Below are 57,671 nucleotides of genomic sequence, written 5' to 3'. Positions count from 1 at the left end.
GCACGCGAGACAGCCACCCTGCGCCTGACCCGTAAACTCTCGGAAGGTCATTACCGAACTTCAAACGTGACCTGTGTAGCGCTTGATGAAGAGGCGCCGACGGCGCCTTCAGTGTGAGTCAACAATGATTGTTGCGGAATGCAGGCCGGGTAAGGCGACGCCGCCACCCGGCAGGGAAGGCTGCAAAAGCTTTCGTTTTACTTCGCGGCCGCTTTCTCTTCGCCGACCAGACCAATCTTCAGGTATCCCGCCTGATGCAGCGTGTCCATTACCTTCATCATGGTTTCATAATCGACGGTTTTATCCGCGCGGAAGAAGACGGTGGTGTCTTTCTTGCCGCCGGTCAGCTGGTCCAGCGCCGGAATAACCGAGGCATCCGTTACCGGATCGTTGCCCAGGAACATGGACTTATCGGCCTTCACGGACAGGTAAATAGGCTTTTCCGGACGCGGCTGCGGCTGGCTGGAGGACGCAGGCAGATTCACCTTCACGTCCACCGTCGCCAGCGGTGCGGCAACCATAAAGATAATCAGCAGAACCAGCATGACGTCGATAAACGGCGTCACGTTGATCTCATGCATTTCACCGTTATCGTCCAGATTTTCATTAAGACGCATTGCCATACAATCAACCTACGCGCAGTTTGGACGCCGCATGTACCGGTTTAACGGCGCTGGCGTTCAGGTCCAGATCGCGGCTTTGCAGCAGCAGAACCTGCGCGGCAACGTCACCCAGTGTGGCTTTGTAACTGCCAATCATGCGCGCGAAGATGTTATAGATAACAACCGCCGGGATAGCGGCAACCAGACCGATAGCCGTGGCCAGCAGCGCTTCTGCGATACCCGGCGCGACGACCGCAAGGTTAGTGGTCTGCGTCTGGGCGATACCGATAAAGCTGTTCATGATGCCCCAGACGGTACCGAACAGGCCAACGAACGGGGAGATGGCGCCGATAGTCGCCAGGTAGCCGTTACCGCGGCCCATATGACGACCCACGGCCGCAACGCGACGCTCCAGACGGAAGCCGGTACGCTCTTTAATGCCTTCGTTATCTTCACTGCCTGCGGAGAGTTCCAGCTCGTTCTGCGCTTCGTTCACTAACAGGGTAGTCAGGCTTTTCGCATGGAAGGATGAGGTGATATCAGAAGCCTGATCCAGAGAGCGGGCTTCCGCCAGCTGCTTCTGCTCACGCTTGAGGCGGCGTTTTTGTGAAAGAAGTTCGGCGCTCTTGCTGAAGAAGATAGCCCAGGTGATCACGGACGCCAGAATCAGGCCGATCATCACAATCTTAACTACGATGTCAGCATGTTGATACATGCCCCAAACGGAGAGATCCGTCTGCATCAAATTATTACCCACTCTGTATCTCCAGGACGCAAATCACAAAATCTGAACGTAATAATATCAAAACGTCGTCGAATTGATAGTAGTTCTCATTAGTATTTACATAGTGCCGTAATTTTCGCTCACTTTCCTTGCGCTTACGCAGTAAAAATTTCTTATGCGAATTTTTGATAATATTTTCTGCTTATTCGATAAGCATCCGGATGCACATTCTGACAATCGTGGTAGTCTGGACGTCCAGACGTATAAAAATAGGGTTAGCGAACATGACTAAAAAGCAGCTTGAGACCACGCTGGTGCAGGCAGGACGCAGTAAGAAATACACGCAGGGCTCGGTCAACAGCGTGATCCAGCGCGCCTCCTCGCTGGTGTTTGATACCGTTGAAGATAAAAAAATCGCTACGCGTAATCGCGCGAAGGGCGGGCTGTTTTACGGTCGTCGTGGCACGTTAACCCATTTCTCGTTGCAGGAAGCCATGTGTGAACTGGAGGGCGGCGCGGGCTGCGCGCTGTTCCCGTGCGGCGCGGCGGCGGTCGCCAATACCATTCTGGCGTTTGTGGAACAGGGTGACCACGTCCTGATGACCAATACCGCCTACGAGCCAAGCCAGGACTTCTGCACCAAAATACTCAGCAAGCTCGGCGTCACCACCAGCTGGTTCGATCCGCTGATTGGGGCCGGTATTGCCGCGCTTATTCAGCCCAACACGCGCGTTGTGTTCCTGGAATCTCCCGGCTCCATCACCATGGAAGTGCATGACGTCCCGGCCATCGTGAAGGCGGTGCGCAGCATAGCGCCGGAAGCGATCATCATGATCGACAACACCTGGGCGGCAGGTGTGCTGTTTAAAGCCCTGGAATTTGACATCGATATCTCCATTCAGGCGGCGACCAAATACCTGATTGGCCATTCCGACGGCATGATCGGTACGGCGGTGTCTAACGCCCGCTGCTGGGATCAATTGCGTGAAAACGCCTACCTGATGGGCCAGATGGTGGATGCCGATACCGCCTACATGACCAGCCGGGGCATCCGTACGCTCGGTGTGCGTTTGCGTCAGCATCACGAAAGTAGCCTGCAAATTGCACAGTGGCTGGCGCTGCATCCGCAGGTGGAGCGCGTTAACCATCCGGCGCTGCCGGGCAGCAAGGGCCACGAATACTGGCAACGTGACTTTACGGGCAGCAGCGGGTTGTTCTCATTTGTTCTTAAAAAGCGCCTGAATGACGCCGAACTGGCAAGCTATCTGGATAACTTTACCCTCTTCAGCATGGCCTATTCATGGGGTGGGTTTGAATCGCTGATCCTGCCCAACCAGCCGGAGCAGATTGCGGCCCTGCGCCCGGGCGGCGAGGTGGACTTCGAGGGGACCTTAATCCGCCTGCATATTGGGCTGGAAAATGTGGACGATTTAATTGCGGATTTATCGGCAGGATTTGAGCGCATCGTGTAAAGTGCTGGCTGAAATGTACTCCCCGGACGCTATTCTGAACACCGCAAGCAGAAAAGTCTGTATGAGATGCGCCTGCGATCAACCCCGACAGGCAAAATTGGGAGTACAATAGCGTTATATCTGCTGTTCCACAGGAAAGTCCATGGAAGTTATTCAAAATATCATCACGGCGCTCTGGCAACACGATTTTGCCGCGCTGGCGGACCCGCATGTCGTCGGGATTGTCTATTTCGTGATGTTCGCGACGCTGTTTCTGGAAAATGGATTACTGCCAGCCTCATTTTTACCCGGTGACAGCCTGCTCCTGCTCGCAGGGGCGTTAATCGGCAAGGGCGTGATGGACTTCGCACCGACAATGGTGATCCTCACCTCTGCGGCCAGTCTCGGCTGTTGGCTGAGCTACCTGCAAGGGCGCTGGCTTGGAAACACTCGCGTGGTGAAAGGCTGGCTGGCGCAGCTGCCGCATAAATATCACCAGCGCGCGACCTGCATGTTTGACCGTCACGGCCTGCTGGCGTTACTTGCCGGGCGTTTTCTGGCGTTTGTTCGTACCCTGTTGCCTACCATGGCGGGTATTTCAGGCCTCTCTAACCGCCGCTTCCAGTTCTTCAACTGGCTGAGCGCCCTGCTCTGGGTAGGCGTGGTCACCACGCTCGGCTACGCGCTGAATATGATCCCCTTTGTTAAGCGCCATGAAGACCAGGTGATGACCTTCCTGATGATCCTGCCGATTTTCCTGCTGGTTGCAGGGCTGGTGGGTACCATTGCGGTGGTGATTAAGAAAAAGTATTGCAGCGCATAAATAAAAGCCGGGTGGCGCTACCGCTTACCCGGCCTCCGTTTCCCCTCAGGCTCCCTGCATGGTTCTTATACGTGACGCATCTTCCCCCGGCGTGACGCCGAAGTAGCGCTTAAACTCCCGACTAAACTGCGACGCGCTTTCATACCCGACCCGCATCGCCGCGGCGCTGGCCTTCATGCCATCGTGGATCATCAGCATCCGCGCCTTATGCAGACGGTAGGTTTTGAGGTACTGCAACGGTGACGTGCTGGTGACAGATTTAAAGTTATGGTGAAACGCCGAGACGCTCATATTGGCTTCCGCCGCCAGCTGGTCAACGCTGAGGTTTTCCGTGTACTGGCTCTCGATGCGCTTCAGCACGCGGCTAATCAGGCTGAAGTGCGTTTGCCGGCTTACCAGCGCCAGCAGCGCCCCGCCGCCCGGTCCCAGCAGCACATGGTAAAGAATTTCGCGGATAATCTGCTTTCCGAGAATACGCGCATCCAGCGGCCTTTCCATCACGTCTAACAGGCGTTCAATCGCGCAGAGAATTTCCTCCGACAGGGTCGCGGAGTTGATACCGCTTGCCGCCATTGACGGCCGGAAAAGTTCGTCCTCCCCAATCTCCATCAGCAGCTCCTGCAACTGGAGGATGTCGACGTTGACGCGGATCCCGGCCAGCGGTACCTCCTCTGTCGCGAAAGTTTCACATTCGAAGGGTAAAGGTACTGTCAGAAGCAGATATTCATTGGTGTCGTAACGGAACACGCGCTCATTGATATAGCCAATCTTATGGCCAGAAAAGAGAAACACGATGCCGGGCTGATACATCACCGGGGTGCGCGTCCCGGGCTGGGTACCGTACAGCAATCGAATATCCGGCAACAGCTCAGCCGAATCATTTCCGTTATCTATCAGTCTCTTAATCTGCGACGTTAGCTGGCGGCAGATGGCATCACGGTTCATTTTCAGTTACTCCGGGTACGGTTTCCGACGCTGACAGTGTGCGCATTTTCTTACCGTTTCTCCAGCGCGCTGTAGAAATGGGCAAGACATCGGCAGGAATGTGCATTGAGAGGATAGCGCCTGCCCGCCACAATGAGCAGCATCAGGTTGCCTTCTGCGCCACCACGATTTTTTACCCACTACAGGGAACAAGCCATGAACAACTTTAATCTTCATACCCCAACCCGCATTCTGTTTGGTAAAGACGCCATCGCCGACCTGCGCGCGCAAATCCCGACGGACGCCCGCGTCCTGATTACCTACGGCGGCGGCAGCGTGAAAAAAACCGGCGTACTGGATCAGGTGTACAGCGCTCTGGAAGGTCTGGACGTGCGCGAGTTCGGCGGTATCGAGCCTAACCCGTCTTATGAAACGCTGATGAACGCGGTGAAAATCGCCCGTGATGAGCAAATCACCTTCCTGCTGGCGGTGGGCGGCGGCTCCGTGCTGGACGGCACCAAATTCATCGCGGCGGCGGCCCATTACGCTGACGACATCGACCCGTGGCATATTCTGGAAACGGGCGGCAGCGACATCAGCAGTGCGATCCCGATGGGCTCCGTGCTGACGCTGCCGGCCACCGGATCAGAGTCCAACAAAGGCGCGGTCATCTCTCGTAAAACCACCGGTGACAAGCAGGCCTTTATGAACGAACACGTTCAGCCCGTGTTCGCGATCCTCGATCCGGTTTACACCTATACCCTGCCTGCGCGTCAGGTGGCGAACGGCGTGGTCGACGCCTTTGTTCACACCGTTGAGCAGTACGTTACTTACCCGGTAAACGCCAAAATTCAGGATCGTTTCGCGGAAGGCATTCTGCTGACGCTGATTGAAGAAGGTCCAAAAGCGCTGAAAGAGCCTGAAAATTACGACGTGCGTGCCAACGTGATGTGGGCTGCCACCCAGGCGCTGAACGGCCTGATCGGCGCAGGCGTGCCGCAGGACTGGGCTACCCACATGCTCGGCCACGAGCTGACGGCGATGCACGGTCTGGATCACGCCCAGACGCTGGCGGTGGTTCTGCCTGCGCTGTGGAACGAAAAACGTGACGCTAAACGCGCCAAACTGCTCCAGTACGCCGAACGCGTGTGGAACATCACCGACGGTTCCGACGATGCGCGTATCGATGCCGCGATTGAAGCCACCCGTCACTTCTTTGAAAGCCTGGGCGTGCCAACGCGTCTCTCTGGCTACGGGCTGGACGGCAGCTCCATCCCTGCCCTGCTGGCGAAACTGGAAGCACACGGCATGACGCAGATCGGCGAGCATGGCGACATCACCCTGGACGTCAGCCGTCGTATTTACGAAGCGGCACGCTAAGCGTTTTTAGGATCCTGACTTTCGTTTTTTGACATTTCGTCCAGACTTAATGCACATCACATCGTCGGAGGTTCCCTCCGGCGATGAGCACCTGAAGGAGGAAAAATGGCAAACCAAACCGTAATCAAGCTACAGGACGGCAACGTGATGCCCCAGCTGGGGCTAGGTGTATGGAAAGCCGGTAACGACGAGGTCGTCTCCGCCATTCATAAAGCTCTGGAAGTCGGTTATCGGTCCATCGATACCGCCGCCGCCTATAAAAACGAGGACGGCGTGGGAAAAGCGCTTGCCAGCGCTGGCGTACCCCGGGATGAGCTGTTCATCACCACCAAGCTGTGGAACGACGATCAAAAGCGTCCCCGCGAAGCGTTGCAGGAGAGTCTGGAGAAACTCCAGCTCGATTTCGTCGATCTTTATCTCATGCACTGGCCGGTACCGGCTATCGACCATTACGTTGATGCCTGGAAGGGGATGATTGAACTGCAAAAAGAGGGGCTGATAAAAAGCATCGGCGTCTGTAATTTCCAGGTTCATCATCTGCAACGCCTGATTGATGAAACGGGCGTCGCGCCGGTGATTAACCAGATTGAGCTGCATCCGCTGATGCAGCAGCGCCAGCTTCATTCATGGAACGCCACGCACAAGATCCAGACCGAATCCTGGAGCCCGTTGGCCCAGGGCGGCGAAGGGGTGTTTGACCAGAAAATCATCCGTGAACTGGCGGATAAGTACGGTAAAACCCCGGCGCAGATCGTCATTCGCTGGCATCTGGATAGCGGTCTGGTGGTGATCCCGAAATCGGTCACGCCATCGCGTATCGCCGAGAACTTCGACGTCTGGGATTTCCGCCTGGATAAAGACGAGCTGGGTGAAATTGCGAAGCTGGATCAGGGCAAACGGCTTGGGCCGGACCCGGATCAGTTTGGCGGGTGATCCCCTCACCCTGCCCTCTCCCCGGTGGGGAGAGGGTTAGACCTGTAGGCCCGGTAAGCGCAGCGCCACCGGGCATTGTTACAGGTTTAACCGATCTTACGTTTTACGTTCTTCTTCGTTCCCGCAACACCGTTCGAACGCTGATGCGCAATCGGCGTGTGCTTGGTCAGCGCCGGGCGCGTGTTGCGGTTCTGGCGGCGCGCTTCGCGCATCTCTTCCAGCGTTGGCGCTGGCACCAGGCAATCACGACGCGAGCCGATCAGGTGCTTTTTCCCCATCTCTTCCAGCGCCTGACGGATCAGCGGCCAGTTTTTCGGATCGTGATAGCGCAGCAGTGCTTTATGCAGACGGCGCTGTTTATCCCCTTTCGGCACCACCACATCTTCGCTCTTATAACCAATCTTACTCAGCGGGTTTTTGCCGGTGTAATACATGGTCGTCGAGTTGGCGAGCGGCGACGGGTAGAAGTTCTGCACCTGATCCAGACGGAATCGACGCTGCTTCAGCCACAGCGCCAGGTTCACCATGTCTTCATCCCGGGTGCCGGGGTGTGCGGAGATGAAGTATGGGATCAGATACTGCTCTTTCCCCGCCTGTTTTGAATAGGTATCAAACAGCTGTTTAAAGCGGTCATAGCTGCCCATGCCTGGCTTCATCATTTTGGACAGCGGGCCTTCTTCGGTGTGCTCCGGGGCGATCTTCAGATAACCGCCAACGTGGTGCGTCGCCAGCTCTTTGATGTAGCGCGGATCTTCCACCGCAATGTCGTAACGCACGCCGGAGGCGATCAGGATCTTCTTGATGCCTTTCAGGTCACGGGCGCGACGGTAAAGATTGATAGTCGGCTCGTGGTTGGTGTCCATATGCTCGCAAATGCTCGGATAGACGCAGGAGAGACGACGGCAGGTCTGCTCGGCGCGCGGCGATTTACAGCGCAGCATGTACATGTTGGCCGTTGGACCACCCAGATCGGAGATCACGCCGGTAAAGCCCGGCACCGTGTCGCGAATCGCTTCGATCTCGTTAACAATCGACTCTTCGGAACGGCTCTGAATAATACGGCCTTCATGTTCGGTGATCGAACAGAATGAGCACCCGCCGAAGCAGCCGCGCATGATGTTGACCGAGAAACGAATCATCTCGTACGCCGGAATACGGCTGTTGCCATATGACGGATGCGGCACACGCTTGTACGGCAGAGCAAAGACGCTGTCCATCTCTTCGGTAGAGAGCGGGATCGCCGGTGGGTTAACCCAGATATAGCGCTCGCCGTGCTTTTGCATCAGAGCGCGCGCGCAGCCGGGGTTGGTTTCATGGTGTAAGATGCGCGATGCGTGGGCGTAGAGTACTTTATCGCTTTTTACTTTTTCGTAAGACGGCAGCAGCACATAGGTTTTTTCCCACGGCTTCGGACGCGGCGGCTGCACCACCACGGCCTTTGCTTCCGCTTTCTTCGGCTCAACCGGTTTGTTATCCGCGCACGGCAGATCGTCACCGTACGGATGTGGGATAGGGTCGATTTTGCCCGGCATATCGATAATGCGGGAATCCACCCCGCTCCAGCCCGGCAGCGCCTCTTTCACCATGATCGCGGTGTTGCGTACGTCGCGGATCTCGCTGACCGGTTCACCCTGCGCCAGGCGATGCGCCACCTCCACCAGCGGACGCTCGCCGTTGCCGAAGATCAGCATGTCGGCTTTCGAATCCACCAGCACCGAACGGCGCACGGTATCAGACCAGTAGTCGTAGTGTGCGGTGCGGCGCAGGCTCGCCTCGATGCCGCCCAGGATCACCGGCACGTCTTTCCATGCTTCTTTGCATCGCTGGGTGTAGACGAGGGTCGCGCGATCGGGACGTTTACCCGCCACGTTGTCAGCCGTATAAGCGTCGTCATGGCGCAGCTTACGGTCGGCGGTATAGCGGTTGATCATCGAGTCCATGTTGCCCGCGGTCACGCCGAAGAACAGGTTAGGCTTACCCAGACGCATAAAGTCGTCTTTGCTGTTCCAGTCAGGCTGGGAGATGATCCCCACGCGGAAGCCCTGGGCTTCAAGCATACGGCCACAGATCGCCATGCCAAAGCTCGGGTGATCGACATACGCATCGCCCGTCACCAGAATGATATCGCAGCTGTCCCAGCCCAGTTGATCCATCTCTTCCCGGGACATCGGCAGGAACGGCGCCGGTCCAAAGCAGGCTGCCCAGTACTGGGGCCAGGAGAAGAGGTCGCGATCCGGCTGGATCAGGGAAATAGCGCTCATAATGCTTCCGAAGAAAAAATAGACAAAAGGAGCGGGATTATACGCTGGTTTACCGGGGGAAATGAAGGGGTATTTATTGCCCGGTGACGCTACGCTTACCGGGCCTACGGGCCTGTAGGTCGGGTAAGGCGAAGCCGCCACCCGACTCGTTTTACGGTGCCGGATTCACCAGCATCTGCCCTACCGATCCCCTGTCCATCATCTCCAGCGTCTGGCTGTGGAACAGGAACGGGAAGTGCGGCCAGGAAGGCTGGCCGTAGTAGACGAGCAGTTCGACCTGGCCATCCACCCAGACGGTATCTTTCCAGCCCCTGTCTTCCGGGAACGGCATCGCCCCGTTGACGTTGCGGATCAGGAATGACACCCCTTCAATATGGAACGACTGCGGCATCTCCGAGCGGACGGTCCAGCGCTCCCAGGTTCCCTGCTGGGCGGTGATATCAATGCGGTTTACGTCCCACAGCGCACCGTTGATGCCCGGATCGTCGCCAAGGCTGATATCGCGACTGCGTACTGCCGGGCCGGTCACAATCTCCTGCGGCAGCAGGCGCATCGGCAGGCTGTCGGTCACCAGCGGCAACAGGCCGGTCGGGCGCAGCGTCAGCACCAGCGTGGAGACCAGAACGCTCGACGGTTCAAAGAAGCCACGAATACGGTCAACAATGCTTGCCGCTTCGCCGCAGGTCACGGACACTTCATCCCCGTTGGTCATATCCACGAGGATCTCACGACGTTCGCCCGGTGCCAGCGCCAGCTGTTTTACCGATACCGGCGCAGGTAATAACCCCTGATCGCCTGAAATCACGTGCAGCGCGCGGCCGTCGCTCATCTGCAACTGATAGCGACGCGAGTTAGAAGCATTCAGCAGACGCAGGCGCACCCAGCCACGAGACACTTCGACATACGGGCTTTGCGCGCCGTTAACCAGCAGCGTATCGCCCACAAAACCACCGCTGCCCGGCTCGCTGTACTCCGGCGTGCCGAAGTTATCCAGCCGCTTGTCCTGAATAATGATCGGGAAATCATCGACGCCGTAGTGATTCGGGATCGGCAGCGTTTTGCTGACCTCATCTTCAATCAGCCACATTCCGGCCAGGCCGTTGTAGACCTGCTGGGCGGTGCGGTTCGGGGTGTTGGCGTGATACCACAATGTCGCCGCGCTCTGACGAATCGGGAGGACGGGCGCCCAGTCGGCATTCGGCGACATCATGCGTGCCGCGCCGCCAATCAGCGGCCCCGGCACCTGCAAACCACTGACGGTCATCGCGACATTTTCCGTCGTACGGTTACTGTAGATGAGCTTAACGTCATCGCCATTCCACACGCGAATGGTCGGCCCGAGGTAGCGTCCGTTAATGCCCCATACCTGCGCGCGCGTTCCCTGGGTAAAGGACCAGTGGCTACGCTGAAGCGTGAGGAATAGCGGCTGCCCGCGACGGGATTCAATCAACGGCGGAATAGGCAGCGGCTGTTGCTGCCCGGCGGCGCTGGCTGTCCGCGGCATCGCACCCGCACAAAGGGCGATACCCGAAGCCTGAATAAACTGACGCCGACTGAGTGACATATAAGCTCCATCTGAAACGACTAACAACGCGGGAATTCGTTTTCCCTTACACGACACCGGGTCAAATCTTACCGGCGGCTTCTCGCTCTGCAACTTCTTTATCGAGCTGCGCAATATGCTGAGCCATCAGCTCGCGGCAGTGCGTGGCCAGCTCGCGCACCTGGTCTTTACCGTATTTTGAGGTATCTACCGGCGGCAGCATTTCGACAATGACCAGTCCGTTATTCAGACGGTTAAGATTAATCTTATTCGATGTATTGGAAACACACACGGGAATAATTGGAACGCCTGCCGCAATTGCAGCATGAAACGCGCCGGTCTTGAACGGCAGCAGGCCGCGACCACGGCTGCGCGTCCCTTCCGGGAACATCCAGATGGAAATCCGGCGTTTTTTAAACTGATCCACCACTTCCGCAATGGTGCCATGCGCTTTGGCGCGGTTGTTACGGTCAATCAGTAAGTTACCGGTGAGCCAGTACAGCTGACCGAAAAACGGGATCCACAGCAGGCTTTTTTTACCCACGGTTACGGTCGGCGGAAGAACAATATTTGAGGCCGTCACCATATCGTAGTTGTTCTGATGGTTAGCGATATAGATGGCGTTACCGAAATTCTCCGCCCCTTCAGGCAGACGCTTTTCAACCTTCAGGCCAAACAGCGGCGCAAGACGACCAAACATGTGGCCAAACGTCGCGACATGCTTTGGGTTACGCGGGCTGAACAGGCAATAAATCGATCCGAAAATACAGACCAGAATGCAATAAATAACGGTAAGAATGAGACGAACAATGTATAGCATAGCGACCTCTGAAGCCCTGACAGCTGACAATTATACTTCACCTGTGGCCAGGTAAGGACTTTATTACGAGCGCGTATTGTTAATCGCAACGCACGAATTAACAACGTTTTTACGGGAAATTTTATGGTAATTCCCCCTCCGGAAAGAGGGGGGATGAAACAGGTTACTCTTCGCTGTCGTCCGCTTTGCTGCGCGCCGGCGAGTCGATCTCCACGCGGTCAATTCGCTGGAGGCCGCGCATCAGTGAGCCGCGACGTCCACGCTCACCCACCACCTTCTGCAACTCTTCCGGACGCAGTTTGATTTTACGCTTGCCGACATGAATGGTCAGGGTGCTCTGCGGCGGCAGCAGGAAGAGATGCGCGAGGCCATCGACGCCTTTTGCCGCTTCCGCTGACGGGATACTGATGATCTTGTTGCCCTTCCCTTTCGACAGCTCCGGCAGATCGCTGACCGGGAACATCAGCATGCGTCCGGCAGCGGTGATCGCCAGCAGCATGTCGCTTTCGTTCTCGATGATCAGCGGCGGCATGACGTGTGCGTTATCCGGCAGGCTAATCAGCGCCTTACCAGCACGGTTACGCGACACCAGATCGTTGAAGGTACAGATAAAGCCGTAGCCCGCATCAGACGCCATCAGCAGTTTTTGATCGTCGGCCTCCATCAGCATATGGTCCACCGTGGCGCCCGGCGGCAGCGTCAGCTTGCCAGTTAGCGGTTCGCCCTGGCCGCGCGCAGACGGCAGCGTGATCGGGTCGATGGCGTAGCTGCGGCCCGTGGAGTCGATGAATGCCACCGGCTGGTTACTCTTGCCCTTCACCGCCGCCTTGAAGCTGTCACCGGATTTGTAGCTCAGACCCGGCGCGTCGATATCGTGGCCTTTGGCGCTACGTACCCAGCCACTCTGGGAAAGCACGATGGTCACCGGCTCGGACGGCAGCATGTCGTGCTCGTTCATCGCCTTCGCCTCTTCGCGCTCGTGCAGCGGAGAACGACGGTCGTCGCCAAAGGCGTCGGCATCGGCCTGCAACTCTTTCTTCAGCAGGGTGTTCATCTTGCGCTCGGACGCCAGAATCGCCTGAAGCTGATCGCGCTCTTTTTCCAGCTCATTCTGCTCGCCGCGGATCTTCATCTCTTCCAGTCTGGCGAGATGGCGCAATTTCAGTTCGAGGATCGCTTCGGCCTGGGTTTCGCTGATGCCAAAGCGCGACATCAGGGCAGGCTTAGGTTCATCCTCGGTACGAATGATCTCGATCACTTCGTCAATGTTGAGGAACGCCACCAGCAAACCTTCGAGGATATGCAGGCGCTTAAGCACTTTTTCCAGACGATGGTTCAGACGACGGCGCACCGTATCGCGGCGGAAGGCCAGCCATTCGGTGAGGATCTCCAGCAGGTTTTTCACCGCCGGACGACCGTCCAGACCAATCATGTTCAGGTTGATGCGGTAGCTTTTTTCCAGATCGGTAGTGGCGAACAGGTGGTTCATCACCTGCTCCATGTCCACGCGGTTAGAGCGCGGCACGATCACCAGACGGGTCGGGTTTTCGTGGTCCGATTCGTCGCGCAGGTCGTCCACCATCGGCAGCTTTTTATTGCGCATCTGGGAGGCGATCTGCTCCAGCACCTTCGCACCGGACACCTGGTGCGGCAGCGCGGTGATCACCACGGCCCCGTCTTCTTTGGTCCACACCGCGCGCATGCGCACGGAGCCGCGACCGTTCTGGTAGATTTTGCGGATTTCCGCGCGCGAGGTGATGATCTCGGCTTCGGTCGGATAGTCCGGCCCCTGCACAATATCCAGCAGATCGTCCAGCGAGGTTTTCGGCTGCTCAATCAGGGTGATGGCGGCTTTTGCCACTTCACGCAGGTTGTGCGGCGGAATGTCCGTCGCCATGCCCACGGCGATACCGGTCGTGCCGTTCAGCAGGATGTTCGGCAGACGCGCAGGCAGCATCTTCGGCTCCTGCATCGTACCGTCGAAGTTTGGCACCCAGTCGACCGTCCCCTGCCCCAGCTCGCCCAACAGCACTTCGGCATATTTAGACAGGCGGGATTCGGTATAACGCATTGCCGCGAAGGATTTCGGATCGTCCGGCGCCCCCCAGTTCCCCTGGCCATCCACCAGCGGATAGCGATAAGAGAACGGCTGGGCCATCAGCACCATCGCTTCATAGCAGGCGCTGTCGCCGTGCGGATGGTATTTACCCAGCACGTCGCCGACGGTACGGGCGGATTTCTTAAACTTGGCGGTAGCATTCAGTCCCAGTTCGGACATCGCATAGACGATGCGGCGCTGAACGGGCTTCAGGCCATCCCCGATAAACGGCAACGCCCTGTCCATGATGACGTACATGGAGTAGTTCAGGTAGGCGTTTTCCGTGAATTCATGTAGCGCGAGGCGCTCTGCCATATCGCTCATTACGTGTGATTCCTCAACTCAGAAACCGATGGGTTTCAGGCAATATTGCCGCAGATACTACCTCATCTGGCGAGTTGAGTCACAAAGAAAAAGGGCCGCATAAGCGGCCCTTTCCGGGTTATTTGTTCAGCTTGATAACCTGCTTCACGTCGATTTCAAACTCGTTCCAGTCTTTATCGATTTTACCCTGGAGTTCGACTTTATCCTGGGGGCTGACGGTCACGCCGTTCCAGCGCTTGTGGTCGATCTCCACCACCACCGTGCCGCTCTCATCGCGGAAGGTGTAACGGTCATCGGACAGGCGCTCGGTAATGTTCCCGCGCAGCTTCACCCAGGCATCGTCCTTCAGGTCTTTCACTTTAGCCGCGGTGGTGAGGTTGGCGTTGTTATCGACAAAGCCACCCTGCTGGGTTTGCGTCTGGTTCTGTGTCACAGATGGGCCAGAGAAGCCACCCTGTGCAGCAAAGACAGGGGCCGTGGTCATCATCATGATGGCAGCAATTGCAGCGAATTTTTTCATCTTTATCTCTCCCTTTAATGTCGTTTCACAATCCATTAAACAGGGTAAACCTTAACAACTTCTTAAGGGGAAAATTTATTTATTTTTACTGTACAGCAGGCGCTTGCAGAAGGTTTACTGACGGCATCAAGGAGGAAATATGCGCATTTTACTGGTAGAAGACGACAGGCTCATCGGCGACGGCATCAAAGCGGGCTTAAGCAAAATGGGCTTTAACGTGGACTGGTTTACCGACGGTAAAACCGGGCAGGCGGCCCTGTACACCGCGCCGTATGATGCCGTGGTGCTGGACCTGACGCTGCCAGAAATCGACGGGCTTGAGATCCTGCGCGCCTGGCGCGAAAGCGGTAAGAGCGAACCGGTGCTGATCCTGACCGCGCGGGATGCGCTGAATCAGCGCGTCGAAGGGTTACGCCTGGGGGCGGATGATTACCTGTGTAAGCCGTTCGCGCTGATTGAAGTGGCGGCCCGCCTTGAAGCGCTGGTGCGCCGCAGTCACGGGCAGGCGCGCAGCGAGCTGCGTCACGGCAAGGTCACGCTCGATCCGGCAAGCCTTGTCGCCACGCTGGAGGGCGAAACGCTGGTGCTCAAACCCAAAGAGTTCGCCCTGCTGGAGCTGCTGATGCGCAACGCGGGCCGCGTGCTGCCGCGCAAGACCATCGAGGAGAAACTCTACAACTGGGATGATGACGTCTCCAGCAACGCCGTCGAAGTCCACGTTCATCATTTACGCCGCAAGCTCGGCAGCGAATTTATCCGCACCGTGCACGGCATCGGTTATACCCTGGGTGACGCATGAAACTGACCCAACGCCTGAGCCTGAAGCTGCGCCTGACGCTCCTCTTTTTGTTGCTGTCCCTGGCGGCCTGGTTTGCCGCAAGCGTGGTGGCCTGGCACCAGACGACCGACAAGCTCGATAAGCTGTTCGATACCCAGCAGATGCTGTTTGCCAAACGGCTGCTGACGATGGACGTGGACGAACTCCGCGCCCCGGAACGCATGCGCGAGGTACCGAAAAAAGCCAAACACGGCCATCTGGACGACGATGCGCTGGCCTTCGCAATCTTCACCGCCGACGGCAGCATGGTGCTTAACGACGGCGAAAACGGGCGCGACATACCTTACCTCTACCGCCGGGACGGGTTTGATGACGGTCGCTTGCAGGATGACAACGACGAATGGCGTTTCCTGTGGCTGACTTCTCCGGACGGGAAATACCGCGTGGTGGTTGGCCAGGAGTGGGAGTACCGACAGGATATGGCGCTGGACGTGGTCAGCTCGCAGCTGACGCCGTGGCTGGTGGCGCTGCCCGTAATGCTACTGTTGCTGATTGTTCTGCTGAGCCGGGAACTGAAACCGCTGAAAAAACTGGCGCAGACCCTGCGCTCGCGCTCGCCGGATGCGACCGATACGCTGCCCACCCACGGCGTGCCGACGGAGGTTCGCCCGCTGCTTGATGCGCTTAACCATCTTTTCGCCCGTACGCAGGAGATGATGGCCCGCGAGCGCCGCTTCACCTCGGATGCCGCCCATGAGTTGCGCAGCCCGCTGGCCGCGCTGAAGGTGCAAACCGACGTGGCGCAGCTTTCCCTTGACGATCCCGGGGCGCAGTCTAAAGCGCTGGGGCAGCTGCATGCGGGCATCGACCGCGCCTCCCGGCTGGTGGACCAGCTTCTCACCCTGTCGCGCCTGGATTCACTGGATAATCTTGATGACGTCGAACCCGTGATGATGGCCGATTTGCTGCAATCCGCGGTGCTGGATATCTGGCATCCGGCGCAGCAGGCGGGCATTGATATTCGGCTCAACGTCAACGCGCCCGAGGTGATGCGTCACGGACAGCCGCTACTGCTGAGCCTTCTGGCGCGTAACCTGCTGGACAACGCCGTTCGTTACAGCCCGCGCGGCAGCGTGGTGGACGTGACGCTGCATACCCAAAGCTTTACCGTGCGCGACAACGGCCCGGGCATTTCTTCCGATGCGCTGGCGCGTCTCGGCGAGCGCTTTTATCGTCCACCGGGCCAGGACGCCACCGGCAGCGGTCTGGGGTTGTCTATCGTCAAGCGTATCGCGGCGTTGCACGGGATGCGCGTCTCGCTGGGCAATGCGCCGGAAGGGGGCTTTGAGGTGACCGTCAGCTGGTAGCCATTATTGCGCTCTGCGCAAAAGACTTTGCACATTTTGCTTATTTTTCCGCTCCGTCCTCGCGCGTAGAATACCCGGCATACTCTCATCATCGAGGACAAATAATGAGCAACATTCTGATTATCAACGGCGCGAAAGAATTTGCGCACTCTAAAGGCCAGCTGAATGACACCCTGACCGAGGTCGCGGATGGTTTCCTGCGCGACGCCGGACATGATGTTAAGGTCGTGCGCGCGGACAGCGATTACGACGTGAAGGCCGAAGTGCAGAACTTCCTGTGGGCCGACGTGGTTATCTGGCAGATGCCGGGCTGGTGGATGGGCGCACCGTGGACCGTGAAAAAATACATGGACGATGTGTTTACCGAAGGTCACGGTTCGCTGTATGCCAGCGACGGTCGCACCCGCTCAGACGCGTCTAAAAAATACGGTTCCGGCGGCCTGATTCAGGGCAAGAAATACATGCTCTCCCTGACCTGGAATGCCCCGCTAGAAGCCTTCACTGAGCAAGATCAGTTCTTCGAAGGCGTGGGCGTAGACGGCGCGTATCTGCCGTTCCACAAGGCGAATCAGTTCCTGGGGATGGAGCCGCTGCCGACCTTTATCGTCAACGACGTGATTAAAATGCCGGACGTCCCGCGCTATATCGCAGAATATCGCAAGCATCTCGCGGAAATTTTTGCTTAACTGGTAGCCTGGAATTAGAAGGAGTTAATTATGCTTACCGTTATTGCTGAAATCCGTACGCGTCCTGGCCAACATCACCGCCAGGCGGTACTGGATGAGTTCGCGAAGATCATCCCGACCGTACTGAAAGAAGAAGGCTGCCACGGCTACGCGCCGATGGTGGACGCCGCCACCAGCGCAAGCTTCCAGGCGACCGCGCCAGACTCAATCATCATGGTTGAGCAGTGGGAAACCGTCGCGCACCTTGAAGCGCATTTGCAGACCGCGCATATGAAAGCGTGGAGCGACGCGGTGAAAGGGGACGTTCTGGAAACCCACATCCGTATTCTGGAGCAAGGGGTTTAAGTTCCGTGAAATTTGCCGGGTGGCACTGCGTTTACCCGGCCTTCAACTTCCCTCCCAGGCCCGGTAAGCGTTAACGCCGCCGGGCTTTTTTTATCACCTTAACATTCAACTGCTATGCTTATTCTGACTTCATGTTTAACAGGAGGATGGAATGGGACTTTTTAACTTCGTAAAAGAAGCAGGCGAAAAGCTGTGGGATAACCTGACCGATCATAAAGGTCAGGGCGACAAAATCACCGAGCACCTCAAGAAACTCAACATTCCCGGTTCCGATAAGGTTCAGGTTAACGTCACTGACGGCAAGGCCAGCGTGACGGGCGACGGGCTGACGCAGGAGCAGAAAGAAAAAATCCAGGTCGCCGTCGGCAACATCGCGGGCGTCAGCGAAGTGGAGAACAATATCACCGCGACAGATGCCAAAGATGAAGCCACCTACTATACGGTGAAATCCGGCGATACCCTGAGCGCAATCTCTAAAACCGTGTACGGCGATGCCAACCAGTATAATAAGATTTTTGAGGCTAACCGCCCAATGCTCTCCAGCCCGGATAAGATCTATCCCGGTCAGACGCTGCGTATTCCGAAAGCGTGATCCCTCTGTCGGGGGTTACCCCCCGACTGTTTTTACCAGTACAGTTTCCAGCTCTGCGTAAAACGCACCAGTGCCTCAACGTAGAAGTAATCGCCCCAGCTCGCGCACTCATCCACGCCTTTATTGCTCGCCAGGTGATACACCGAGTGCTTAAGCAGCCCGTTGCCCTTCTCTTCTTTGCCCATCAGATAGTGCTTTGTCAGCGAGGACATAATCCCTTTCGCCCATTCGAGGTAACGTTCGCGATCCGGATCTGTGACCGGCAGATGTTTCACCAGCTCCAGCAGTCCACACACCGCAATTGCCGCCGAGGAAGAGTCACGCAGTGCGTCGGTGCCCACCAGCGCCAGATCCCAGTGGCAGACGTAGTCTTCCGGCAGGCGATTGAGGAAGTAGTTCGCCAGCCGTTTTGACAGGGCGATCATCGTTTCGTCGCCGGTATAGATATAGCTCAGCAGGAAACCGTAAATGCCCCAAGCCTGCCCGCGCGACCAGCAGGAGTCGTCGGCGTAGCCCTGCTGGGTGTTGCCGTAGCGCGGTGCGCCGGTTGCCACATCCATATAGTAGGTGTGGAAGGTGGAGGCATCGTCACGAATGAGGTATGTCGAGGCCTGCATGACGTGCGCTTTTGCGGCGTCGGCAAAGCGCGGATCGCCCGTCTGCTCCGTTGCCCAGTAGAGCAGCGGCAGGTTCATGTTGCAGTCGATGATCATCCGCCCGGCCTGCTCCGGATCGGAGAGATCGCCCCACGCCTGGATGATTTTCGCCTTCTCGTGGAAGCGTTCCAGCAGGGCTTCCGCCGCCAGCAGCGAGAAGCCGCGCGCCTCGCGGCTTCCGGTCAGCCGCCACGCGGCTACGCAGGAGAGCGTGTAGAGGAAGCCTAAATCGTGGGTGTTGGTGTCGTTGCGCCCGGCGATGCGCAGGCCAAACGAGCGCACGTGTTTTTCCGCCATCGCGCGGAATTTTTCCTCGCCGCTCATCTCCCATGCCAGCCACAGCTGCCCGGTCCAGAAGCTGGTGGTCCACTCCACGTTGTCAGTCAGCGGATAAAAACCGTTCTGGCAGGTTTCCGCCGGGAATTTGTCGCCGAACTCCGTTAAATGACGGCTAATCAGGTCGAGAACGTGGCTGCGCGCCGAATTCAGTTCATCGCTGAATGCGCGGGAGTCAACGGGCGCAGCGATAACAGGCAGACGTTCTTCTTTGATACGACTTAACATATTTCGGTTCCTTCTTTGACGGCGTAATTTATCGTGTTGACGTTTCTGCTACGTTCAGCGCACGAGCCCCGCGCCATTTGCTCTGACAGGCGGATAACGTAAAAGCAGAAATAAGGGTAAAGGTCAGCGCCGTTGCGCCCATGATGATATAGGTGTGCTCAAAGCCAATACGGTCATACATATAGCCGGCAGGGGAAGAGACCACCACGTTGCCAACGTAGAGCATCGCCTGATAGCCGAGTAAATACATGGTGGCATTGACGCGCTTGTCGAAATGCTCGGCGATATATTTAAATACCGACACCAGCAGGAGACAAATTTCCAGACCGTACAGCGGCTTAAGTACTGAAATTAACAGGTGTGAATCACACATGCCGGAAATAATCAGACGCGCCCCAACCACCAGCCCGACAATTAACAGCCCGCGTTTGGCGCCAATAAAGTTCACAAACAGCGGGACCACCATATACATGACAAATTCCATGCCCGACTGTACGGTCCCGAGATAGCCGAATACGGCGTTGCCCTCATGAATATCATCGAAGAAGGTGACGAAATAGCGCGAGAATTGCTGCTCGGCGATAAACATCATCCATGCCACGCCCGCCACGTACAGGCAGAAGGCCCAGAATTTGCGGTTACGCAGCAGGGCGTAAACGTCGGACGGGGCAATTTTCTCTTTCGTCAGCACCTCGCCTGCGTGAGCGGAGTTAGTGTTCACTTTCAGGCTCAGCAGGACAATCAGCATCACCACCGACGCCACGCTGCCGAGAATAAAGTTATACGCCGGTGAGAGGTTGAACAGCAGGCCGGAGAAAGATGACGCCACCGCCCAGCCGAGCGATCCCCACATACGGATCTGCCCGAACTCCATGCCATTCAAACGGCTAAAGCGGTCGGAATAGGATTCACACGCCGCCACGCCCGCGTACCAGGCAAAGCTTAAATAGAGCGCGCCGATAATAATCCCCAGCAGGGTATTAGACATTAACAGCGGCTGGTAAACATAAATAAAGAATGGCGCCATCAGGGCCGACATGATCACCACAAAATAGAGCAGATATTTGCTCATGCCGATCTTATCGAGAATATAGCCGTAGATCGGCTTGAGAATAACGGAGAATATCCCGTTCACCGCAAAGACGGTTCCAATCACCGATCCGCTCAGGTTGGCTTTCTGACCGAGCCAGATCGCCAGCAGACCAATACTGGCAGACCAGGTAAAGAAATAGAGAAAGATAAAGCTGCTGATTTTGTAATATTCAGTTCTGTTGGTTGTCGATGTGCTTTTCATATCATCCTCGCCGGGGTGTAGGGCCAGATTTTTATAATGTGAACGACAGCTTACGTTCGCTTCCGGGTTCGCTAATCACGACCTGGTTATGGGTTATATTCAGCTGCGGCGTCGCCGCAGCGGGCTGTTTTCCGCCAGCCAGAACGGCGCAACAGAGCCAGCTTTCCCCTTGCGGGAGGTCAGCTTTTAACAGCGGAATGGAGGCACACTCCGCAAACATAATGCTGCTGTTCGGCGGCGTGACGATGCTGTCTGGCTGGCGATGAATGATCGGCGAAAGATCGACAATGACGCTGCTGCCGTTTTCAGCCAACAGATAACAACCGCGTTCGCGCACCTGGTGGGCGGTTTTCATCACCGCAAAGCCGCCCTCGACGGTTTGCAGAGTGCGCGCGCTGTTGATACGGTGCAGGCGCAGGTGCCACTCCCCGAACGGGATCTGCCAGGTCGCAATCTGCACGTCGCGCCACGGCGACCAGCGCGAGAAAATGTAATTTTCATCCACCCGAACCTCTTCGCACTCGCGACGACCGCGGAAATAGTCATCTCCGTCCGCCAGCAGCAGCATGGAATCGCAGGCGGCATGCTTCAGGCCAAAACGCCCGCGCTCAAGGGTGAATCCGAAGCGGCTGGAGTAGGCAAATTTGGTGTATTTCGCTTCGGTGTTGACGTAGTTGTTCAGCTCCAGCTGACCGGCGGTGAGCATGACGACGTGCTGCGAATCTTTCGAATGCATCAGGATCTGCTGCGCATGCGGAATCACATGTTTTTCAGCAAGCGCGGGCAGCGGTTGTTCTTCCGCCTGCCAGAACGGGTGTGCTTCCGGCAGCGCCAGGATCAGATAGGTTTTCAGCGCCCAGTACGGTGAACCGGGGGAGTTGTAATCCTCGCACATCGCCAGGTTCGGATACGCAAACCCCAGGGTGAGAATACCGTCGCGATCGACAATCGACTGCTGCTGCCACCAGCGCAGATGCCGCAGCACAATGCCCTTCACGATGCCCGGGGTGAAGACGTCCAGTTGAGAAAAGGCCACCGCACTCCAGAAGGCAACCATGGCAAAGCGGTAGGTCAGGCTGCGGCCAAACGGCACCGAGGCGCCATCGGCGGCGGACCAGTAGATAAAGTCTTCCGCGAACAGACGCGAGCGCTCGCGCAGCACCTTCGCCCTCGCCTCGTCGTCACTCAGCGTGGCGTAAATCAGGCCGTAGAAATGGAAAGCCATGGAGATGTAGTAATCTTTCGGGCGACCGGGACCGTCGGAATACCAGCCGTCGCCGAGGTAGTAGGCGTCCATCAGCGCAAAGCGGTGGTCAATGGCGGCCCGATCGTACGGCAGGCCGGCGCGCTTAAAGCCGAGCTGGACCATAATGGCAAAATAGTTCCAGTTGCTGTCCGGCATCTGCGCGTCGGTGATTTGGTTGAGCCACGCGTGCAGGTTCATCACCTCGCGCCCGGTAAAGTGCGCGGTGAGTTTATCCCCCAGCAGAGCGAGCCCCAGACCGTAGGCCGCCATCTCCACCAGACGCTGATCGTACGGGCCGGTTTCACCCCAGTAGCCGCTGCTTTGCGGGTCGGTACCAAGCTTAATGGCAGTAAGGTACTTCTCGCTGAACGGCGTGCTTTCGCCAGATGCCATCAGCGGAAACAGCCCCCACAGCGCGCGAGAAAGTCCCTCCATCTGCGCAATATCCGCTGTGTAATGGGCGCAGGTGTCGCCCAGCGGGAATCGTGAACGGTTCACCGGAAATTGCGTGTCCAGCGCCTGTAAAAGTGCATTCAACGACGCCACTACCTCCTGGCGTGAAGACAACGGATTTGATTTTTCTTTGTTTGCCGCCCACATCGGTTCGCCCTCGTAATCAACTGCGGCAAAGCATAGTGAATCCGCAAGGGGCAGAAATGTTAGCCATGTCACAGGCATGAACGATGAATAAACCTCCAGTTGAGAAAATTTAAAAAGGTGGTTTATAAAGACGATCAGACGGGAAAAAGTTGAGTTTTATTGCACTATGCGCGACACGCCGACATCCGACCTTCTGGAACTGATCGCCCTGAACGATACCGTGGCCTCGTTCAGCCGCCTGTTTGCCAATACGGTGCGCTACCATCACTGGCATCAGTGTCTGGAGATCCTCTATGTGGAAGAGGGCTTTGGCGTGGCGATTGTCGATAATCGTCACTACACCATGCGCCCCGGACGACTGTTTTTCTTCCCGCCTTTTACGCTGCACAAGGTCATGGTGGACGAACAGGCGGAGGCAATTTACCGCCGCACCATTATTCATCTCGACCAGCACGCGGTGCTGAAGATCCTGCGGGATTTTCCCCAGACCCGGCAGCGCCTGGAGCGGCTGTCACGCCGTGGCGGCGAAGCGTGGGTCGCCGATTTAGCCCACTGTCACCACCATATCGACCATCTGTTTAGCTGCTATAAACCGCCGATGAACGGCGAGAGCATCGCCAGCCTGCTGATCGGCCTGTTCGCGATGCTCCCCGACGATCGCGACGGTGAGCCGGGCAACAGCCAGGGGATCGCCAGCCAGGTAATGTTCTGGCTCGACGAGCATTATCAGGAGAAATTTCGTCTGGATGCCCTGGCCGAAGAGCTGGGTAAATCACGCAGTTACGTATCGCGAAGATTCCATGCGGAAACGGGCGAAAAAATTCACGACTACCTGAACACGCTAAGGTTGCGTAAGGCGTGCGAGTGTTTACTCCACACGGATTCGAGCGTGCGTGACATTGCCGCACAGGCGGGATTTTCCGACGTGACGTGGTTTATCAGCGCGTTTAAAAAGGGGATTGGCGAGACGCCGTTGCAGTACAGGAAGAACCATCGTGCGGTTTGACGCCCTCACCCCAGCCCTCTCCCACGGAGAGAGGGGGAAGATCATCCGCTCTTCTTCCCCGGCTTTAATCCACGGTGTAACTCGTTGATGCGCTTCATCGACTTGATGGTGCGCTGCGGCTCGGTGGAGGCGGCGGACAGAATAATCATCTCCAGGCACAGCAGCACCGTGCCGTGCAGCGGGATTTTGCCTTTCTCGCCGCCGCGCGGGACGTGGATCACTACGCTTGCCTCTTTGCTAAAGCGCGAGTCCGTGGCGTTGGTCAGCAAAATGGTGGGAATACCCAGGCGCTTCGCTTCGCGCAGCGTGGTCTGCCCCTCCCGGTGCGCGGATTTTTGCGCCATCATTACCAGCACGTCACCGCGCTGTAGGGCAATCAGCTGTTCGGCGAGGCCAATACCGGTGCGGTTGAGCGGGATCGCAGGCAGGCCTATACGGCTAAACAGTCGCGAGGTGTACTCGGCCAGAATGCCGGATGCGCCAATGCCAAAAATAGCGACCTGTCTCGCCTGCGCCAGCAGCGACACGGCCTGCGCCATCGCGTAGCGGTTGCCCGGTTCGGACAACACCGCGCAGGTGTGCTGATGGCCTTCCAGCACAAAATCGATGCTCGCGTCGACGTCGCTGGTAAGCGTGTTTACCGTGGTGGACATCTTCTCGCTGGAGGTGACCACCGGGCCAAACCACTGCTCCAGGGTCTGCTTGAGATCCCGCAGCCCGCCAAACCCAAGCGCCTGAATGGCACGCACCACGGTGGCGTCCGAGGTGTGTAGCACAGCGGCAATCTCCATTGCCGTCTGCTCAATAACCGCTTCACGATTTTCATTGATATAGCTCGCCACCTGCAGCAGACGCGGCGTCAGCTGGTGCGCCCGCGAGCGGAGGCGGTCGCCGTAGACATCAATTTTTCGGATCATCGTGCGGCCTCCGGCAGCGGACGGCCCACTATCTGCGACTGCACCTGCGCGGCCATCAGCCCCAGCGAGGCAAATGAATTTGAGATCGCTTCCTCGCGGGAGATGAGCACGTAATGCCCGGTTCGGCAGGAGTTGAGAAACTGACACCAGCCCGGCATCACCGCATCCATCGCCGCCAGCTCGTCCTGCGGTTTTCCGCCGGTGTCCCCGCGCCAGGTGGCAAAGACAAAATCAGCATCCAGCTCCGGCAGGCGCTCGGCGCTGACGTCGATGCGCCCGCCCTCCGGGATGCTCTCAATCAGCGGCGGGAACCTGAACCCTGCGTCGCGCAGCACGCGCCCAAGCGAGTGGTAGCTGTGCATGGCGTTGATTTTGCCCTGATTGGCCTGAATCACCGAGACGGTCAGTTTGCTCGTATCGATGGTCGCCTTTAGCGCCTCGATCTGCTCCTGATAGCGACGCTCCAGAATCTTCAGCCGCGCCTCTGTCCCGGTAAGCTGCGCCAGCTTGCGGTAGATCTCCGGCGCACCGCCGTCGAGGTGATCGATACTCACCGTCGGGGCAATTTTTTCCAGCTGTTCGACCGGCGTGTTGCGGGTCGGCTCGGTGATGATAAGATCCGGCTTCGCCGCGGCGATGGCTTCAATATCGATATCCGCGGTGCCGATGAATGTGATGTCGGAATTATCAAAATCGATGCCCGTCAGCATACCGCTGGAACGCAGAAAATGGCTGCCGTCCGGTCGGGTGCGGCCATGGCTGGCAACCGGCGGTACGCCAAGCTCGATCAGCGGAATGGTGATATCCAGGTCGTGCAGGGACACAATCCGCTTCGGGTTAACCGGCACCACCACGTTGCGGTTCAGGTCGTCAGTAAACGTCTGCGTTGGCTCTGCGGCTCCTACAGCAAAACCCACCAGCACCAGCATTGCAAAAAATACGCGCATTTTTATCCCCTAAAATCGATCCCGACGCTGCCAGAGCAGCAGCAGGAAAAACGGTCCGCCAATCAGTGAAATGACAATTCCCGCCGGCAGCTGCAACGGGAGAAATGCCAGCCGCCCGACGTTATCCGCCAGCAGCACCAGCAGCGCGCCCAGTACGGCACTTCCCGTCAGCAGTGCCGTTTGCCCTCCGCGCAGCAGCAGGCGCGCCATGTGCGGGGCAATCAGCCCGACAAAGCCGATACTCCCCACGCAGGAGACGCAGGCCGCGGTGAGCACCACGGGGGCAAACACGCGCAGCAGAGCGAGGCGTGAAGTCCGCACGCCCAGCCCCGTCGCAGTGTGGTTGCCGAGCAAGGCTACGTCTGCGGCGCGTGCGGTAAAGAGCAGCAGCGCAAACGCTGGCACTGTCCAGGCAGCAGCGATGCTGACCAGCGTCCAGCTTGCCGCATGCAGGCTCCCCGCCAGCCACAGCATCGCCGTCTGGACGTCGCGCACGTCGGCGGTCGTCATAAAGACCCCCATCGCGGCGGCAAACGCCCATGACACGCCGATGCCAATCAGGATGAATCGCGGGCGCGAGATATCACGCGCCAGCGCCACTACCAGCAGCGCGGTCAGCAGCCCACCGGCCATGCCGATAAGTGGACGCCAGTACGGCCCCAATCCCGGAAACTGAAAAATCAGCAGCAGCACCGCCGCGCTACAGCCCTCTTTCACGCCGATAAGACCGGGGTCAGCAAGGCCGTTGCGGGTAATGGACTGCATGGCCGCCCCCGCCATGCCGAGCATCGCGCCGCACAGCACCGCCATCAGCAGGCGCGGCAGGCGGATATCCATCACAATGTAATGCGCATCCGCCGTCAGACGTTCAGGATAAAACAGCGCACGTCCGATGGCGGAAGCAGGAATGGGCAGCGAACCGTGCGTCAGGCCAAAACTTAGCAGCAGGAGAGCGGCAAGCGATAATACGGCCAGATACAGCAGCGCCCTCGGGCGAACCAGCGCCGAGAAGGAGAAAAATCGTACTGCCCTCAATCCAGCCCGGTTCATTTGAACATCCTTGACGCCATAAGGATAAAGACCGGCGCGCCGACCAGTGCAGTCATCACGCCGGTTGCCAGCTCATACGGCGTTAACAGCGTACGGGCGGCGATATCCGCCATCAGCAGAACCAGCGCCCCGCAGAGGGCTGAAAGCGGCACCATCACGCGCAGGTCCACCGATACCAGACGGCGAATCAGCTGCGGCACCACGAGTCCGATAAACCCGATCGGTCCGGCAACTGAAACCGCCGCGCCGCACAGCAGGGCGATGGCCAGCAGCGCGAGCAGGCGCGTTTTCAGCAGCGACACGCCAAGCCCCTGCGCCATTCTCTCGCCCAGCGCCAGCATGTTCAGCGACGGCGACAGCCAGAGCGCCAGCGCAAAACCCACGGCAGCGGCCCCCGCGGCGCTAGCGATCGTCTCGCCGATGACTCCCGCCACATCCCCCGCAAGCCAGGTCCGCACGGCCAGCAGCGTCTGTTCATCCAGAATCAACACCGTGGCGGTTATCGATGAGGCAAATGCCGACATTGCCACGCCGCACAGCGTGACCTTCATCGGCGTGAGACCGGTACGCCCGGATGAGGAGAACGTTAGCACCAGCAAAAAGAGCGCGGCGGCGCCAGCTGCGGCTATCAGAGGGCGGCCAAACGGCAGCGACAGCCCGAGGGCACTCGTCAGCACCACCGCCAGCGCCGCCCCTGCATTCAGCCCCAGGATATGCGGCTCGCCGAGCGGGTTGCGGATCACTGATTGCAGCAGCACGCCCGCGACGCCGAGCGCCGCGCCCGCCACCAGGGCGGCGCACAGCCGCATCAAGCGCAGCCTGACGATCACGCTATGCTCAAAATTGCGCGGGTCGAAGTGGAAAAATGCGTCTACTACCGTCCGGGGGGCGATAACGCGCGCCCCGATGCTCAGGTGCGCAATCGCGCCTGCCAGAAGCAGCAGCGTAAAGAGAATAAAGGCCACAGATGTGCGCATCATGGTTTGTCGTCAGCCTGACGGAACGGCATAAAGAACGGCTTGCCGGTCAGCGGGTTAACCGACATATGCACGTCGACGTCAAACACCGCTTTGATCAGCTCCGGCGTGCAGGCGTCGCCCTCATGCAGTACCCCCTCAACCTTTCCCTGACGTAAAAAGACCAGCGAATCACCGTAATTCACGGCGAAGTTGAGATCGTGCAGAACCACCACCACGGTGCGCCCGTGCCGGCGCGTCAGCGTGTGCAGTAGTTCGAGGATCTCCACCTGGTAGCGAAGATCGAGGTACGTCGTGGGTTCATCCAGCAGGATATAGGGCGTTTGCTGCGCCAGCACCATAGCGATCCAGCAGCGCTGGCGCTGGCCGCCGGACAGGCTTTCAACCAGATGATGGGCAAACTCTGCCGTTCCGGTCAGGCGTAACGCCTCTTCCACGGCCCGCTCGTCTTCCTCGCTCCACTGGCGCATCACGTTCTGCCAGGGGAAACGTCCGCGCGAGACCAGCTCAAATACGGTTAACCCTTCTGGAAGCAGCGGAGACTGCGGCAGGATCCCGAGCTGGCGGGCGACCGCTTTGGTTGGCTGCGAGTGGATGGCTTTGCCGTCCAGCACCGCGCTGCCGCCGAGCGGCTGAAGCAGCCGTGCGAGGGTACTTAACAGCGTCGATTTTCCGCAGCCGTTTGCGCCCACCAGAACAGTCATTTTCTGCTGGGGGATCGCAAGGGAGATATCATCAACGATGATTTTTTTCTGGTAACCCGCGGAGAGGTTCTCAAGAACCAGTCCCGGCTTTTTGATGTAGTGAGCCACGTGAACGCCAACGTAAGAAAAAAAACCAACAAATAAAAATAAAACTCATTCTCTTTTGTGAGTTTGCCGCCGCTCCATGTAGTAGTCAAGCGAAGATACACCCTGTAAAACCCAGGGATAATTGAGCATCACCGCACAAATTAAAATTCATTTTTATTGATTATTTTCAATACCTTAAACAATAAATCGAAGCGTGTTAGCCAGAGAGAAACCTCTGTAGCGAAATTTTTATTTATTCCATTTACTACTACATGCCCTCATGCTTGAATGATTCTCAATTACAAGTCCGATGCCGTAGAGGCTAACGGACAGACCGTAAGGGCAATGACTCACACATTCTTCCGCGAGCATTTCATCGCAGGATATTTTGGGAAAACAGATGTAATGGCTAAGTTCACACCTTCATTCGCCGGGGTAAAAGGGCGCGCGCTCTTTTCACTCCTGTTCATGGCGCCTCTGGTGCACGCAGCAGCAAAAGACGGTGAGACGCTTACCGTCACTGCCGATCCTTACGCTTCCACCGACGCCACCAGCGGCTATCAGCCCCTGAACACCTCCACCGCCACGCTGACCAACATGCCGATGCTGGACATCCCGCAGGTGGTCAATACCGTCAGCGATAAAGTGCTGGAAGACCAAAACGCGACCACGCTAGACGAGGCGCTGTATAACGTCAGCAACGTGGTGCAGACCAACACCCTGGGCGGCACGCAGGATGCCTTCGTGCGCCGTGGCTTCGGCGCAAACCGCGATGGCTCGATCATGACCAACGGCCTGCGCACCGTGCTGCCGCGCAGCTTCAATGCCGCAACCGAGCGCGTGGAGGTGCTAAAAGGCCCGGCCTCGACCCTTTACGGTATTCTCGACCCCGGCGGCCTGATTAACGTGGTGACCAAACGCCCGGAGAAAACCTTCGGCGGCTCGATTTCTGCCACATCAACCAGCTTTGGCGGCGGTAGCGGACAGTTTGACGTCACCGGTCCAATTGAAGGTACGCGTCTGGCCTATCGCCTGACGGGGGAGTATCAGGACGAGGATTACTGGCGTAATTTCGGCACCGAACGCAGCACCTTTATCGCCCCGTCTTTGACCTGGTTCGGCGATGATGCCACCGTGACCGTGCTCTATTCGCATCGCGACTATAAAACGCCGTTCGATCGCGGAACGATCTTCGATCTCAACACCAAAAAGGCCGTCGACGTCGATCGCAAAACCCGCTTTGATGAGCCATTTAACGTGACCGACGGTCAGTCCGACCTCGCTCAGCTTAACGCGGAGTATCGGCTCAACAGCCAGTGGACCGCGAAGTTCGACTACAGCTACAGCCAGGATAAGTACAGCGATAACCAGGCTCGCGTGATGGCCTACGATTCAAAAACCGGCAACCTGACCCGCCGCGTGGATGCGACCCAGGGTTCGACCCAGCGTATGCACACAACGCGGGCAGATTTGCAGGGGAACGTGGACATCGCGGGCTTTTACAATGAGATCCTGACCGGCGTGTCGTATGAGAATTACGATCTGCTGCGCACGGACATGATCCGTTGTAAGAACGTTAAGGATTTCAATATTTACAACCCGAGCTACGGCAGCCTCGGCAAGTGCACCACCGTCTCGGCAGCCGACAGCGATCAAACCATCAAGCAGGAGAGCTACTCCGCCTACGCGCAGGACGCGCTGTACCTGACCGATAAATGGATCGCCGTTGCCGGACTGCGCTACCAGTATTACACCCAGTACGCGGGCAAAGGCCGTCCGTTTAACGTCAACACCGACAGCCGCGACGACCAGTGGACGCCGAAGCTGGGCCTGGTATACAAGCTCACGCCGGCAGTCTCCCTGTTTGCCAACTATTCCCAGACGTTTATGCCGCAGTCGTCCATTGCGAGCTACATCGGCGACCTGCCGCCGGAAACGTCGAACGCGTATGAAATAGGCGCTAAATTCGACCTGTTCGACGGCATTACCGCCAACATCGCGCTGTTTGATATCCACAAGCGCAACGTGCTGTACACCGAGAGCGTCGGTGATGAAACCGTCGCCAAAACCGCGGGCCGCGTGCGCTCGCAGGGTGTCGAAGTGGATCTCGCCGGATCGCTGACCGAGAACACCAACATTATCGCCAGCTACGGCTATACCGATGCGAAGGTGCTGGAAGACCCGGACTACGCGGGCAAACCGCTGTCGAACGTACCGCGCCATACCGGCTCCCTGTTCCTGACGTACGATATTCACAATGCGTTTGCCGGGAATACGCTGACAATTGGCGGCGGCGGGCACGGCGTAAGCCGCCGCTCAGCGACTAACGGTGCGGATTATTATCTGCCGGGCTATTTCGTGGCGGATGCATTTGCGGCGTACAAAATGAAGCTGCAATATCCGGTGACGCTACAGGTGAACGTGAAGAATCTGTTCGATAAGACCTACTACACGTCGTCGATTGCGACCAACAACCTGGGCAACCAGATTGGCGACCCGCGTGAAGTGCAGTTTACGGTGAAGATGGAGTTTTGACGTAAAAAAGCCCGGTGGCGCTAACGCTTACCGGGCCTACGATCCTAACCCTCTCCCTGTGGGAGAGGGTTAGGGTGAGGGGACATCAGGCCTCTATATCCGCCATATCGCCTTTCTCCTGTAGCCAGTTACGTCGGTCTTCAGAACGTTTCTTGGCCAGCAGCATGTCCATCACGGCGTTGGTTTGCTGTTCGTCTTCATCGCTGATGGTCAGCTGCACCAGACGGCGGGTGTTCGGATCCAGCGTGGTTTCACGCAGCTGCATCGGGTTCATCTCGCCCAGCCCTTTAAAGCGCTGAACGTTCGGTTTGCCCTTCTTGCGTTTGAGCTGCTCCAGCACGCCCGCTTTCTCTTCTTCCGTCAGCGCATAGTAGACTTCTTTGCCAAGGTCGATACGGTACAGCGGCGGCAGCGCCACGTGGACGTGACCGTTTTTCACCAGCGTGCGGAAGTGCTTCACGAACAGCGCACAGAGCAGCGTGGCGATGTGCAGACCATCGGAGTCCGCATCCGCGAGGATACAGATCTTGCCGTAGCGCAGCTGGCTCAGATCGTCGCTGTCCGGATCGATGCCGATCGCCACGGAGATGTCGTGTACTTCCTGCGAGGCCAGCACTTCATCAGACGAGACCTCCCAGGTGTTGAGGATCTTACCCTTGAGCGGCATGATCGCCTGATATTCACGATCGCGCGCCTGCTTGGCCGATCCGCCTGCCGAGTCCCCTTCCACCAGGAACAGCTCGGTGCGGTTGAGATCCTGGGCGGTACAGTCCGCCAGCTTGCCCGGCAGCGCGGGGCCACTGGTCAGCTTTTTACGCACCACTTTCTTCGCCGCGCGCAGGCGACGCTGGGCGCTGGAGATGGCCATTTCAGCCAGCATTTCTGCGGCCTGAACGTTCTGGTTCAGCCACAGGGTAAACGCATCTTTCACCACGCCGGAGACGAACGCCGCACACTGGCGTGACGACAGGCGCTCTTTAGTCTGACCGGCAAACTGCGGATCCTGCATCTTCACGGAGAGCACGTAGGCGCAGCGGTCCCAGATATCTTCTGCGGAAAGCTTCACGCCGCGCGGCAGAATGTTGCGGTATTCGCAGAACTCGCGCATCGCATCCAGCAGCCCCTGACGCAGGCCGTTGACGTGCGTCCCGCCGAGCAGCGTTGGGATCAGGTTGACGTAGCTTTCCGTCAGCAGCTCACCGCCTTCCGGCAGCCACAGCAGCGCCCAGTCCACCGCTTCGGTGTCACCTTCGAAATTCCCGACGAACGGTTTTTCCGGCAGGGTCGGCAGGCCGTTAACCGCTTCGCACAGGTAGTCGTTCAGACCCTTTTCGTAGCGCCAGCTCTGTTCGGTGTTGTTTACGTGATCTTTAAAGGTGATTTCCACGCCCGGGCACAGCACCGCTTTGGCTTTCAGCAGGTGCGTCAGGCGAGAAACGGAAAAGCGTGGGCTGTCGAAGAAGCTTTCGTCAGGCCAGAAATGGACGCTGGTGCCGGTGTTGCGTTTACCGCACGTCCCGACGACCTGCAAATCCTGCACTTTTTCGCCGTTTTCAAACGCGATGTTATACACCTGGCCATCGCGACGAACGTTCACTTCCACGCGCTTTGACAGGGCGTTAACCACGGAGATCCCCACGCCGTGCAAGCCGCCGGAGAACTGGTAGTTTTTGTTGGAGAACTTACCGCCCGCGTGCAGACGACAGAGGATCAGCTCAACGGCGGGAACACCCTCTTCCGGATGGATATCTACCGGCATGCCGCGGCCGTCGTCGATAACTTCCAGCGACTGATCGGCGTGCAGGATAACGTCCACGCGTCTGGCATGGCCTGCCAGCGCTTCGTCCACACTGTTATCAATTACTTCCTGGCCCAGGTGGTTTGGGCGCGTCGTATCGGTGTACATCCCCGGGCGGCGGCGAACCGGCTCAAGCCCGGTGAGTACCTCAATGGCATCAGCGTTGTAGGTTTGCGTCATGATTTAAGCTAGCAATTCGCATTGATTGTCAGTGGCTGTGCAGTCCAAGAAAATCGACAATCTGGGTGAAATGATCTTCAAAGCCCGTGAAAGCATGGTTACCGCCCTCTTCTACAGTCTGGCGGCAGGATGCGTAATACGCCACTGCCTGGCGGTAATCCAGCACTTCATCTCCCGTCTGTTGCAGCAGCCAGATAAGATCGGGCGCTTCAAGCGGGTCGACCTGCATAACTTTGAGATCGTAAATATGGCGTGACTCTAGCACATATTGTTGGCCGGTGTAGGGGTTCTCGTTTTCGCCAAGAAAGTCCCTTAACAGCTCAAATGGCCGGACCGCCGGGTTGACGACGACAGCGGGTAACATAAAGCACTGCGACAGCCAGGTGGCGTAGTAGCCGCCGAGCGACGACCCGACAACGCCAAACGATTCGCCGCCGTGTTCAAGCACGATCGATTCCAGCATCTCTGCCGCATCCGCCGGATAAGGGGGCAACTGCGGAATAATCATCTCCACGTGAGGATGATTCGCGCTCAGCCACTGGCGAAGCTGCGTCGCTTTCGCCGATCGCGGTGAGCTGTTAAACCCATGCAGATAGAGAAGCGTCGACATCAATAGCCTTCCGAAGCGGTATCCGGGCGGAATTGAGCCCCAGCCAGACGGCAAACTTCGGTGGTCAGCGAGCCATCGGCATGCAGCTCCAGCCAACGCCAGCCCGGTGCGATGGTATCCAGCGTAAAGTTGGCGCAGTGCGGCTTAAACTGCACGCAGGTAGAGGGCGTCGCGAGCAGGCGGCGACCATTCCAGTCGAGATCCTGTTCCTGGTGAATGTGCCCGCACAGCAAATTTTTCACGCGCGGAAATTTCGCCAGTACGCCGTCCAGCGCCGCAGAGTTGCGTAAGCTGTGCTGATCGAGCCAGCTACAGCCCGCCGGCAGCGGGTGATGATGCAGCAACAGCAGCGTATTGCGATTCGGTTCGGCGGCCAGTTTTGTCTCCAGCCAGTCAAGCTGATAGTCGCTCAACTCACCGTGCGGAACGCCAAACACCTGACTGTCGAGGAGCAGAATTTGCCACTGGTCCCCCGCAAAGACACATTTTGCCGGTGAAATCCCCGCATCCTGAAGCGAACTGTACATAGCGGGTTGAAAATCGTGATTGCCCGGTAGCCAGACGCAAGGCACGCTAAAGCTCGCAATCCCTTCAGCAAAATGCTGATAGGCTGCGGAGGATTGATCCTGCGCCAGATCGCCCGTCGCGACGATCAGATCGCATGGCCGCTTTTCAGCATGGATCGCGTCAAGAACCGCCTGATAACTCTCCCAGGTGTTCACGCCCAGAAGCGTCTCATGCTTTTCGGCAAAAAGGTGGGTGTCGGTGATTTGTAATATCCTGACTGGCGCCCCACCAGCAACAGTCAGGTTCAACAGGCTTTCCAAATGGTGTCCTTAGGTAGGTTTATGACGCTAACAAACCGGAATCGCCATTGCTCCATGTGCTAAACAATATCTTAGCCAGTCGGCTAAAAACTGGTTAATTTGATGCTTTTCGTCGCGTTGATGCAACTTTTTATTCGGGTAATCATACCGCGCTTTAAAGCGAAAGATCTGCTGGCTTGAACACACTTCAGCGACCATCGCGTCATGATAAAGACGTACCGTCATCGACGGCAGGCTCCAGTAGCTGATGCTCGGCGCCGTTTGCTCAATCTCCACCAGCGTAGTGTAGCGCGTTGATTCTGTTATCGTTAACCGATACTGCGCGTTGCTCACCTGATAGCTCACCGTTTCGCCGGGCGCGTCGTTTCGCGGCAGCAGGCGGCGCAGCTGGGCGAAATTGGTTTCGCACAGGCGCATCATTTCTGGGAAGTCAGGTGTATAACGCTTCATTTTTTCCACTCGTGTCGTAATGTCTGATAATGCAGCTGTAGCCATTGCAGGGCGATGACAGACGCTGCGTTGTCGATTTTCCCCTCTTCTACCCACTGGTAAGCCTGCTCCCGACTCACCACATGAACCCGAATATCTTCGTTTTCATCTGCCAGACCGTGGATCCCTTCCGCTGTCTTGGCGTCCACTTCGCCCACCATAATAGATGAACGTTCCGTTGTCCCACCCGGGCTTGCCAGGTAGCTCAACACCGGTTTCGTCCGGCCGATCGCCAGGCCCGCTTCTTCCAGCGCCTCACGGCGAGCGACGTCTTCGACCGACTCACCTTCTTCGATCATCCCGGCCACCATCTCCAGCAACCACGGCGTATCGCTGGTATCATAAGCCGCAATACGCACCTGTTCGACCAGCACCACTTCATCACGCACTGGGTCATAGGGTAGCAACACAGCCGCATGCCCGCGCTCAAAAATTTCGCGTTTGATTTCACCGCTCATCTCACCGTTAAACAGACGATGCCTGAAACGGTAAAGTTCCATTGAAAAAAAACCGCTATAAAGCGTTTCTCGTGCAATAATTTCTACATCGTTTTTGGCGAAGGTGACAGGCACGTTTTCTGGTTTTTGCATCGGTCGAGTCCTGGTAGCAATGGTGATGAAATTGTGAATTTCAAGGCTGTTTGGCTGCCGTTTGTATGGCTATATGGTAGATTGGAGCAAATTACCGCCAGATGGCACGTTACGCCAACCTTTTGGTGTGGATGATTCTGTTAGAATCGGCAATTATTTTTAATTAGATCAGCGCTAATACTGCTTCACAACAAGGAATGCAAATGAAGAAATTGCTCCCCATCCTTATCGGCCTGAGCCTGACGGGCTTCAGTGCAATGAGCCAGGCAGAAAACCTGTTACAGGTCTACCAGCAGGCACGTCTGGGCAACCCTGATTTACGTAAATCAGCGGCCGATCGTGATGCTGCGTTTGAAAAGATTAACGAAGCACGTAGTCCACTGCTGCCGCAGTTAGGCTTAGGTGCAGATTATACCTACACTAACGGTTTTCGCGATAACAATGGCATCGATTCGAATGCCACCAGCGCCTCTTTACAGCTTACACAAACCCTGTTCGACATGTCCAAATGGCGGGAACTGAGCTTGCAGGAAAAGAGCGCCGGCATTCAGGATGTCACCTATCAGACCGATCAGCAGACGCTGATCCTGAATACCGCGACCGCCTATTTCCAGGTTCTGAGCGCGATTGACGCCCTCTCCTACACCGAAGCGCAGAAACAGGCGGTTTACCGTCAGTTAGATCAAACCACCCAGCGTTTTAACGTGGGCCTGGTCGCCATTACTGACGTGCAGAACGCCCGTTCACAGTACGATACCGTACTGGCTAACGAAGTGACCGCACGTAACAACCTCGACAACGCCCTGGAAGCACTGCGTCAGGTCACCGGTAACTACTATCCTGAGCTGGCCTCTCTGAACGTGGACAGTTTCAAAACGGACAAACCGCAGGCGGTTAACGCCCTGCTGAAAGAAGCGGAAAACCGCAACCTGACCTTGTTGCAGGCACGCCTGAGCCAGGATCTGGCGCGCGAACAGATCCGTCTTGCACAGGATGGTCACCTGCCAACTCTGAGCCTGAGCGCCTCTACCGGCGTATCGGACACCAGCTACAGCGGGTCTAAAACGACCTCTCAGGCCTATGACGACAGCAACGTTGGCCAGAACAAAGTGGGTCTGAGCTTCTCTCTGCCGCTGTACCAGGGCGGGATGGTTAACTCTCAGGTTAAACAGGCGCAGTACAACTTTGTGGGTGCCAGCGAGCAGCTGGAAAGCGCACACCGCAACGTGGTGCAGACCGTGCGTTCTTCCTACAACAACGTAAATGCCTCTATCAGCAGCATCAACGCCTATAAACAGGCCGTCGTCTCTGCCCAGAGCTCACTGGATGCGAACGAAGCGGGTTACTCCGTAGGTACGCGTACCATCGTGGACGTGTTAGACGCAACGACCACGCTGTATAACGCGAAACAGCAGCTCTCCAGCGCACGTTATCAGTATCTGATTAACCAGCTGAACATCAAGCAGGCGCTGGGTACGCTGAACGAGCAGGATCTGCAAATGCTGAACAGCACGCTGGGCAAACCGGTCCCTACGTCGCCTGACAGCGTCGCGCCGGAAAATCCACAGCAGGATGCCGCCGTTGATAATTTAACCCCTAACAGCAGCGCCCCGCTTGCGCAGCCAGCGGCAGCGCGTAGCACCGCACCTGCCAGCAGCGGTACGAATCCGTTCCGTCATTAAGCCTTGCCCGATGGCGCTGAGCTTATCGGGCCTACTTAACCGTAGGCCGGGTAAGCACAGCGCCACCCGGCGCAAAATCACACCTGAACGTAAGCCAACGTAAAGATCCCCCGCATTTCGCCCCTCTTCGCTTCATTTTCAACCACTCATCCTCTATCCTGAGCGTTATTACCACTGGGTCCTGGAAGACAAATATGAAACGGACAAAAACGATGAATCACGCGTCGTTCCGCAAAAGCTGGAACGCACGCCACCTGACACCTGTCGCGCTGGCGGTCACCGCCGTCTTTATGCTGGCAGGCTGTGAGCAAAACGACGAAACGGTTTCGCTGTATCAAAACGCCGACGACTGCGCGAGCGCAACCGGTAAAGCCGCTGAGTGTACGACGGCCTATAACAACGCCCTCAAAGAAGCGGAACGTACCGCGCCGAAATATGCCTCTCGCGAAGACTGTGTAGCCGAATTCGGTGAAGGCCAGTGCCAGCAGGCACCTGCTCAGGCGGGTATGGCACCGGAAAACCAGGCGCAGGCACAGTCCAGCGGCAGCTTCTGGATGCCGCTGATGGCGGGTTATATGATGGGCCGTTTGATGAGCGGCGGTGCGGGCTACCAGCAGCAGCCGCTGTTTAGCTCCAAAAACCCGAACAGCCCGGCCTACGGTAAATACACCGATGCCACCGGCAAGGGTTACGGTGCTGCAACGCCAGGCCGTACGATGACCGTACCGAAAACCGCAATGGCGCCGAAACCAGCCACCACCAGCACCATTACCCGTGGCGGCTTTGGTGAGTCTGTTGCCAAACAAACCACCATGCAGCGTAGTGCGACCGGCTCCTCAACTCGCTCAATGGGCGGCTGATCATGGAACGAGTCAGTATTGTTGAGCGCCCGGACTGGCGCGAAAAAGCCACCGAATACGGTTTCAACTTTCACACCATGTACGGCGAGCCGTACTGGTGTGAAGATGCTTACTATAAGCTCACGCTCGCTCAGGTCGAAAAGCTTGAAGAGGTAACCGCAGAGCTGCACCAGATGTGCCTGAAGGTAGTAGAAAAAGTCATCGACAGCGATGAGCTGATGACCAAATTCCGCATTCCGAAGCACACCTGGAGTTTTGTTCGTCAGTCCTGGAAAACGAACCAGCCTTCGCTCTACTCTCGCCTCGATCTGGCATGGGATGGCGTGGGTGAACCGAAGCTTTTAGAAAACAACGCGGATACACCAACCTCTCTGTACGAAGCCGCGTTCTTCCAGTGGATCTGGCTGGAAGATCAGGCGAATGCCGGAAACTTGCCCGAAGGCAGCGACCAGTTCAACAGCCTTCAGGAAAAGCTGATTGAGCGTTTCGTCGAACTGCGTGAACAGCACGGTTTCAACCTGTTGCACCTCGCCTGCTGCCGCGATACCGAAGAAGATCGCGGTACGGTTCAGTATTTGCAGGACTGCGCAGCCGAAGCGGAAGTGGCGACGGAATTCCTCTATATCGAAGATATCGGTTTAGGTGAAAAAGGTCAGTTTACGGACATGCAGGATCAGGTCATCAGCAACCTGTTCAAGCTCTATCCGTGGGAATACATGCTGCGGGAAATGTTCTCTACCAAACTGGAAGACGCCGGCGTGCGCTGGCTGGAACCGGCCTGGAAGAGCATTATCTCCAATAAAGCCCTGCTGCCGATGCTGTGGGAGATGTTCCCGAATCACCCGAACCTGCTGCCTGCTTACTTTGCTGAAGATGATTTCCCACCGATGGAGAAATACGTCGTTAAGCCAATCTTCTCCCGTGAAGGGGCAAACGTCTCGATTATCGAAAACGGTAAAACGCTGGAAGCGGTTGAAGGGCCGTACGGTGAAGAAGGGATGATCGTCCAGGCGTTTTATCAACTGCCGAAGTTTGGCGACAGCTATACGTTGATCGGCAGCTGGCTTATTAACGATCAGCCTGCCGGGATTGGCATTCGCGAAGATCGCGCGCTGATTACGCAGGATCTGTCGCGTTTCTACCCGCATATTTTCGTCGAGTAAGACTTGCCCGGTGGCGCTACGCTTACCGGGCCTACGCTCAATATGTAGGTCGGGTAAGGCGAAGCCGCCACCCGACATGTTTTTACCCCACCTGCACCGACAGCATACTCAAGCTCCCCATCTCAATACCGTCGACCGGGATTGTAATAACCTCCTGACCATCCCATGCGCCTAATACATACAGCAATGGCAAGAAGTGTTCCGGCGTCGGGTTAGAGAGCGAACCGCCGTCGTGATCCAGATAGTTCACCAAAGGGTGTCGTTCGGCCGGCCCTTGCCAGGTCAGGTTGTCTTTTACATAGTCATTAAAGGCTGTTGCCCAAGGGTACGGCGTATTTTCACCGTGCCAGCGTACCGTACGCAGATTGTGTACCACGTTGCCACTGGCAATCAGCATGATGCCCTCATCACGAAGCGAAGCCAGCTTACGCCCCATCTCCATGTGCCATGCAGCCGGTTTGGTGCTGTCGATACTCAGTTGCACCATCGGAATATCGGCATCCGGATACATTTTGATCAACACCCCCCATGAGCCGTGGTCAAAGCCCCAGGCTTCTTTGTCCAGCGCAACCGGAACAGGGGCAAGCAGATCAACCAGCCGCTGCGCCAGCTCGGGGGAGCCCGGAGCAGGATAATGCGTGTCATACAGCGCCTGCGGAAAGCCGCCAAAATCATGAATCGTTTTTGGCGTTTCCATGGCCGTCACGCCGGTACCCCGGGTAAACCAGTGCGCAGAGACCACCACAATTGCCTTCGGACGCGGTAACGTCTCACCCAGTTGACGCCAGGCGCGGGTATAGACGTTATCTTCCAGGACGTTCATTGGGCTGCCATGGCCTAAAAACAGTGCTGGCATACGAGAAGAAGACATGGTGATATCCTTAGAGGAGGTGGCAATGTGATGGGCCTACATTACGCGCATTCAGGTGAAGATGAACGCAGATAACCGTGAAGATCATCATCAGGAAATTTGAATGTCAGATATCGCTTAAGGAGAATGCATGTCAGTACCGTTGATTTTGACCTTACTCGCGGGCGCCGCAACCTTTATCGGTGCGTTCCTCGGGGTACTCGGGCAAAAACCCTCTAATCGCCTTCTGGCCTTCTCGCTGGGTTTCGCCGCCGGGATCATGCTGCTTATCTCGCTGATGGAGATGCTGCCCGCCGCGCTTCACACCGAAGGTATGTCGCCTGTTCTGGGCTATGGCATGTTTATCATTGGACTGCTGGGTTATTTTGCGCTTGACCGTATTCTTCCTCACGCGCACCCGCAGGATTTAATGCAAAAAAGCGTTACCCCCATCCCGGGCAATATCAAACGCACGGCCATTCTGCTGACGCTGGGTATCAGCCTGCATAACTTTCCGGAAGGTATCGCCACCTATGTCACGGCCAGCAGCAACCTGGAAATGGGTTTTGGTGTGGCGCTGGCCGTGGCTTTGCACAATATTCCTGAAGGACTTGCCGTTGCCGGGCCCGTTTATGCCGCCACGGGTTCAAAACGTACGGCGGTCTTTTGGGCGGGTATCTCCGGGATGGCTGAAATTCTCGGCGGCGTGCTGGCGTGGCTGATCCTCGGTAGCCTCGTCTCCCCGATTGTGATGGCTGCGATTATGGCTGCCGTGGCCGGGATTATGGTCGCGCTCTCTGTCGATGAGCTGATGCCGCTGGCGAAAGAGATCGATCCCAACAATAACCCCAGCTACGGCGTACTGTGTGGAATGTCAGTGATGGGGATGAGTCTGGTACTGCTGCAAACGGCCGGTATTGGCTAAGAATTTATGCCTCCGTTTTATACGGAGGCTATATATTATTCAAAAAAACAATCCTATATATTTCACCTATAATAACCTGAAAAATATAGACCTGTTAAAATCCCGAAAAACCACGCCTCTTAAGATAGCCTGCAAATATTAATTAAAACCATCTAAAAATATATTTAAGTCATGTTAATCGCGTCTCCCCACCCCAATTCGTATACTTCGCGAGTATTCTGAAATTAATATTCACATTATGAATCACTCTGAAAAAGGATATTTTCATGTATATGGGTAAAAAACTACTGTTAGCGACGGCTATGGCAGTCATTGTATCGGGTGCTGCTTTTGCAGATGATCAAGGCTCAGGAAAAATCACATTCAAAGGTATTGTTATTGACGCACCGTGCAGTATCGCACCAGACAGCGTTGATAAAGAAGTCGATCTGGGTGAAGTGACCACGGCTGTTATCAACGCCAACAAAAAATCTACCCCGGTACCGGTCGATATCAATCTGGAAAACTGCCAGCTTGACGATCCGGCAGACGAGACCGACACGCCAATTACCAAAGTGGATGTGACCTTTACCAGCGCAGCGACAGACGCGGCGGATACCAGCCTGATGAGCAACACCTATGCAAGCGGTGCGCAGAACGTGGGGGTGCGTCTGCTGGATAACGCGGAGTCTGCTATCACGCTGGGAGAGGCCAACGAGGTTGAGTTGCTGGCGGGTTCAACCACCCAGACGCTGCATTTCAAAGCGGTTATGGAAGTCCCTACAGGTAAAACTGCGACGGCAGGCCAGGTTGAAGCCACGGCTAACTACGTCCTGATGTACAAATAATTCTGTTACGTCACGGCACCAGCCGACTGGTAATTCATACCGGTCGGCACTCTCTATTTACTCGAGTAACAGGATGATGACATACAAATTACAATGGATAATCATCATTGCGTCCCTGTTAATGACGAAAGTTGCCTCTGCCACCGAGTTTAATATAAACGCCATCGATAAAGATCAGCGCGGCAGCGTCGATTTATCACTGTTTAAAGATCAAATATCGGTTACGCCGGGAAGCTATTTCGTTACGGTTGCCGTCAATGATATTCCGCTGGCAAATGGCTGGCAGCTTCGCTGGCGAGAAATAAATAACGCCGTTCAGGTCTGTATTCCCCCCGAGCTGGTCGATACCTTTGCGTTGCAGGATGACGTTCGCCACGCTTTGCCTGAGAAAGAGGGATGCGTTGATTTCTCCGCCAGACCCGACATCCGATTTACTTTTGAGCAAGGCAGCCAGACCCTGAAAGTGACCATCCCCCAGGCGTGGCTGCAATACCATGCGGTTGACTGGATGCCGCCATCCACCTGGGACATCGGCGTGCCGGGCGTACTGCTGGATTACAATCTTTTTGCCAGCCATTATCAGCCCAATAGCGGCAGCAACAATGACAACGCCAATACCTATGGCACCGCCGGTGCGAACATGGGCGCGTGGCGGCTACGCAGCGATTACCAGTACACGCAAAGCCATACTGACGCAGGCTCGGAGCATAATGGACGTTTTTCACGCGTGTATATGTTCCGCCCTCTGCCCTCGATCGGTGCGAAACTGACGTTGGGTGAAACGGATTTCCAGTCCGCAATTTTTGACGCCTTTACCTACACCGGCGCATCGCTAATCAGCGATGAACGTATGCTGCCATGGTCGCTGCGCGGCTATGCCCCGCAGATTACCGGGATAGCGCAAACCAACGCCACGGTAACCGTAAGCCTTGCCGATCGCGTGATTTACCAGAGTAAAGTGCCGCCAGGCCCTTTTGTTATTCAGGATCTTAACCAGTCGGTTCAGGGCACGCTGGACGTCAAAGTCACGGAAGAGGATGGACGCGTCAGCACCTTCCAGGTCTCGGCCGAATCCGTACCATTTTTAACGCGCAAGGGTCAGGTGCGCTACAAGCTCGCGGCGGGTAAAGCGCGCCAGGGCGCCTCCCATGACGTTGAAGATAACGCCTTCATGAGCGGCGAATTTTCCTGGGGCATGCTGTCGCACACCTCCCTGTATGGCGGTACGCTGGCCGATGGCGACCGCTATCTTTCCCTCGCTGCCGGGATCGGCCAGAATATGGCCTGGCTGGGGGCGCTCTCTTTTGACGTCACGCAGGCCACCAGCCAGCTGCCACACCAGCGCAGCCAGACGGGTTACAGCTATCGCATTAACTACAGCAAGCGTTTCGATACCACCGGCAGTCAGCTTACGCTCGCCAGCTACCGCTACTCAGATCCACAGTTTTTGAGCTACGCCCGCTACCTTGATTATGACGACGGTGACCGCCAGTCGGAAAAACAAACCCTGAGCGTGACGGCAAGCCAGTACATTTCGGCGTTATCCCTGAACCTGTACGTCAATATGCTGCGTCAGACATGGTGGAATGATTCACCCTCCACGACCGGCAGTATCACGGCGGGCTACAACTTTGATATGGGCCGCTGGAAGAACCTTGGCGTAACCCTGTCCTGGAGTAAAACGCATTATGATGAGAAAGACGAAAGTGACGATACTCAGTTCTATCTCTCGCTCAGCGTACCGCTCGATCCCGATCATCGCCTTAACTATGACCTGCGTAACCGCGACACGCTGAGCCATAACGTGTCGTGGTACGACACGTCGGATCGCAATAACACCTGGGGCGTTTCCGCGGGCGCGGAGAGCGGGAAGCCAGACTCCGGGGCGCAGTTCAGCGGGAATTATCAGCATTATTCTGCGTACGGCGATCTTAATCTCTCCGGCAGCTATAAAGCTGACGAATATAACTCCCTTAGCGCGAGCTGGAGCGGTTCCTTCACCTCAACAGCGAAAGGCGCCGCGCTGCACCGGCGCAGCTACGGTAATGAACCCCGCGTAATGGTCAGCACCGACGGGGTAGGCAATATCCCGCTGAACATGTCGCGAGATGAGACCAACCGTTTTGGCATCGGCGTTTTGCCGTCATTCTCCAGCTATTCCCCCTCCAGCGTGCAGATCAATATGAACAACCTTCCGGATGGCGTGGACGTGGACAACCGCGTCGTGACCTCAACCTGGACTGAGGGGGCCATTGGTTTTCGCCAGATTGCCACGCGTGCAGGTCAGGACGTGGCAGGCGTTCTGCGGATGTCATCAGGAACGCCACCGCTCGGGGCGATTGTTCGCCTGGAAGAAAGCGATTTGCAGGTTGGGATGGTGGCCGATGAAGGCCACGTCTGGCTGGGCGCCGTTGAGCCAGAACAGCAGTTTCGCGTGACATGGGGCGACAACCAACAGTGTCGCTTCTCGTTACCTTCTCACTTAGAAAACAGTATGCAGTTGATACTGCCGTGTCAGTAAGAAATCATCATGAAATTAACGCCGATTAAAAGCCTGTGCCTGATGCTAATCAGCACAGCATTTACCACCCATGCGGCCATTAATCTGGACCGCACGCGCATTGTTTTTCCAGAAAGCGACAAGGCCAGCAGCCTGAAAGTGGACAACCAGAGCAAGGCGCTGCCTTATCTGGCGCTCTCCTGGATTGAAGATGAAAAGGGGCAAAAAGAAGATACGCACTTTATGGCGCTTCCCCCTATTCAACGTATCGAAGCAGGCGCCTCGTCGCAGGTAAGAATTGTTAAACAAGCCGCTACCCGCCAGCTGCCAAAAGACAGGGAATCGCTGTTTTATTTCAACCTGCGTGAAGTACCGCCAAAAAGCACCAGCGCCAGCGAGGAGCGCAGCGTGATGCAGGTTGCCATGCAGAGCCGAATCAAGCTGTTCTGGCGTCCGGAAGCGATTCGCAAAAAATCTGGCGAACTGACTGAAATGCGCATGGAAATTACCGCCAGCGCGAAAGGACTCACGATCCACAACCCTACGCCGTACTACATCACGCTGGCGTGGCTGAGCAAAAATGCCAAAACCATGCTGCCGGGTTTCGACAGTCTGATGATTGCGCCTTTCGCCACGGCAACCGCCGCTACCGGCGATTACCACGGTAGTTATTACAGCATCGGCTATATCGACGATTACGGCGCCCTAAAAAAAGTCGACGTGCAGTGCACCGGAACGGCGCTATGTAAACTTACCGAACGGAAAATCGATAAAGATGCAAAAGCTCGCTAGTTTCCTGTTTATACTGCTGCTTTCAGCGCTGCCTTTGAAAGATGCGCTGGCGCTTAACTGCTATCTGGGTGGATCTGGCGGCCCCATCGAGGAGACAAAAACGATCACCCCTTTTGCGATACCCAGCAACGCTCAGGTTGGTCAAAAAATATGGGAGTCTGATGACATTAAAATTCCGGTGACGTGTGATAACAACGTCACGAGCAATTTTGAGCTGGAAGATGTCTTTGCATGGGTGAACCCTTATCCTGCCGCAACCGATCCCTATTATGAACTGGGCGTCACCTATGAAGGCATAGATTACGATGCCACGGGCCAGCCCAACGGCGTGGATACCCGCCAGTGCCTGGACAACGATAACATCACCATTTACACCGCGGATCAAATCCGCCAGATGGGTTGGGAGAATCGCATCTGCTCCGGCAATCCGGATGATATCCATATTTCACGCACGTTCGTCGCCCGATTACGACTTTTCGTGCGAATTAAGGCTATGCCGCCACATGGTTATATCAGTTCGCTCAGCGATTACATCGTTGTGCAGTTTGACGGTAAGGGTGGCGTTAATCAGATGGCCGACGCGAAGAACCTCAAGTATCACATCAACGGACTGCAAAACATTACGGTGCTTGATTGTGGAGCGACGTTTAGCATTTTCCCTGAAAATCAGGAGATCGACTTCGGCGCCTTCAGCGCGCGCGACATTGTGAATCAGCAGACGCGTATGCGCACGTTTTCAATACGAACCACCAAAGTGCAGGATGCCCAGTGCTCGGACGGATTTAAGATGGACTCGTCGTTTTACACAACCGAAACGCTTAGCGCAGACGACACCGCGGTACTGATAGGGAATGGGTTAAAGCTGCGTATTCTTAACGGAACGGAGCCTTACACCTTCAACCAGTACAAGGAGTACGCCGATTTTACGGGCGATACGATGAATGTTGAGCAAAACTACACGGCTGAACTTTCACGGGAAGAAGGGAAAGCGATTCAGTCCGGGCCGTTTGAAACCGTGGTACTGTTCAAAATTAACTACCACTAGAAACAAAAAAGCCGGGTTTCCCCGGCTTTTTCACATCAGCATGTTTAGCTGGCTTTGCGCTCGTGCGCCCGGCGGTACTCAACCAGATCTTCAATCGTCACCACTGGCATATTGTGCAGTCGCGCAAAGGTGATGCACTCCGGCGCGCGCGCCATGGTGCCATCATCGTTGGTCAGTTCGCACAGCACGCCTGCGGGTTTGAAGCCAGCCAGCGTCACCAGATCGATGGTCGCTTCGGTATGACCACCACGGGTCAGCACGCCGCCCGGCTGCGCGCGCAGCGGGAAGACGTGACCAGGGCGGTGCAGATCGGATGGTTTCGCACCATCAGCAATCGCTGCACGCACGGTAGTCAGGCGGTCAGCCGCCGACACACCGGTGGTTACGCCATACGCTGCTTCAATGGTCACGGTGAAGCCGGTACCAAAGGCGCTGGTGTTGTTTTCAACCATCATCGGCAGATCAAGCTGCTTGCGACGGTCTTCGGTGATGCACAGGCATACGATGCCGCTACCGTGACGGATGGTCAGCGCCATCTGCTCAACGGTCATGTTCTCGGCGGCAAAAATCATGTCGCCTTCGTTTTCACGGTTTTCATCGTCAAGCACCATCACACCGCGGCCTTCGCGCAGTGCATCCAGTGCATGTTCAACACGTTGAGTTGAAGTGCCAAAAGAGGAAAGTAGCGTCTGATTCATGGTAAAAAAACCTCATTAACTTTATGGTTACCAGAATCAGGGCAGTCTTAGGAGCGCCGTACTAGCGGCAAAAAAATAACGTGAGCGGGCCATGCCCGACTGGATCGTTACTCTCTCCCATCCGGACTCTAACCGTCGGCCCCGGAATTACACCGGATCTGCTGACCTTTGAGAATTCACCCAAAGCGCTCGCGGGCTTTCAGCGTTAAGCTGATTTACCGCCGGTGGGGAATTTCGCCCCGCCCTGAGAATAAGCGAGATAACTATAACGCTATTGATTACCCTGGGCAATGCATAAGCTTCAAACAATTTTGTTTAACCCACGGCATGACGCGCTACAATAGGCACTAACACCTTTTCATCAAGGGAAACGACAATGATTGACCCAAAGAAAATTGAGCAGATCGCGCGTCAGGTTCATGAGTCCATGCCGAAAGGTATTCGTGAGTTTGGTGATGACGTTGAGAAGAAAATCCGCCAGACGTTGCAGGCACAGTTGGTTCGCCTTGATTTAGTCAGCCGCGAAGAGTTTGATGTGCAGACTCAGGTGCTGCTGCGCACCCGCGAGAAGCTGGCGCTGCTGGAACAGCGTCTGAGCGAGCTGGAGAGCCGCAATGCGCCGGAAGTAGTGAAGCCAGCGCCAGCTATTCCACCGGTGGATGACCAGGCATAAGTGCGGCCTGTTGTGCCCGATGGCGGCTACGCCTTACCGGGCCTGGATGAACGCGTAGGTCGGGTAAGGCGCAGCCGCCACCCGACATAAAAAAACGGGCCTGTTGGCCCGTTTTTTACTGACTGTCTTTCTGGATCTTCTTAATGATGTTGGTGGTTGAACACCCGTCCTCAAAGTTGAGCACCATCACTTCACCGCCATTCGCCCAGACCTCTTCGCTACCTGCGATTTGCTCTGGTTTGTAATCACCGCCCTTCACCAGCAGGTCAGGCAGAATTCCGGCAATCAGGCGCTGCGGGGTGTCTTCTTCAAATGAGACCACCCAGTCCACCGCTTCCAGCGCGCCGAGCACTATCATGCGCTGCTCCAGCGGGTTCACCGGACGCGTTTCACCCTTCAGACGTTTGGTTGAGGCATCGCTGTTGACCGCCACAATCAGGCGATCGCCCAGCTTACGCGCATTCGCCAGATACGAGACATGACCCGCATGCAGGATGTCGAACACGCCGTTGGTCATCACCACTTTTTCACCGCGTTTGCGCGCGGCAGCAACGGCCACTTTCAGCTCGTCTTCGGTCATGACGCCAAAGCCGGTATCCGCACGCCCACGCACCGCGTTTTCCAGCTCGATTGGCGAAACGGTGGAGGTCCCGAGTTTACCAACGACCACGCCCGCCGCGGCGTTCGCGAAGTAGCACGCTTCTTCCAGGGAGTTACCCGCCGCCAGCGTCGCCGCCAGCACGCCAATCACCGTATCACCGGCACCGGTCACGTCGTACACTTCCTGCGCCTGGGTTGGCATATGCAGCGGCGCCTTGCCCGGTTGCAGCAGCGTCATGCCCTGCTCGGAACGGGTCACCAGCAGCGCAGACAGCTCGAAATCAGCGATGATTTTCATGCCGCGCTCAACCAGCTCTTCTTCAGTTTTGCACTTGCCCGCCACCGCTTCGAATTCAGAGAGGTTTGGCGTCAGCAGGGTTGCGCCGCGATAGCGCTCGAAATCGGTGCCTTTCGGATCGATCAGCACCGGTACGCTGGCTTTACGCGCCAGCTGGATCATGGTCTGCACGCTCGCCAGCGCGCCTTTGGCATAATCAGACAGCACCAGCGCGCCGATATTGCCCAGCGCCTGGCTAATACGCTCGTGCAGCGGCTCAGGATCAACGCCTTCGAATCCTTCTTCGAAATCGAGGCGGATCAGCTGCTGATTACGCGACAGGACGCGAAGCTTGGTGATGGTTGGGTGGGTCGGAACAGAAACGAAGTCGCACTTCACGTTCACGTCCGCCAGCGACTGACTCAGGGCACGCGCCGCATCGTCAATGCCGGTCAGGCCCACCAGACGCGAATGCGCGCCCAGCGAGGCTATGTTCATCGCCACGTTTGCCGCGCCGCCTGGACGCTCTTCAATGGTGTCGACCTTAACTACCGGCACCGGCGCTTCCGGAGAGATACGGCTGGTCGGCCCATACCAGTAGCGATCCAGCATCACATCACCGACAACCATAACTCCAGCACGTTCAAACTCTGGCAGTGTTACTTTCATTCCTGACTCCAGAAAGATTCACAATTTGCGCGCGATAATATCACACTTGTTTTGTTACGCACGGTTCCACCAGCCACTTCTGCCAGCTTGTGGTCACCTGCGCGCGTTCATCGGCGAAACAGTCCAGCGCCACATGGCCCGGCTGTTCCTGTAAGGCCAGATGGTGCAACTCATCACGCAGCGTGGTGTAGGCGCGGGTTAATGCCTGCGCCTCCTGCTCATCCATAATGTCGTTCTGCGCCAGCAGTTCGAGTATGCGCACGTTATCCGACCAGCGGGTCAGCTTCGGCTTATCGTGCGCGTGCAGCAGCACCAGGTACTGAGTGATAAACTCGATATCGGTAATGCCGCCTTCATCGGCTTTAATATCAAAGCGATCGCGATGTTTGTTGCCAAGGTGCGCGCGCATCTTCTCCCGCATTTCCCGCACTTCGGTTTGCAGCGTACTGCCCTCGCGCGGGGTCGTCATGACCGCCTTGCGGATCGCATCGAACTGCGTTTTGAGCTGCGGATCGCCGTATACCACGCGGGCGCGCACCAGCGCCTGATGCTCCCACGTCCAGGCTTCGTTCTTCTGATAGTCGGCGAAAGCCTCCGTCGAGGTGACCAGCATGCCTGCCGCGCCGGACGGGCGCAGACGCGCATCCACTTCATACAGAATGCCGGATGAGGTGCGGGTGCTGAACAGGTGCATAATGCGCTGGGCCAGACGCAGGTAGAACTGCCGCCCGTCAATCTCACGTTCGCCGTCGGTCATGACGTCTGCCGGACAGTCGTGGAGGAAAATCAGATCCAGATCGGAGCTGTAGCCCAGCTCCCAGCCGCCCAGCTTGCCGTAACCCACCACCGCAAAACCGCGGCCTTCGCGCTCTGCAAGGTGTTTCGGCTGCCCGTAGCGGGCCACCATCTGCACCCACGCCTGATGGACAACCGCGTCGATGATCGCTTCCGCCAGCCAGGTTAAGTGATCGCTCACTTTCATTACCGGCAGGGTGCCGGCGATATCTGCCGCCGCCACGCGCAGCATCTGCGCCTGCTTAAACTGACGAAGCGCCTCAAGCTGTTGCTCTTCGTCCTCTTCCGGTACGCGCAGCAGATACTGACGCAGCTCGTCGCGGTAGGCATCCGTCGCCGTAGGCTGATACAGCGTATTCGGGTCGAGCAGTTCGTCCAGCAGCAGCGGATAACGCGCCAGCTTGTTCGCCACCATCGGCGAGGCGGCGCAGAGGGAAATCAGGTGCTTCAGCGCACCGGGAAACTCGCTTAACAGTTCGAGGTAAGTGGTACGCGTGACGATCCCGCTCAGCAGCGGCATCATGCGCGACAGCGGCACCGGCGCATCCTCGCGGGAGCAGACATCGCTCAGCAGATGCGGCATCAGATGATCCAGCACCTGACGACCGCGTGGGCCAATGGCGCGTTTGTTCAGTTCGAAGCGGAAATCGGCAATCAGCGCCACCACGCGATGGCGGGCATCGTCGCTTAAGTGCGCCAGCACCGGCGTGGTGTCATCTTCCTGGAGCGCGTCCTGCCACAGCTCGCGCCAGTGCTCGGAGAGCGCATCGTCCTGCGATTCACTTTCGTCGTCGCCGATCAGATCGTTAAAGATGCGGCGCACGCCCGCCATATGCGCTTCCAGCCGTTCCGTCAGCGCCGCCCAGTCATCCACCCGCATCCCCCAGGCCAGACGCGCCCGGTTCAGCTCGTCGCCCGGTAACGTCTGGGTCTGTTCGTCGTTGATACTTTGCAGCAAATTTTCCAGACGACGCAGGAAGAGATAAGAGTCACGCAGCGTTTGCGCATCGCCTTCCGGCAGCAGATGCAGCTGTTCGATAGCGCTCAGGGTCGGCAGCAGCGAGCGGGATTGCAGAGAAGGTTCACGCCCGCCGCGTATTAGCTGGAAGACCTGGACGATAAATTCGATCTCACGAATACCGCCCGCGCCGAGCTTGATGTTGTCTTTCAGGCCACGGCGACGCACCTCGCGGGCAATCATCCCTTTCATATTTCGCAGGGACTGGATCACGCTGAAGTCGATGTAGCGGCGGAACACAAACGGGCGCAGCATGGCGCGCAGCTCGTTGGCCCAGGCATCGTCGCTGTCACCCATGATCCGCGCTTTGACCATCGCGTAACGCTCCCAGTCGCGACCCTGCTCCTGGTAATAATCTTCCAGCGCGGCAAAGCTCAGCACCAGCGGACCGCTGTCGCCAAACGGACGCAAACGCATATCCACGCGGTAGACAAAACCATCCTGGGTGGGCTGATCCAGTGCCTTAATCAGCCGCTGCCCCAGGCGCGTAAAGAACTGGGCGTTGTCCAGCTCGCGACGACCGCCGCGCGTGGAGCCGTTCTCCGGCCAGGCAAAAATCAGGTCGATGTCTGAGGAGAAATTAAGCTCGCAGCCGCCCAGCTTGCCCATCCCCAGAATCAACAGCGGTTGCGGAACCCCGGCTTCGCTGCACGGCGTGCCCCACTCTTTACAGCAGGCGGCGTAGAGCCAGTCCCGCGCGGCGACAATCAACGTCTGCGCCAGCTCGCTCAACTGCTGCAAGGTACTCTCTTCGCTCACCAGCTCCAGCGCCTGCGCCCAGGCAATGCGTACCATCACCCGGCGGCGGAACTGACGCAGTACGCGCATCAGCGTGGCTTCGTCTGCCACCTCTGCCAGCGCGGTTTGCAGCCAGCCAGCATAATGCCGCCACTCGTCAGCCTGCGGCGGCGCGCTTTCCAGCTCTGCCAGCCAGTCCGGGTTGGCGCTGACGCTCTCCTGCACAAAATCACTGAACGTGAGCACGCTTTTCGCCTGCTCGCTTAACGATGACGCGGGTAACGACTCAGGCAGGCGTTCGCAAACGGTCTGCCAGTGCTGCTGTAACTGCGAAGAAAGCGGCATATCAGAGTTTCCTTGCCAGAATTAACGTTTTCCGCTGTGCAGCCAGTACGGATCCTGCGAAATGGCCTCGTTGCGGAAATGCTCGATTTCGATCTGCTGACGGGTCTCGATGGCATGCTTCAGCCCCTGCCAGTTCTCCAGCCAGGCCTGCGCCTTAACGCCCTCATACGCACCTGACAGCAGCAACATGCTGTCGATGTTACGCGCCAGGCGGGGAAGCTGATCGCCATACTGGTCGCCCAGCGGATGCGCAAAGGTGGTTCTCAGCTCGGCCGCGTGACGGGAGAGGTGGATATCCGCAAAACGTTTGAAGTTTTCCGCGATTTTGGTCTGCCCTTTCGCATCGAGGAACGTGCGCCAGCCGCGCGTCACCAGAAACTCGGTCAGCGCCAGTTTCGCGCCGGCGTTTTGCGGGCTGTAGATCGCCGTTTGTGCCGACACGTCGGAAAGCATCAGCGTTTCGGTTTGAGTGAGCAAATCACGTAAGTGAGTGCTGGCTTTACGCGGTACAATGCCGCCAAAGAGCGTCAGGGTATGACGCACCAGCCCCATAGCTGCCAGCACCTGTTTTTTGGCATTTTTCACGTTACGCGCCCACAGCTCCTCGTGGTACTGCCACTGAGAGAGCGCCAGCTCCAGCGCCGCTTCCATGCCCTGCTCAACGGAGGCTTTCGGCACAACGCGCAGAATCGGGGTTTCTCGCAGCACGCGCGGCGCATTCCCGGCGGCCAGGTGATAGCCGCGTGCCGCTTTACTCAGGCTGCCCTGACGCAGGCCAGGCTGGTTCACCAGCTTGTGCGCCAGCTTCAGCACGTCGCTCGCCTCGCCTTCCAGCAGTTCGAGTTCCAATTCGCAGATCGGCTCCTGCTCTTCACCCGCCTTAATTTCACCCCGATCAAACGCGATCTCAATGCGGCTCTTGCCTTCCGTCACCAGCCATTTTTCGCGCCAGAAATCGGTGCTGAACAGCGGTTGCGCCTCTGCCGACAGCGTTGCGGGCAGCGTTCCTTCCGGCCACACTTCCGCCGGAAAACGATCCAGCTCAAGTTCTGGCTTACTGATGTCGATATTGTATTCCGGACGCTGGTGCAAACCGCCCACCACACGACCGGCGATTTTCATCGTCATCTCGTAGCGCCCGTTCGCACCCCGGATGCGCAGGCCCATATCGTGGTTGCGCAGCCAGTTGTCCGGCGTTTCGTAATAGATGTTGAGCAGCTGTACGGGTTCATGGTGCTCGCCGGACAGCGTATTCAGATGCTGGCGGAGCGCGTCAGCGCTGTCTTTTTCGACGATAAACTTTAATTCGATCTCTTGTGCCATAGCCTTGTACTTTTGCGTGCGTCACAGACGCGTCGATGAAGGCGAACTTCCTCGCCATTTGTTTGTCAGTACATAGTATTTTGCGCCAAATTGCCACGCAATGAGCAATTTGACGGGCGTAAAAGTTTAAAGCGGTGGAAATCATGACACAGATGATTCCGATTGATGATGAATCCTTTGCGTAGCGACACTGATACCACTACTATCGTTCCACTTTTTATGAAAATAACGACTGATATGCTTAAATTACGCCTGATTGGACTTACTTTACTCGCTTTTAGCGCCGCAACCGCGGTCCACGCTGAAGAGAAACGTTACGTTTCTGATGAACTGAATACCTGGGTACGCAGCGGCCCTGGAGACAATTATCGCCTCGTGGGTACGGTAAATGCCGGCGAGGAAGTGACTCTGCTGCAAACCAATGCAGACACCAATTACGGTCAGGTTCGTGACAGCTCTGGCCGCACCTCATGGATCCCGCTGAAAGAGCTGAGCACGGTGCCAAGCCTGCGCACCCGCGTGCCGGACCTGGAAAATCAGGTGAAAACCCTGACCGATAAGCTGAACAACATTGACGGCACCTGGAACCAGCGCACCGCAGAGATGCAGCAGAAAGTGGCGCAAAGCGACAGCGTGATCGCCGGTCTGAAAGATGAAAATCAGAAGCTGAAAAATGAGCTCATCGTCGCGCAGAAGAAAGTGAACGCCGCGAATCTACAGCTGGATGACAAACAACGCACCATCATCATGCAGTGGTTTATGTATGGCGGCGGGGTGCTTGGCGTCGGTCTGGTGCTGGGTCTGGTGCTTCCTCACCTTATCCCGAGCCGTAAACGTAAAGACCGCTGGATGAACTAACTCGTCTTCTCTGCCACACTTACGTATCATCTTGCGAAAAGAGAAAACGGGAGTGTTGGCGTGAAGAGTTATCTGGTCGGTGGTGCGGTACGTGATGCGTTATTAGGTCTGCCGGTCAAAGATAAAGACTGGGTCGTGGTCGGTGCCACGCCCGAAGCGATGATTGACGCGGGCTACCAGCAGGTAGGCCGCGATTTTCCTGTGTTCCTCCATCCGAAAAGCCGGGAAGAGTACGCCCTGGCGCGTACCGAACGGAAATCCGGTTCCGGTTATACCGGCTTCACCTGCTATGCCGCGCCGGATGTGACGCTGGAGCAGGACTTACTGCGCCGCGATCTCACCATTAATGCCCTGGCGCAGGACGAAAAAGGCCATATTATCGACGTCTACGGCGGCCAGAACGATCTGCGCGACCGTCTTTTACGCCATATTTCCCCCGCCTTTTCTGAAGATCCGTTACGCGTACTGCGCGTGGCGCGTTTTGCCGCCCGTTATGCCCATCTCAGCTTCCGCATCGCCGACGAGACGATGGCGCTGATGACGGCCATGACCGACGCGGGCGAGCTGGAACATCTGACGCCAGAACGCGTCTGGAAAGAGACCGAAAACGCCCTGACTACCCGCAATCCACAGGTCTTTTTCCAGGTACTGCGCGACTGCGGGGCGCTGAAAGTGCTATTCCCGGAAATAGATGCGCTGTTTGGCGTGCCCGCCCCGGCGAAATGGCACCCGGAAATTGATACCGGCATTCACACCCTGATGACGCTGAGCATGGCCGCCATGCTCAGCCCGGAGGTGGACGTGCGCTTTTCCACCCTCTGCCATGACCTCGGCAAAGGGTTAACGCCAAAGGAGTTGTGGCCACGCCACCACGGGCACGGTCCGGCTGGCGTGAAGCTGGTTGAAGGGCTTTGCCAGCGCCTGCGCGTGCCAAATGACATTCGCGATCTGGCAAAACTGGTGGCCGAGTTCCACGACCTGATCCACACCTTCCCGATCCTGAAACCCGCCACCATCGTCAGGCTGTTTGATAACATCGACGCCTGGCGCAAACCGCAGCGCGTGGAGCAAATTGCGCTGACCAGCGAAGCCGACGTGCGCGGCCGCACCGGGTTTGAAGCGTCCGATTATCCGCAGGGACGTTTGCTGCGTGAGGCGTGGGACGTAGCGAAAGCGGTGCCAACGAAAGAGGTGGTGGAGGCAGGGTTTAAAGGCCCGGCGATCCGCGAAGAGCTGACGAAACGGCGGATTGATGCGGTTGCGGCGTGGAAGGAAAAACGTTGCCCTCAGCCGAAAGACTGAGGGCGGTCGGTCATCAGAAGAAGACCACGTACACGGCAGCCGCGACGATAAAGCGGTAGATCGCGAACGGAATAAACGAAATACGCTTAATCAGTTGCAGGAAGGTTTTGATGGCAATCAGCGCCACAATAAAGGCGGTGATAAAGCCCACGGCGAACATCGGAATGTCGCCCACGGTCAGGAAGCCGATGCTTTTGTAGAGATCCAGCGCGGTGGCACCCATCATCATCGGCACCGCCAGCAGGAACGAGAACTCAGACGCCGCGTAACGGCTCACGCCCATCAGCATCCCGCCGGAAATGGTTGCCCCTGAACGGGAGAAGCCCGGCCACAGCGCCAGACACTGGAAGCAGCCAATCATAAACGCCTGGCGATACGTCATATCGTCCAGACCTTCCGCACGCGGGGTTTTTGGCTTCAGCACTTCGGCGGCAATCAGCAGGAAGCCGCCGACAACCAGCGCGTACATCACGTTAATCGGGTTGAAGAGCGATTTAATGGTGTCGTGGAACACCAGCCCCAGCACCACCGCCGGGATCATCCCGAGCAGAATATGAATCAGCGTCAGGCGCCCTTTGCCCTCTCCTTCACGCTGCGGCAAACGCCCGAAGTGGATACCGATCAGACCAAACAGACGACGCCAGAACATCACGACCACCGCCAGGATAGAGCCCAGCTGGATCACCACCTCAAACGTCTTTGCGGTATCGCCTTCAAAGCCCAGGAGATGGCCAACGATAATCATATGGCCCGTACTGGACACCGGCAAAAACTCCGTCAATCCTTCGACCACACCCAGTATTGCCGCCACCAGCAGCGAGTGCATATCGCTCATCTATAAACCCCTAAAAAGATATAAAAAAACGGTGTCCCACGCGGACAACCGTGAAAGATACAGCTTTAAGACCGATATAACCTAAAATGGTTTAGCTATTATGACGTTAAATCTTTCCTTTCAGATTTGTGCCACGCTCGATAATCACGCCCACATTGGCGGCGCGCGCCACCGCTCCCGGCTTGCTTAGCTTAATGCGCACCCATGGGGAGTTAAATTTGCTCAGCAGCAGGTCTGCTACCTCTTCCGCCACGCGTTCTACCAGCGCAAAACGTTGCCCTTCCACATGGGCGATGACCGTTTCACTGATGTCGGCGTAGCTCAGACAGTCATTCACATCATCGCTTTTTGCTGACTTGCGGTTGTCCCAGCCCATTTCGATATCGAACACCAGTTTCTGCTCGATGGTCTGTTCCCAGTCGTAAACACCAATTGTGGTGATTACCGAAAGTTGCTCTATAAATACAATATCCATCACGACCTGCCTGCTTTTTGGCTAAACCGGATACCACTTCCGGCGAATTATGCGTATTATCCACAGATGCTGAGAATACAGATACATTTTCAAAACGGAACAGCGTTATGAGTGCAATCGCGCCTGGAATGATTATCCTCGCCTACCTTTGCGGCTCAATCTCCAGCGCCATTCTGGTCTGCCGCATCGCCGGGTTGCCTGACCCGCGTGAAAGTGGTTCCGGGAATCCGGGGGCGACCAATGTACTACGAATTGGCGGCAAGGGAGCAGCCGTAGCGGTTTTGATTTTTGATGTTCTGAAAGGAATGCTTCCCGTCTGGGGCGCGTATGCGCTCGGCGTCACACCCTTCTGGCTGGGGCTGATTGCCATCGCCGCCTGCGTCGGCCACATCTGGCCCGTTTTCTTTGGTTTTAAAGGCGGTAAAGGCGTTGCCACCGCGTTTGGCGCGATTGCGCCGATCGGCTGGGATCTCACCGGCGTGATGGCGGGCACCTGGCTGCTGACCATTCTGCTGAGCGGTTATTCGTCGCTGGGCGCCATCGTCAGCGCACTGATCGCCCCGTTTTATGTCTGGTGGTTTAAACCGCAGTTTACCTTCCCGGTGTCGATGCTCTCGTGTCTGATCCTGTTGCGCCACCACGACAACATTCAGCGCCTGTGGCGGCGTAAGGAAACCAAGATCTGGACGAAGCTCAGGCGTAAAAAGAAAGACGCTCAGTAAACCGTTCGTTATGCCTTATAACCAAATGTGATTTTTGTCACCTTCTGCCTGTGGTAACTGTTAGAGACACAACACAACCACACAAAAAGAAAATGGCAGAAATCACAGATTCAACTCCCCTTCCAACGGCAGGAAATACCCCGGATGGCGACATCAAGTGGGTGCGTAGCGCATCGGACGTTTCACGTCTCGTTAATGACGGCTCTCAGGGCCGGGCCAATGCCCGCATCGTGGTCGGTATCGCGCTCGGGGGAATTTTCCTCGATGCCTACGATCTCGGCGCGCTGGCATTCGGCATCAAAGACATCACCCGCGAATTTAACCTGACGCCCGCCGGTACCGGCATGGTGGCCTCGGCGATTACCTTTGGCGCGATTGTCGGGGCGCTGCTCGGCGGCTATCTTACGGATAAAATCGGGCGCTACCGCGTCTTTATGGCCGACATGGTGTT

General features: G+C 56.9%; 53 protein-coding genes and 1 riboswitch (2 of these 54 cut by a window edge). Of the genes, 25 read left to right on the top strand and 28 right to left on the bottom strand.

Translation table 11 applies throughout. From position 1 onward, the window contains the following. Positions 1–117 carry the final stretch of a hypothetical protein gene (locus tag SK54_RS05555; protein ID WP_023304419.1) on the top strand. It extends 330 nt beyond the left edge of the window, so only the last 117 of its 447 coding nucleotides appear in the window; its start codon lies beyond the left edge, outside the window; it ends in the stop codon at positions 115–117. A gap of 80 nt (positions 118–197) precedes the next feature. Here SK54_RS05555 and exbD read toward each other — a convergent pair whose 3' ends face one another. Next, positions 198–623: a TonB system transport protein ExbD gene (gene exbD / locus SK54_RS05550; protein WP_001251472.1), complete on the bottom strand. Its 426-nt coding sequence runs from the start codon at positions 621–623 to the stop codon at positions 198–200. Positions 624–627: 4 nt separating this feature from the next. Beyond that, positions 628–1,359 carry a tol-pal system-associated acyl-CoA thioesterase gene (gene exbB, locus SK54_RS05545; protein WP_003862482.1) on the bottom strand — a complete coding sequence of 244 codons (732 nt, stop codon included), beginning with the start codon at positions 1,357–1,359 and terminating at the stop codon, positions 628–630. 251 nt (positions 1,360–1,610) lie between these two features. On the opposite strand from exbB, the gene metC reads away from it, so the two are divergent. After that, positions 1,611–2,798, top strand: a complete 1,188-nt coding sequence (gene metC, locus SK54_RS05540) for a cystathionine beta-lyase (RefSeq protein WP_015571868.1) — start codon at positions 1,611–1,613, stop codon at positions 2,796–2,798. 142 nt (positions 2,799–2,940) lie between these two features. Next, the gene (gene yghB / locus SK54_RS05535) at positions 2,941–3,600 is read left to right on the top strand and encodes a DedA family general envelope maintenance protein YghB (RefSeq protein WP_048246878.1); all 660 of its coding nucleotides are present in this window, start codon (positions 2,941–2,943) and stop codon (positions 3,598–3,600) included. Positions 3,601–3,645: 45 nt separating this feature from the next. On the opposite strand, the gene SK54_RS05530 is transcribed toward yghB, so the two are convergent. Then, on the bottom strand, positions 3,646–4,545 hold the full coding sequence (locus SK54_RS05530) for an AraC family transcriptional regulator (protein ID WP_017382749.1): 900 nt from the start codon (positions 4,543–4,545) through the stop codon (positions 3,646–3,648). Positions 4,546–4,740: 195 nt separating this feature from the next. Here SK54_RS05530 and yqhD point away from each other — a divergent pair, with 195 nt between their 5' ends. Both yqhD and dkgA read left to right on the top strand, forming a co-directional pair. Next, positions 4,741–5,904, top strand: a complete 1,164-nt coding sequence (gene yqhD / locus SK54_RS05525) for an alcohol dehydrogenase (RefSeq protein ID WP_032649530.1) — start codon at positions 4,741–4,743, stop codon at positions 5,902–5,904. A 105-nt stretch (positions 5,905–6,009) separates the two neighbouring features. After that, positions 6,010–6,837: a 2,5-didehydrogluconate reductase DkgA gene (dkgA, locus tag SK54_RS05520; RefSeq protein ID WP_003862493.1), complete on the top strand. Its 828-nt coding sequence runs from the start codon at positions 6,010–6,012 to the stop codon at positions 6,835–6,837. Positions 6,838–6,923: 86 nt separating this feature from the next. Here the strand turns inward: dkgA and SK54_RS05515 are convergent, their stop codons facing one another. The 5 genes from SK54_RS05515 to SK54_RS05495 all read right to left on the bottom strand — a co-directional run bounded on the left by SK54_RS05515 (position 6,924) and on the right by SK54_RS05495 (position 14,403). Further along, positions 6,924–9,098 (bottom strand): YgiQ family radical SAM protein, encoded by a 2,175-nt coding sequence (locus tag SK54_RS05515; protein WP_048246876.1) that lies wholly within the window; start codon positions 9,096–9,098, stop codon positions 6,924–6,926. A gap of 151 nt (positions 9,099–9,249) precedes the next feature. Next, positions 9,250–10,662, bottom strand: coding sequence for a cell division protein FtsP (gene ftsP / locus SK54_RS05510; RefSeq protein ID WP_017384056.1), 1,413 nt, complete (start codon positions 10,660–10,662; stop codon positions 9,250–9,252). Between the two features lie 61 nt (positions 10,663–10,723). Then, complete coding sequence (gene plsC, locus SK54_RS05505) at positions 10,724–11,461, bottom strand: 1-acylglycerol-3-phosphate O-acyltransferase (protein WP_003862497.1); 738 nt, start codon at positions 11,459–11,461, stop codon at positions 10,724–10,726. A gap of 163 nt (positions 11,462–11,624) precedes the next feature. Then, positions 11,625–13,883 (bottom strand): DNA topoisomerase IV subunit A, encoded by a 2,259-nt coding sequence (gene parC, locus SK54_RS05500; RefSeq protein WP_015571873.1) that lies wholly within the window; start codon positions 13,881–13,883, stop codon positions 11,625–11,627. A gap of 118 nt (positions 13,884–14,001) precedes the next feature. Then, positions 14,002–14,403: a YgiW/YdeI family stress tolerance OB fold protein gene (locus tag SK54_RS05495; RefSeq protein WP_017692663.1), complete on the bottom strand. Its 402-nt coding sequence runs from the start codon at positions 14,401–14,403 to the stop codon at positions 14,002–14,004. Between the two features lie 139 nt (positions 14,404–14,542). Here SK54_RS05495 and qseB point away from each other — a divergent pair, with 139 nt between their 5' ends. The 5 genes from qseB to lysM all read left to right on the top strand — a co-directional run bounded on the left by qseB (position 14,543) and on the right by lysM (position 18,171). Then, positions 14,543–15,202 carry a quorum sensing response regulator transcription factor QseB gene (qseB, locus tag SK54_RS05490; RefSeq protein WP_017692662.1) on the top strand — a complete coding sequence of 220 codons (660 nt, stop codon included), beginning with the start codon at positions 14,543–14,545 and terminating at the stop codon, positions 15,200–15,202. Next, complete coding sequence (qseC, locus tag SK54_RS05485; RefSeq protein ID WP_017692661.1) at positions 15,199–16,548, top strand: quorum sensing histidine kinase QseC; 1,350 nt, start codon at positions 15,199–15,201, stop codon at positions 16,546–16,548. The genes qseB and qseC overlap by 4 nt, the downstream gene beginning before the upstream one ends. Before the next feature lie 104 nt (positions 16,549–16,652). Further along, complete coding sequence (locus SK54_RS05480) at positions 16,653–17,234, top strand: NAD(P)H-dependent oxidoreductase (protein ID WP_015571876.1); 582 nt, start codon at positions 16,653–16,655, stop codon at positions 17,232–17,234. Positions 17,235–17,264: 30 nt separating this feature from the next. Next, positions 17,265–17,579 (top strand): putative quinol monooxygenase, encoded by a 315-nt coding sequence (locus SK54_RS05475; protein ID WP_003862506.1) that lies wholly within the window; start codon positions 17,265–17,267, stop codon positions 17,577–17,579. Between the two features lie 151 nt (positions 17,580–17,730). Continuing rightward, complete coding sequence (lysM, locus tag SK54_RS05470) at positions 17,731–18,171, top strand: peptidoglycan-binding protein LysM (protein WP_014885249.1); 441 nt, start codon at positions 17,731–17,733, stop codon at positions 18,169–18,171. Between the two features lie 32 nt (positions 18,172–18,203). Here the strand turns inward: lysM and SK54_RS05465 are convergent, their stop codons facing one another. The 3 genes from SK54_RS05465 to SK54_RS05455 are packed head-to-tail and all read right to left on the bottom strand — an operon-like array spanning position 18,204 to position 22,531. Beyond that, positions 18,204–19,391, bottom strand: coding sequence for a glycoside hydrolase family 88 protein (locus tag SK54_RS05465; protein ID WP_048246874.1), 1,188 nt, complete (start codon positions 19,389–19,391; stop codon positions 18,204–18,206). Between the two features lie 28 nt (positions 19,392–19,419). Then, complete coding sequence (locus SK54_RS05460) at positions 19,420–20,685, bottom strand: oligosaccharide MFS transporter (RefSeq protein ID WP_015571880.1); 1,266 nt, start codon at positions 20,683–20,685, stop codon at positions 19,420–19,422. A 31-nt stretch (positions 20,686–20,716) separates the two neighbouring features. After that, entirely contained in the window at positions 20,717–22,531 is a 1,815-nt protein-coding gene (locus SK54_RS05455; RefSeq protein WP_045333620.1) for a DUF2264 domain-containing protein, read from the bottom strand. Positions 22,532–22,697: 166 nt separating this feature from the next. Between SK54_RS05455 and SK54_RS05450 the strand changes: the two genes are divergently transcribed. Continuing rightward, positions 22,698–23,537: an AraC family transcriptional regulator gene (locus SK54_RS05450; protein WP_023295450.1), complete on the top strand. Its 840-nt coding sequence runs from the start codon at positions 22,698–22,700 to the stop codon at positions 23,535–23,537. A gap of 41 nt (positions 23,538–23,578) precedes the next feature. Here the strand turns inward: SK54_RS05450 and SK54_RS05445 are convergent, their stop codons facing one another. The 5 genes from SK54_RS05445 to SK54_RS05425 are packed head-to-tail and all read right to left on the bottom strand — an operon-like array spanning position 23,579 to position 28,240. Beyond that, positions 23,579–24,454 (bottom strand): MurR/RpiR family transcriptional regulator, encoded by an 876-nt coding sequence (locus SK54_RS05445; protein WP_045333621.1) that lies wholly within the window; start codon positions 24,452–24,454, stop codon positions 23,579–23,581. Next, a complete protein-coding gene (locus SK54_RS05440) occupies positions 24,451–25,401 on the bottom strand; it encodes an iron-siderophore ABC transporter substrate-binding protein (RefSeq protein WP_048246872.1) in 951 nt (316 codons plus the stop codon). Before SK54_RS05440 ends, SK54_RS05445 begins: the two co-directional genes overlap by 4 nt. A gap of 9 nt (positions 25,402–25,410) precedes the next feature. Then, positions 25,411–26,451 (bottom strand): FecCD family ABC transporter permease, encoded by a 1,041-nt coding sequence (locus SK54_RS05435; RefSeq protein ID WP_017692658.1) that lies wholly within the window; start codon positions 26,449–26,451, stop codon positions 25,411–25,413. Further along, the gene (locus tag SK54_RS05430) at positions 26,448–27,431 is read right to left on the bottom strand and encodes a FecCD family ABC transporter permease (protein WP_045344006.1); all 984 of its coding nucleotides are present in this window, start codon (positions 27,429–27,431) and stop codon (positions 26,448–26,450) included. The genes SK54_RS05435 and SK54_RS05430 overlap by 4 nt, the downstream gene beginning before the upstream one ends. Continuing rightward, the gene (locus SK54_RS05425; protein WP_017384046.1) at positions 27,428–28,240 is read right to left on the bottom strand and encodes an ABC transporter ATP-binding protein; all 813 of its coding nucleotides are present in this window, start codon (positions 28,238–28,240) and stop codon (positions 27,428–27,430) included. The genes SK54_RS05430 and SK54_RS05425 overlap by 4 nt, the downstream gene beginning before the upstream one ends. 384 nt (positions 28,241–28,624) lie before the next feature. On the opposite strand from SK54_RS05425, the gene SK54_RS05420 reads away from it, so the two are divergent. Further along, positions 28,625–30,754: a TonB-dependent siderophore receptor gene (locus SK54_RS05420; protein WP_032103348.1), complete on the top strand. Its 2,130-nt coding sequence runs from the start codon at positions 28,625–28,627 to the stop codon at positions 30,752–30,754. 85 nt (positions 30,755–30,839) lie between these two features. Here SK54_RS05420 and parE read toward each other — a convergent pair whose 3' ends face one another. From parE to nudF, 5 genes are read right to left on the bottom strand one after another with little or no spacing between them, the layout of a single operon-like run. After that, positions 30,840–32,732: a DNA topoisomerase IV subunit B gene (parE, locus tag SK54_RS05415; RefSeq protein ID WP_017384044.1), complete on the bottom strand. Its 1,893-nt coding sequence runs from the start codon at positions 32,730–32,732 to the stop codon at positions 30,840–30,842. A gap of 28 nt (positions 32,733–32,760) precedes the next feature. Next, positions 32,761–33,342, bottom strand: a complete 582-nt coding sequence (gene yqiA, locus SK54_RS05410) for an esterase YqiA (RefSeq protein ID WP_015571888.1) — start codon at positions 33,340–33,342, stop codon at positions 32,761–32,763. Beyond that, positions 33,342–34,169, bottom strand: coding sequence for a 3',5'-cyclic-AMP phosphodiesterase (gene cpdA / locus SK54_RS05405; protein ID WP_023314864.1), 828 nt, complete (start codon positions 34,167–34,169; stop codon positions 33,342–33,344). Before cpdA ends, yqiA begins: the two co-directional genes overlap by 1 nt. Positions 34,170–34,196: 27 nt before the next feature. Then, positions 34,197–34,619: a DUF1249 family protein gene (locus tag SK54_RS05400; protein WP_003862516.1), complete on the bottom strand. Its 423-nt coding sequence runs from the start codon at positions 34,617–34,619 to the stop codon at positions 34,197–34,199. Continuing rightward, positions 34,616–35,248 carry an ADP-ribose diphosphatase gene (nudF, locus tag SK54_RS05395; RefSeq protein ID WP_017384042.1) on the bottom strand — a complete coding sequence of 211 codons (633 nt, stop codon included), beginning with the start codon at positions 35,246–35,248 and terminating at the stop codon, positions 34,616–34,618. Before nudF ends, SK54_RS05400 begins: the two co-directional genes overlap by 4 nt. A 203-nt stretch (positions 35,249–35,451) precedes the next feature. Between nudF and tolC the strand changes: the two genes are divergently transcribed. The 3 genes from tolC (at position 35,452) to SK54_RS05380 (ending at position 38,953) form a co-directional block, all read left to right on the top strand. Then, positions 35,452–36,930: an outer membrane channel protein TolC gene (gene tolC / locus SK54_RS05390; RefSeq protein ID WP_023295455.1), complete on the top strand. Its 1,479-nt coding sequence runs from the start codon at positions 35,452–35,454 to the stop codon at positions 36,928–36,930. 194 nt (positions 36,931–37,124) lie between these two features. Then, positions 37,125–37,790, top strand: coding sequence for a DUF1190 family protein (locus tag SK54_RS05385; RefSeq protein ID WP_003862522.1), 666 nt, complete (start codon positions 37,125–37,127; stop codon positions 37,788–37,790). 2 nt (positions 37,791–37,792) lie between these two features. Beyond that, entirely contained in the window at positions 37,793–38,953 is a 1,161-nt protein-coding gene (locus tag SK54_RS05380; protein ID WP_017384039.1) for a glutathionylspermidine synthase family protein, read from the top strand. Positions 38,954–39,035: 82 nt separating this feature from the next. Here the strand turns inward: SK54_RS05380 and ygiD are convergent, their stop codons facing one another. Beyond that, positions 39,036–39,824, bottom strand: a complete 789-nt coding sequence (ygiD, locus tag SK54_RS05375; protein ID WP_032649568.1) for a 4,5-DOPA-extradiol-dioxygenase — start codon at positions 39,822–39,824, stop codon at positions 39,036–39,038. Positions 39,825–39,954: 130 nt separating this feature from the next. Between ygiD and zupT the strand changes: the two genes are divergently transcribed. From zupT to SK54_RS05350, 5 genes are all read left to right on the top strand, one after another. Further along, on the top strand, positions 39,955–40,728 hold the full coding sequence (gene zupT / locus SK54_RS05370; protein WP_015571892.1) for a zinc transporter ZupT: 774 nt from the start codon (positions 39,955–39,957) through the stop codon (positions 40,726–40,728). Between the two features lie 266 nt (positions 40,729–40,994). Next, a complete protein-coding gene (locus tag SK54_RS05365; RefSeq protein ID WP_015571893.1) occupies positions 40,995–41,555 on the top strand; it encodes a fimbrial protein in 561 nt (186 codons plus the stop codon). A 76-nt stretch (positions 41,556–41,631) separates the two neighbouring features. Then, positions 41,632–44,076, top strand: coding sequence for a fimbria/pilus outer membrane usher protein (locus tag SK54_RS05360; RefSeq protein ID WP_048246870.1), 2,445 nt, complete (start codon positions 41,632–41,634; stop codon positions 44,074–44,076). A 9-nt stretch (positions 44,077–44,085) separates the two neighbouring features. Continuing rightward, entirely contained in the window at positions 44,086–44,847 is a 762-nt protein-coding gene (locus SK54_RS05355) for a fimbrial biogenesis chaperone (RefSeq protein WP_048246868.1), read from the top strand. Beyond that, entirely contained in the window at positions 44,831–45,892 is a 1,062-nt protein-coding gene (locus SK54_RS05350; RefSeq protein WP_048246866.1) for a fimbrial protein, read from the top strand. Before SK54_RS05355 ends, SK54_RS05350 begins: the two co-directional genes overlap by 17 nt. Positions 45,893–45,936: 44 nt before the next feature. Here SK54_RS05350 and ribB read toward each other — a convergent pair whose 3' ends face one another. Continuing rightward, positions 45,937–46,590 (bottom strand): 3,4-dihydroxy-2-butanone-4-phosphate synthase, encoded by a 654-nt coding sequence (ribB, locus tag SK54_RS05345; RefSeq protein WP_047746994.1) that lies wholly within the window; start codon positions 46,588–46,590, stop codon positions 45,937–45,939. A gap of 105 nt (positions 46,591–46,695) precedes the next feature. Continuing rightward, a riboswitch (FMN riboswitch) is annotated at positions 46,696–46,846 on the bottom strand. A gap of 120 nt (positions 46,847–46,966) precedes the next feature. Here ribB and ubiK point away from each other — a divergent pair. Continuing rightward, on the top strand, positions 46,967–47,263 hold the full coding sequence (gene ubiK / locus SK54_RS05340) for a ubiquinone biosynthesis accessory factor UbiK (RefSeq protein ID WP_048246864.1): 297 nt from the start codon (positions 46,967–46,969) through the stop codon (positions 47,261–47,263). A 115-nt stretch (positions 47,264–47,378) separates the two neighbouring features. On the opposite strand, the gene hldE is transcribed toward ubiK, so the two are convergent. From hldE to SK54_RS05325, 3 genes are read right to left on the bottom strand one after another with little or no spacing between them, the layout of a single operon-like run. Then, positions 47,379–48,809 carry a bifunctional D-glycero-beta-D-manno-heptose-7-phosphate kinase/D-glycero-beta-D-manno-heptose 1-phosphate adenylyltransferase HldE gene (gene hldE, locus SK54_RS05335; RefSeq protein WP_015571898.1) on the bottom strand — a complete coding sequence of 477 codons (1,431 nt, stop codon included), beginning with the start codon at positions 48,807–48,809 and terminating at the stop codon, positions 47,379–47,381. A gap of 40 nt (positions 48,810–48,849) precedes the next feature. Further along, the gene (gene glnE, locus SK54_RS05330; protein WP_032669212.1) at positions 48,850–51,705 is read right to left on the bottom strand and encodes a bifunctional [glutamate--ammonia ligase]-adenylyl-L-tyrosine phosphorylase/[glutamate--ammonia-ligase] adenylyltransferase; all 2,856 of its coding nucleotides are present in this window, start codon (positions 51,703–51,705) and stop codon (positions 48,850–48,852) included. A 21-nt stretch (positions 51,706–51,726) separates the two neighbouring features. Continuing rightward, positions 51,727–53,028: a CYTH domain-containing protein gene (locus SK54_RS05325; protein ID WP_017384034.1), complete on the bottom strand. Its 1,302-nt coding sequence runs from the start codon at positions 53,026–53,028 to the stop codon at positions 51,727–51,729. 237 nt (positions 53,029–53,265) lie between these two features. Between SK54_RS05325 and SK54_RS05320 the strand changes: the two genes are divergently transcribed. Next, on the top strand, positions 53,266–53,886 hold the full coding sequence (locus tag SK54_RS05320) for a TIGR04211 family SH3 domain-containing protein (RefSeq protein WP_001303390.1): 621 nt from the start codon (positions 53,266–53,268) through the stop codon (positions 53,884–53,886). Positions 53,887–53,946: 60 nt separating this feature from the next. Beyond that, entirely contained in the window at positions 53,947–55,188 is a 1,242-nt protein-coding gene (locus SK54_RS05315; RefSeq protein WP_017384033.1) for a multifunctional CCA addition/repair protein, read from the top strand. A gap of 13 nt (positions 55,189–55,201) precedes the next feature. Here SK54_RS05315 and bacA read toward each other — a convergent pair whose 3' ends face one another. Further along, a complete protein-coding gene (bacA, locus tag SK54_RS05310) occupies positions 55,202–56,023 on the bottom strand; it encodes an undecaprenyl-diphosphate phosphatase (protein ID WP_003862545.1) in 822 nt (273 codons plus the stop codon). A 106-nt stretch (positions 56,024–56,129) separates the two neighbouring features. After that, positions 56,130–56,498 (bottom strand): bifunctional dihydroneopterin aldolase/7,8-dihydroneopterin epimerase, encoded by a 369-nt coding sequence (folB, locus tag SK54_RS05305; RefSeq protein WP_015571902.1) that lies wholly within the window; start codon positions 56,496–56,498, stop codon positions 56,130–56,132. Between the two features lie 107 nt (positions 56,499–56,605). Here folB and plsY point away from each other — a divergent pair, with 107 nt between their 5' ends. After that, entirely contained in the window at positions 56,606–57,220 is a 615-nt protein-coding gene (gene plsY / locus SK54_RS05300; protein WP_017384031.1) for a glycerol-3-phosphate 1-O-acyltransferase PlsY, read from the top strand. Between the two features lie 92 nt (positions 57,221–57,312). Further along, on the top strand, positions 57,313–57,671 hold the beginning of the coding sequence (locus tag SK54_RS05295; RefSeq protein WP_040118127.1) for an MFS transporter. It continues 1,108 nt past the right edge of the window; 359 of the gene's 1,467 nt are visible here — the first part of the coding sequence; it begins with the start codon at positions 57,313–57,315; its stop codon lies off the right edge, out of view.

This window comes from Enterobacter sp. MGH120 (assembly GCF_001037725.1).
Taxonomy (GTDB): domain Bacteria; phylum Pseudomonadota; class Gammaproteobacteria; order Enterobacterales; family Enterobacteriaceae; genus Enterobacter; species Enterobacter hormaechei_C.
This window is presented reverse-complemented; position numbering and strand designations above follow the sequence as displayed.

Bases quoted from the DNA above. Each gene is read 5' to 3' on its own strand.
- exbD (WP_001251472.1), bottom strand. From the start codon at position 623: ATGGCAATGCGTCTTAATGAAAATCTGGACGATAACGGTGAAATGCAT.
- metC (WP_015571868.1), top strand. From the start codon at position 1,611: ATGACTAAAAAGCAGCTTGAGACCACGCTGGTGCAGGCAGGACGCAGT.
- yghB (WP_048246878.1), top strand. From the start codon at position 2,941: ATGGAAGTTATTCAAAATATCATCACGGCGCTCTGGCAACACGATTTT.
- SK54_RS05530 (WP_017382749.1), bottom strand. From the start codon at position 4,545: ATGAACCGTGATGCCATCTGCCGCCAGCTAACGTCGCAGATTAAGAGA.
- yqhD (WP_032649530.1), top strand. From the start codon at position 4,741: ATGAACAACTTTAATCTTCATACCCCAACCCGCATTCTGTTTGGTAAA.
- dkgA (WP_003862493.1), top strand. From the start codon at position 6,010: ATGGCAAACCAAACCGTAATCAAGCTACAGGACGGCAACGTGATGCCC.
- SK54_RS05515 (WP_048246876.1), bottom strand. From the start codon at position 9,098: ATGAGCGCTATTTCCCTGATCCAGCCGGATCGCGACCTCTTCTCCTGG.
- ftsP (WP_017384056.1), bottom strand. From the start codon at position 10,662: ATGTCACTCAGTCGGCGTCAGTTTATTCAGGCTTCGGGTATCGCCCTT.
- plsC (WP_003862497.1), bottom strand. From the start codon at position 11,461: ATGCTATACATTGTTCGTCTCATTCTTACCGTTATTTATTGCATTCTG.
- parC (WP_015571873.1), bottom strand. From the start codon at position 13,883: ATGAGCGATATGGCAGAGCGCCTCGCGCTACATGAATTCACGGAAAAC.
- SK54_RS05495 (WP_017692663.1), bottom strand. From the start codon at position 14,403: ATGAAAAAATTCGCTGCAATTGCTGCCATCATGATGATGACCACGGCC.
- qseB (WP_017692662.1), top strand. From the start codon at position 14,543: ATGCGCATTTTACTGGTAGAAGACGACAGGCTCATCGGCGACGGCATC.
- qseC (WP_017692661.1), top strand. From the start codon at position 15,199: ATGAAACTGACCCAACGCCTGAGCCTGAAGCTGCGCCTGACGCTCCTC.
- SK54_RS05480 (WP_015571876.1), top strand. From the start codon at position 16,653: ATGAGCAACATTCTGATTATCAACGGCGCGAAAGAATTTGCGCACTCT.
- SK54_RS05475 (WP_003862506.1), top strand. From the start codon at position 17,265: ATGCTTACCGTTATTGCTGAAATCCGTACGCGTCCTGGCCAACATCAC.
- lysM (WP_014885249.1), top strand. From the start codon at position 17,731: ATGGGACTTTTTAACTTCGTAAAAGAAGCAGGCGAAAAGCTGTGGGAT.
- SK54_RS05465 (WP_048246874.1), bottom strand. From the start codon at position 19,391: ATGTTAAGTCGTATCAAAGAAGAACGTCTGCCTGTTATCGCTGCGCCC.
- SK54_RS05460 (WP_015571880.1), bottom strand. From the start codon at position 20,685: ATGAAAAGCACATCGACAACCAACAGAACTGAATATTACAAAATCAGC.
- SK54_RS05455 (WP_045333620.1), bottom strand. From the start codon at position 22,531: ATGTGGGCGGCAAACAAAGAAAAATCAAATCCGTTGTCTTCACGCCAG.
- SK54_RS05450 (WP_023295450.1), top strand. From the start codon at position 22,698: ATGCGCGACACGCCGACATCCGACCTTCTGGAACTGATCGCCCTGAAC.
- SK54_RS05445 (WP_045333621.1), bottom strand. From the start codon at position 24,454: ATGATCCGAAAAATTGATGTCTACGGCGACCGCCTCCGCTCGCGGGCG.
- SK54_RS05440 (WP_048246872.1), bottom strand. From the start codon at position 25,401: ATGCGCGTATTTTTTGCAATGCTGGTGCTGGTGGGTTTTGCTGTAGGA.
- SK54_RS05435 (WP_017692658.1), bottom strand. From the start codon at position 26,451: ATGAACCGGGCTGGATTGAGGGCAGTACGATTTTTCTCCTTCTCGGCG.
- SK54_RS05430 (WP_045344006.1), bottom strand. From the start codon at position 27,431: ATGATGCGCACATCTGTGGCCTTTATTCTCTTTACGCTGCTGCTTCTG.
- SK54_RS05420 (WP_032103348.1), top strand. From the start codon at position 28,625: ATGGCTAAGTTCACACCTTCATTCGCCGGGGTAAAAGGGCGCGCGCTC.
- parE (WP_017384044.1), bottom strand. From the start codon at position 32,732: ATGACGCAAACCTACAACGCTGATGCCATTGAGGTACTCACCGGGCTT.
- yqiA (WP_015571888.1), bottom strand. From the start codon at position 33,342: ATGTCGACGCTTCTCTATCTGCATGGGTTTAACAGCTCACCGCGATCG.
- SK54_RS05400 (WP_003862516.1), bottom strand. From the start codon at position 34,619: ATGAAGCGTTATACACCTGACTTCCCAGAAATGATGCGCCTGTGCGAA.
- nudF (WP_017384042.1), bottom strand. From the start codon at position 35,248: ATGCAAAAACCAGAAAACGTGCCTGTCACCTTCGCCAAAAACGATGTA.
- tolC (WP_023295455.1), top strand. From the start codon at position 35,452: ATGAAGAAATTGCTCCCCATCCTTATCGGCCTGAGCCTGACGGGCTTC.
- SK54_RS05385 (WP_003862522.1), top strand. From the start codon at position 37,125: ATGAAACGGACAAAAACGATGAATCACGCGTCGTTCCGCAAAAGCTGG.
- SK54_RS05380 (WP_017384039.1), top strand. From the start codon at position 37,793: ATGGAACGAGTCAGTATTGTTGAGCGCCCGGACTGGCGCGAAAAAGCC.
- ygiD (WP_032649568.1), bottom strand. From the start codon at position 39,824: ATGTCTTCTTCTCGTATGCCAGCACTGTTTTTAGGCCATGGCAGCCCA.
- zupT (WP_015571892.1), top strand. From the start codon at position 39,955: ATGTCAGTACCGTTGATTTTGACCTTACTCGCGGGCGCCGCAACCTTT.
- SK54_RS05365 (WP_015571893.1), top strand. From the start codon at position 40,995: ATGTATATGGGTAAAAAACTACTGTTAGCGACGGCTATGGCAGTCATT.
- SK54_RS05360 (WP_048246870.1), top strand. From the start codon at position 41,632: ATGACATACAAATTACAATGGATAATCATCATTGCGTCCCTGTTAATG.
- SK54_RS05355 (WP_048246868.1), top strand. From the start codon at position 44,086: ATGAAATTAACGCCGATTAAAAGCCTGTGCCTGATGCTAATCAGCACA.
- SK54_RS05350 (WP_048246866.1), top strand. From the start codon at position 44,831: ATGCAAAAGCTCGCTAGTTTCCTGTTTATACTGCTGCTTTCAGCGCTG.
- ribB (WP_047746994.1), bottom strand. From the start codon at position 46,590: ATGAATCAGACGCTACTTTCCTCTTTTGGCACTTCAACTCAACGTGTT.
- ubiK (WP_048246864.1), top strand. From the start codon at position 46,967: ATGATTGACCCAAAGAAAATTGAGCAGATCGCGCGTCAGGTTCATGAG.
- hldE (WP_015571898.1), bottom strand. From the start codon at position 48,809: ATGAAAGTAACACTGCCAGAGTTTGAACGTGCTGGAGTTATGGTTGTC.
- glnE (WP_032669212.1), bottom strand. From the start codon at position 51,705: ATGCCGCTTTCTTCGCAGTTACAGCAGCACTGGCAGACCGTTTGCGAA.
- SK54_RS05325 (WP_017384034.1), bottom strand. From the start codon at position 53,028: ATGGCACAAGAGATCGAATTAAAGTTTATCGTCGAAAAAGACAGCGCT.
- SK54_RS05320 (WP_001303390.1), top strand. From the start codon at position 53,266: ATGCTTAAATTACGCCTGATTGGACTTACTTTACTCGCTTTTAGCGCC.
- bacA (WP_003862545.1), bottom strand. From the start codon at position 56,023: ATGAGCGATATGCACTCGCTGCTGGTGGCGGCAATACTGGGTGTGGTC.
- folB (WP_015571902.1), bottom strand. From the start codon at position 56,498: ATGGATATTGTATTTATAGAGCAACTTTCGGTAATCACCACAATTGGT.
- plsY (WP_017384031.1), top strand. From the start codon at position 56,606: ATGAGTGCAATCGCGCCTGGAATGATTATCCTCGCCTACCTTTGCGGC.